Raw genomic sequence first — 56,555 nt, 5'->3', positions numbered from 1 at the left:
CGGCAACCTGGACGTGACGGAGCTCGACGCCGCCTCGCACAACGGCGTGGAGGACATGCGCGAGCTGCGCGACCGCGCCTACTACGCTCCGGCCGAATCGCGCTACCGCATCTTCATCATTGACGAGGCGCATATGATCTCGCCCTCCGGTGCGAACGCACTGCTCAAGGTCGTGGAGGAGCCGCCCGAGCACGTCATTTTCATCTTCGCGACCACGGAGCCGGAGAAAATCATCGGCACCATTCGCTCGCGTACCCACCACTATCCCTTCCGCCTGTTGACCCCGCCGGCCATGAAGGGCTTGCTGCAGCGCACCGTTGCGGCCGAAGGCGTGCAGGTCGAAGACGCCGTGTACCCCATGGTCATTGAGGCGGGCGGCGGTTCCCCGCGCGATACTTTGTCTCTGCTGGACCAGCTGCTGGCCGGCGCCGGGCCCGATGGCCTGACCTATGACCTTGCCCGGCCGCTTTTGGGTGTCACCGATGTCTCGCTGCTTGACGACGCCATCGAAACCCTCGCTAACCAAGACAAACCCGGCCTCTTCGCGATGGTCGACCACGTCATCGAGGCCGGCCACGACCCGCGCCGTTTCGCCGTCGATTTGCTCGACCGTTTGCGCGATTTGATGATCTTGCAGGCCGTGCCCGGCGCCATCGAGGCCGGCCTCGTCTCCGCGCCTACCGACCGCGCCTCCGTGCTCACCGCCCAGGCGCAGCGCTTTTCCGGCCCGCAGCTGACTTACCTGGCCTCCACGGTCAACGATCGCATCAGCGACCTTACCGGCGCGACCTCGCCGCGCCTGCTGCTGGAAATCATGTGCGCGCATCTGCTTATCGGGTCCACCGGTCCGGCTGCTTCCGCGCCAGCACCCGCAGCGGCTACCGCCCCCGCTGCCAACGCTGCCGCGGTCTCGCCCGCGCCGGCTGGCCCTGCGACCCCGGGCGGTGCTCCCGCGGCCAACTCTGCCGTCGCCGGTGCTCAAGACCCCCAGTCCGCCGCTGCTGCTATCATCGCTCGCCGCCGCGCCAAGTCCCAGGAGCAGCAGGCTTCTACCCCTTCTTCTGCTCCAACCTCTGCACCGGCCGCTCAGCCGCAACCGCAGGTCCCGTCCCAACCGGAATCGCAACCGGATGCGCAGCCGAAGGCGCAACCCGAGCAGCCGGCAGCCGCCGAGGCGCACAGCACGCAGAAGCCTCAGAACCAAGAGCCGCAGCCGAAACCGCAGCAGCAAGAGGCTGGGGACCCGTGGCAGCGTGAGCGGAAAATCCCGCAGGCAGAGGTGCCCGAGCAGCAATCGGCGCAGTCGGCGCAGAGCGAGGCGCCGCACTCAGCGCCGACTCAGGAGAAGCATCGCGAGCCACTAGAGAAGCCCGTACCGTCCCGCGCGGAGGAATCTGCCCAGGAAACCAAGCCGGAGTCTGGGGCGGAGTCTGGCGCAGAGAAGGCGTCGGAAATGGCGCAGCCGCAGGCGGCGGAGGAGCCGGCGGGCGACTTCGCAGAGGCCGTGAGGGAGAAATGGGTGGCGTTGAGGGGGAGCGTCGGAAAGCGGAATAAGGTGGCCGAAATTATGCTGGCCGAAGCCCGCGTGCTTGGCTTCCGCGATGGCACCCTGACGCTGGGACACACCACCGGCGCGCTGGCCGAGCGCATCAACGCGCCCGCCAATAACGCCGTCATCGTGGAGGTGCTCAAGGAGGAGTTCCAGCGCGATGTGGCCGTGACCTGTGTGGTGGGCACCGACCCGAAGACCGCCGGTTTCGATGCCCCGCGGCCGCCGCAGCGCAAAGAAGCGTGGAAGCCTAATCCGCCGGCGCGCGAGCCTGCCGACGACCAGGAGGCGGAGAGTAAACCGGAAAGCGCGCCCGGGTGGCGCTCGCGCATCGCACGGGCGACGCAGGCTGCCAAGCAGCGCGATGAATCACAGTTCAGCAACGGCGTGCCGCTGCCGCCCGAGCCTGAGCCGGATTTTGCCGCTCCGCCCGAGGAGCCGCCGGCCTACACCCGCGACGACGAAGAGCGCGACATGATGGAGGCCGCGCAGTCGACCGGCGAGATGGATCATCGCAGCGCTACCGAGGTAGCTATGGAGCTGCTGGAGCGCGAGCTGGGCGCCCGGCGTGCCTAACCCAGCGAGCACGGTACACTCGGGCGGTAGCGAAATTTACAGTTGAATTAGAAAGGAAACAACATGGCTGACCAAGACCCAATGCAGCAGGCAAATGACATGAACGACCTCATCGCGCAGGCCGCGCAGGTGCAGGCAGACCTGCAGAAGGCGCAGGAAGAAATCCTCGCCACCAACGTCGAGGGCCAAGCGGGCAACGGCCTGGTTAAGGTGACCATGACCGGCGGCGCCGAGCTCGTGGACCTGCAGATCGATAAGTCCGTCGTGGACCCAGAGGACGTCGATACCCTGCAGGATCTGGTCATGGGCGCGTTCAAGGAGGCCCACGCTGCGGCCGGCCGCCTGGCACAGGAAAAGATTGGCCCGCTGTCCCAGGGCATGGGCGGCCAGGGTGGTCCGTCTTTTGAGGATGTCTTCGGCGGCAACCAGTAGCCCGCGCGATACGATAAAAGGCCGTTGCCCCGGGTGGGGCCGCGGCCTTTTGCTGATTTGGGAGTAATTGATGTTTGAAGGACCTCTGCAAGACCTCATCGACGAGTTTTCGCGCCTGCCGGGCATCGGCCCGAAGTCGGCGCAGCGCATCGCGTTTCACGTTTTGCACATGGAACCCGAGGACATCGAGCGGCTGCAGAACGCATTGGGCGCGGTGCGCGATGGCGTGACCTTCTGCCGCATCTGCTGCAATATTTCCCGCGAGGATGTCTGCCGCATCTGCATTAATTCGCAGCGCGACGCCTCGACCATATGCGTGGTGGAGGAGCCGAAGGATATCCAGGTCATCGAGCGCACCGGCGAGTATGAGGGCCGCTACCACGTCTTGGGTGGCGCGCTGGATCCGCTGGCGAATGTGGGCCCGCGCGATTTGAATATTTCCACGCTGCTGCAGCGCCTGGGCGGCGTGCTGCCGGATCGCGAGCTGGCGGATTCCACCCCTGAAGCCCCGCTTTACGACGCCACCCCCACCATCCACGAAGTTATTCTCGCCACCGACCCCAATACCGAGGGCGAGGCCACCGCCGCATACCTGGTGCGGTTGCTGCGCGACTTCCCTGATTTGAAGATCACCAGATTGGCCTCCGGCATGCCGCTCGGAGGCGATCTGGAGTTCGTGGACGAGCTCACCTTGTCCCGCGCGCTCTCTGGCCGCCTGACCATTTAACGCGGGGAATCCGCAAGCGCGGGCTAGGGGACGGCGGCCGTGGGCCCGGTTCGCGCGCGGCCGGTGAACACCGGCGGGCCGTGCGCTCTGCTGGCCGTCCCGTTATCTGCGCTGCTGTGTATACCGCTGTGGCCGCTATGCATGCTGCTATGCGGGCTGCTAGGCATCGCGTTGTGCCGGCTGGCGGGCGGGAGCCAAGCGATTCGACCGCGAATGCGCGCCATCCGGCCGCGGCCCGGCAGGCCGTTGATGGAGTTGTGATACGGGCAGAGCAGCGTCATGTTTTCGGGGTGGGTGAGGCCGCCGCGGGAGTATTCGATGAGGTGGTGGGCTTGGCATTCGGAGGCGGGGCGTCGGCAAGCGGGCCAGGCGCAGCGGGCGCCTTCGGCCTCGAGCATGCGACGCTGCTTAGGGGAGGCATGCCGGGTGCGGTAGAGATTGACGGGGCCGCGCTCGGGGTGGATGAGCGTGAAAAGGCCGGCGCCGGCTAGGGTGCGGCGGACGAGTTCGGCGCCGGTGATAGTCGCGCCATTGGTCATCGCGAGGCGGATGTCGTCGCCGTCGCCTGTCAGGATTTTCAGGTAATCCGGCAGCTCCATGATGACATTTGTGGTCACGGTCGCGGGCGCGGCGGCGCGGGAACCGGTGAGCCAGGCCAGCGGGTCGGACTTGGCGGCGGCCCAGATATCGGCCATCTGCGCGGCGGGGCCGGTGAAACTCAGAGTAGTTTTCTCGCCGTGCATGATACGGCGGCCGCCGTCCTCGCGCTCGGGCGGCGGGTTGATTTCGCGCAGCAGCCGAGTCGCCGCGCGCGAGACCTGCGCGGTGGTGCCGGCGGTGGCGCACAGCTTCTCGCGAAATTGCCAGCGTTTGGTGGGGTCAGAAATGCCGCGCGAGCGGCGGGCGATGAGCGCGAGGGTCTCCAGGCTGTGCTGGTTGCGGCGCGCGGCGGCCAGGGCGCGGGATTGGTAGCGCGAGTGGCTGGTGGGTGAGAGGAAGGCCGCGGCGGTGCGGCGCAGGGTGCGCGCTTGGTCCGCGGGCAGGGGCAGGCTGGAGGCGGCGTGGGCCTCTTCGAGAAGTTCCACGCCGCGCTTAGCGATGTCGCCCAGCTGCTCCAATAACGTCATGCCCCGCAGCCTATGGGCGGGGGCACGCGGCTACAAGGGGTGGCGACCGAGCCTGTGGATAACTCGGGGGTTGTGGGACCGCCGGGCGAAGTTATCCACAGGTGTGGGCCTATCTTTGGGAGCGCGGGGGCTCGGAGGCGTTGAAACGTTCGACGCGCAGGCGGTCGACGGCCGGGATATCAATCGGCTCGAGGTCGGCGAGGGGCACGCCCATGGCTTGGACGAGGAGGAGATCCGCCAACTGCGGGTTTCGGGCCAGTGCTGGGCCGTGCATATAGGTGGCGATGACGCTGCCTTGGACGGCGCCTTCGTAGGTGCGCTGGGCGGAGCCGTCGCTGAGATCGGCGGTGGCGGCCTGGTCGGCATTGCCATTGCCGCGGGTGAGCGTGCCAAGCGGCTGCGCGGACGGGCCGAGGATGGTGGCGCCCAGGTGGTTTTCAAAGCCGGTCAGCGGCTCGGTGAGGTCCGCGGTGACACCGGCGCGGGTGGGCTTCGAGGCTACCTCGCCGATGGCGCGGTCCTGCATGCCGGCCGTGGTGGCGTCGAGCAGCCCGACGCCGTCGACGATGCGGCCGGAGGCGCGGAAGGACTCGCCCAGGACCTGCAGGCCGGCGCAAATGGCAAAAATGGGGCGGCCGGCGTTAGCGGCGCGGGTGAGGCCACCATCGGAAATCAGGTGGTCCGCGGCCAGGATCTGCGCGGTATCTTCGCCGCCGCCAAGGGTGTAGATATCCAGCGTCTCGGGCACGGGCTCGCCCAAGCGGATGGGGTGAATCTCCGCCTCGAAGCCGCGCATGCGGGCGCGTTGGCGCAGGACGAGGGCGTTGCCGTCGTCGCCGTAGGTGCCGAGGACGTCGGGAAGCACTAGGCCGATATTAAGCATTGGTGGCCTCCTTGGAAAGCGCCTTCTTCAAATCGCGGAAGGCGGTGTAGTTGGCGAGGACCTCGATGCGGCCCTCCGGACAGGCGGCGAGCGCGTCCATAGGGTCTGGGATGAGCTCGTGGGAGATATCCGCGTAGACCAGGCGCACGGCGAGGTCGGTGCCGCGCTCGCCGGCGGCCTTGACGCTTAAGCTATTGAAGCCTTCGAATTTCACGTCCCACAGCCAGGACATGTCGATGCCATCGGCCACCTGGCCGTTGGTGGCGATGACCAGGCCATCGGCGCTGCGGTCCACCATGGACAGCGCTTCTTGCCAACCGGCCGGGTTCTTGGCCAGCAGCAGACGAATTTCGCGGCCCTTCCAGTGGATGGTGGAGTAGCGGCCGGCGACGTCGTCGATGCCTTCGGCGGCCGCAATGGCCTTATCGAGGTCCACACCGAAACCCTGCACGGCCGCGGCGATGGCTTGGGCGGCGTTGCCCCGGTTCGCGCGGCCGGGCAGCGCCAGGTTCAGCGGACGCTTGGCGGTCGGGGTGATGATGCCCCGCTTATCGACGCCCCAGGTAGGCTGCGGCCGGCGGAATTCGCGGCCGTCGGCAAGCGGCTTAACGGCGTACCAGTCATCCTCGGTGCGCACGACGTGCCCGCCGGTGCGCGGGCAGGTGACGGAATCGCCGAGCCAGCCGGCGCCGGCCGAGACCCAAATGACATTCTTGGCGTCATAGGCCACGGAGGTCATGAGCACGTCGTCGCAATTGGCGATGACGAGCATGTCTGGGTGAGCCTCCACGGCGCCGCGCAGTGCGCGCTCAATCTTGTTGATTTCACCCACGCGGTCCAGCTGGTCGCGGGTGAGGTTGAGCAGGACCAGGGCCTGCGGGTTGAGGTTATCGGCCACGTGGGGCACGTGGAGCTCGTCCACCTCGAGGACTAGGTGCGAGGCGTCCTTGCCGGCCATGAGCGCGGAGATGATGCCGGCGTCCATGTTGTCGCCGCCGTCGTTGGTGGCTACGGTGTGCTCGGTGCGGACCGCGGCGGCCAACATGCGGGTGGTGGTGGACTTGCCGTTGGTGCCGGTAACCAGCACGGCCGGGCGCCCACCGCCCAGGTTGGTCATGATGGAAGGGTCAATGGCATTGGCAATTAGACCACCGATCATTCCGCCGGCGCCACGGCCGGTGGCGCGGGAAGCGGTGGTGGCCAGCTTCGCGGCGGTTGTGGCGGTGGTGGTGCGCAACTTCTTCAGCGCACCCGGGACTCTAAAACTCATGTCCCCTAGGGTAGTCGGGCGGGCGGCTTAGTCGTTCTTTTTCGCCGCCGAGCCGCCAGAATTTCGTCGGCCTCTGCCGCGACCACCGCGACCACCGCGGCCACCGCGGCGCCGGCGCCGCTTGTTGTTCTTACCGCCGCCCTTTTTGTTGTGCTGCGGTGAGCGTTGGGCCCGCGGCGCAGGCTTAGCGGATTCGGGTGCGGGCTCGGCGTCTTCGATGCGCGTGAGGGCGTCAAGAAACGCGGCATCCGACATCAGCGGAATGCCCTTGCGGTGGGCATGCATGGGCTTTCCCACCAGATCCGTGGTGACATTACAGACTACCAGGGAGGACTCGCGGGTAAGCTTTTCCGAATAATTGAGCTCCTCGCGCATGAGCGCGGCGATGATGGTGTCCGGATCCTCGAGGATTTCCGGTGCGACCACGATCTCCATGCCACGGCGCAGCTCCTTGCCCGGTTCGTATTTGCCGGGATTGTGGTGCTGGACGGGGGCCTCGGCGGCGTCGACGCGCACGTGGGAGCGTTGCAGGCCGAAGCGATCGGCGCGCACGTCTTCGGGCGCATAGCTGCGCACAGTTCCGCCTTCTTGCTGGCGGTAGAGCGCGATGAGCAGCTCGGTGTTCTCGCGTGAGGTTTCCGGCTCGGGCCGGCCGGCGCGCTCCACCGAGGCTTTCGGCGTGGCGTCCAGGCCGCTCTGCTTGGCGACGCCCCCTAAACGCACATCATTCGACCGCACCTGCTGCGCATAAGAGGTGGCCAAGGTATCGATAATGCGAACCGGTGTGGGGACGTGTCCGACCTTTTGGCGGCGCCGGCGGCCCTTGTTGCGGCTGCGGTTGCGGGCGCGATTTTGGCGGGCGGCGGCCATCATGGCGCGGCGGGCCTCGGCGACGATAAAGCCCCAGGTATAGGGGAGATCGTGGACGATGAGCGTGCGGCCATCGATAAGCTTGTCCAGCGATTTAAGGATTTTGCCAAAGGCGGGTGCCTGCTCAATATCGGTGGTGCTCAGCCCGTGGAGGTGGCGCGGGCCGGCATCGATATCGGGCTTGAGGACGGCGTGGAAGAGCTGGCCTTGTTCGCCGGCGTCGTTGAATGCGATGGCGTCGATAGTCACGATGCGCCCGGTGCTGGGGTGGATGCCGGTGGTCTGAAGGGTCAGCGCCACGTAGGGGTAGTCGGCCGCATCGGTGGATAGGTCGGCTTGCTGCTGCTGTGGCTTCTGGTTGGCCGCCTCTGGCGCGGCAGGTCGCTCGTGGCGGGCAGATGGGTGCGGCTTTGGCTTTGGTATCGGCTTGGGTTTTGCGGCGTCCGGTTCGCCGGACGGTCGCACCGCGCGGCGCGGCCGGGCGCGTCGCTGTTCTGCGCCCGGTTTGGGCGCTGTGGACCTGGCCGCGTGGCGCGAAGCCACCGTCGCGGGCGACGGCGCTGGGGCCGACGCCGGCGTGTGCTGCGGGGAGGGGCCAGGTGTGTTGTTCATTAAACTCAGTGTAGTATCCCGCATTTCGTGCAGGGGGACAGGGCGCGCCGCTTAATTTTCGGTGACGATGACGATGACCTTCGGCGGGGTCGTTGGCTCCTCGGGCTCTTCAGGTCGCCCCGGTTCCTCCGACTGCTGCGGCTCCTCCGGCTCGAGCGGTACCAGGGGCACCTCCGGTTCATCCGGTGCGCCGCGGTCCGTAGTAGGCAGTGCCGGTTCAGGCTCTACGGTGATCTCTGGTTCTGGCTTCGGGGTGGGTTCGAGTTCAGAGCCAGGGATCGTCGTCGTAGGTGCAGTGGTCTCCGGCTCTGGCGTTGGTTCGAGCTCGGAACCTGGGATAGTGGTATCCGGCGCCGGCTCAGGCTCGGACTCCGAGGTCAGCAACGGAGACGTCGTCGTAGGCGCGGTCGACTCCGAGGGCTTTGGTTCCGAAGACTCAGGCGCTGAGGTGGGCGTAGACGGGTCTGCAGCCTGGGTCGGCTCAGACGTTGGCTCGCTCGTGGCAGAACTGGTGGCGGAGCTGGAAGGCTCTGCGGTCTGCTTTTCCGTCGAGGCTGCGGTGGTAGTTTCAGTCGTCGTTTCCTCGGAAGTTGTCTTTTCCGAGGTAGACGCGCTTGAGGTCGGCAGATCGGAAGGCTTGGCAGACTGGGAGGACGAGGAGGTTGCGGTCGGTCCCTTGGTTGCTACCTCGGGTGCGGGTTCTGAGCTGGAGGATGGCGTCGAGGCAGGCGTGGTCCGAGACGGTGCCGGTGCCGGTGCCGGTTCCGGGGCTGGGGCCGAGGCGACGTCATTTGCTGCGGCCATGGCGGCAGCGGCCGCGGCGGAGGCAGCGCGGGAAATTGCCTGGGAATCCTCGCCGTGGTGGCCGCCGCGGGGTTCGCTGTGGTGGCCACGTCGGTTGTCGGCGGCAGGGGCCTGGGTGCGGTCAGCATGGGGAGAGTGCGTCGCGCTGGGCTTCTTCGTGGTCTGCGAAATGGAGGGGGCGTCGGCAAGCGGGGGCTGAGCTGAGGTACCGCTGGTGGGGCCGGCATCGTGGATGCGCGGCGTGGCGGGGTGCGCGGGGCGCTTGGGGCCATTGCCGTCGAAGTGGGAAGAATCGAGGGAGGAATGGTTGTCTTCCGGAGCGGGCGCGGTGGAATGCGTGTTGGTGTCTGAAAGGGCTTCGTCCTCGCTCAGCAGGTTGGTGGCTACGGTGGCACCGCCACCAACGAGCACGGCGACGCCGGCTGCGGCCAGCAGGTTCGAGGTCACGGCACCGGATGCGCCGGCAGCACCGGCGGCAGAGGTGACGCTGAAACCGCTGGCTGCGGAGGTGCCAGCGGTAGAGACACCGGTAGCGGGGCCGCCGGGGACAGCGGATGCAGCCTGAGCGCGAGCTGCCGTAGCAGCGGACATGATGGCGGTGCCACCGGCGACGACGCCCAAAATTAGGCCCGCGTGGTGCTTATTGGCGGCGTTATGCGCATAAATGGTGAGCGCGGGGCGGTCATCGGCGTTGTAGTGGAAGTAACCGTGGGCAATGGCGAGGCGGCCGGTCTTGGTGCAGTCGAGGACGGCGGGGGCGATCTCGCGGGCGGCTTCCCGGGGAAGGGAGCCTAAGAAGGTGCTATTGATATAGACGTCGACGGTATTGCGGCGCAGGAAACCGCGGGTGCGCAAAGAAACGAGGTAGTGCTCGTCGGTGTGCGGAAAGGCGGTGACGTCCTTGGAAAACTCCGTCAGCGTGGCGGTGGTCTCGCCGGGCAGCATGGTCCAGCGCTGCGCCGGCGGGTTATTGGCGGGAATGCACAGGTGCGGCGCCGGCAGGAGCAGGTTTAGCGTGGGCCATTCTTCCCCAGCGGCATTCGTCATGCTCACATGGGCGGTGGCGCGTGGGTGCAGGCCGGCGCTGAGAATCCAGTCAAAGAGGGCATAGGCCTGGGAATCGGCAGAACTGAGGTGGCCCACAAGTGAGTCACCGATCCGAATCGCGAAGCCTTCCTCGGCGGTGCGGGGTCCGAGTTCCGCGGATAGGTAACCGTTTTCCGCGGCTGTGGATTCGAGCAAGTCGCTGAAAATCTCCGGCGACACATCCGCAATAGGCAGGTTATGGATCACGCCAAAACCGTGGTCAGGGACCACGTAGGTGGCGGAATCCAGCGAAGTCATTGGGGCCTTTCCATGCGGACAATTGTTACTTCGCATTTTAAGCATCGCTAGGGGCGATTTCCAATTTCCCAAACCGGCGAGAACGGGGTGTTATCCTGCCCAAAAGTTTCTACAGAATAAAAATAAGTACGGCGATAAGCGCGGCAATTACCAGTAGGGCAATGAGGGCGGGCCACCACTGCTGGCGGCGCGGTGCAGAGTCATTGACGTTGACGGCGCGGAAGCTGGTGGTTTCGAAGGTTTCGGTGGCGGCGGGGGAGGTAGGGGTGGCGTCGGCAAGCGAGGCCTCCTTTGAATCCGGCAGCGGCGCACCCGCATAGATGCTGAGCACGCGGCCGGTGCTGCGCGGCGCATGGTAGGCATGGGCCAGGGTTGTGCCCTGCTTGGCGACGTCCACCCCATCCAGCCGCCCCACCCACTGCGGGCCCAAATAAGCATCGGCGCCGGATCCGGTGGTGCTGGGTGAAAGCGTCACCAATACGTGCATGCGCGCGTGGGCAGGAATATCTAAATCCGCGGGCAGGTCGGTGATGTTGATGGGTGGGGCATAGCCCAGCATCGTCCACGGACCGGCCGGCGGGTTATTGGCCGGCAGGCAGAGGCCCGGCCGCGGCAACAGCAGGGATAGGGATCCATCGGGCTGCGGCGCGGCTGTGGCTGCAGGGGTGAGCCCAGCGCGAAAAAGTAGATCTATCTCGGGGTATTCGGCGCGGTCTGCGCTGGTGATGTGCCCGATGGGGGAGTCGGTGCGCACCTCCAGGCCACCGTCCTCGCGGGGCGCCAAGGTGACGGTGAACTCCTGGTTTTCCTTCGTCTGCGCACCATAGACGGGCAGGGCCTGCACGGCGCCCAAGCCGCGGTGCGGAATGAGGTAGGTAGAAGAAGGCATACCCACCCTTCTACCACGCCAGGGTGCGGCACTGGTGTGCAGCACCGGCGACCGGGCTTAGGCCAGGGCGCGATTGACGGCGGAGTTAATTGCGTTAATGGAAGCCCGCGTGGTGGATCCGGCGATGCCGGCGCCCCACACCTTGTTTTGGTTAACGTCGGCGGCGATATAGCAGGCGGCCTCGGCGTCGTCGCCGGCGGAGCGGGACTGCTGGGAGTATTCCATGACCTCGAAGTCGATGCCCAGGGATTCCAGCGCGTTGGCATACGCCGCGATGGGGCCGTTGCCGGTGCCGGAGACGGTGGATTTTTCCCCGCGGAAGGCCACCGTGGCGGTCACGGCGACGTCACCGTCGGCGGCCGGGGAGTTGTCCATGTGGAAGGCCTCCAAGGCCAGCGGGGTCTCGCGGTCTAGGAATTCGGTGGCGAAGATGTCCCACATATTCTTGGAATTGACCTCGCCGCCCTCGGAGTCAGTGATTTCCTGCACCACGGTGGAAAATTCCGCTTGCATGGCGCGCGGCATATTGATGCCGTGGTCGGTCTTCATGATGTAGGCAACGCCGCCCTTGCCGGACTGGGAGTTGACGCGGATGACCGCCTGGTAGTCGCGGCCCACGTCCTTTGGATCGATGGGCAGGTAGGGAACCTCCCAGATGGCCTCGCGCAGTTCTTCCCACGAGACCTCGGTATTGTTCGCGCCGGGGCGGATGGTGGCCGCCAGCGCATCGAGGCCCTTGTTGATGGCGTCCTGGTGGGAACCGGAAAAGGCGGTAAAGACCAACTCGCCGCCGTAGGGGTGGCGCTCCGGCACGCGCAGCTGGTTGCAGTATTCGACGGTCTCGCGGATCTGCGGAAGATCGGAGAAGTCAATCTGTGGGTCCACGCCCTGGGTGAGCATGTTCAGGCCCAGGGTGATGAGATCGACGTTGCCGGTGCGCTCGCCGTTGCCAAATAGGCAGCCCTCGATGCGGTCCGCGCCGGCCATAAAGCCCAATTCGGCGGCGGCGATTCCCTCGCCGCGGTCATTGTGCGGGTGCAGCGAGAGCAAGATGTCTTCGCGGCGGGCCAGGTTGCGGTGCATCCACTCGATGGAATCGGCGTAGACATTGGGCGAGATCATCTCCACGGTAGAGGGCAGGTTGATGATCATCGGGTTATCCGGGGAGGGATCCATGATTTCTACTACCTCATCGCAGACCTCGCGGGCGAAGTCCAGCTCGGTGCCGGTAAAGGACTCGGGGGAGTATTCCCAGCGCCACGTGGTGTCGGGGTAGTCCGCGGCGATGGACTTGATGAGTGCGGCGGCGTCAGTAGCCAGCTTCTTAACGGCGGGCTTGTCCTTGCGGAAGACCACACGGCGCTGCAGCTTCGAGGTGGAGTTATAGAAGTGCACGATAACGTTCTTGGCGCCCTCGCAGGCCTCAAAGGTGCGGCGGATCAGGTGCTCGCGGGCTTGGACTAGCACTTGGATGGTGACGTCATCGGGAATCTTATTGCCCTCGATGATTTCGCGGACGAAGTTGAAATCCGTTTGGGAAGCGGACGGGAAGCCGACCTCGATTTCCTTGTAGCCCATTTTGACCAGCAGGTCGAACATGCGGTGCTTGCGCTCTGGGCTCATGGGATCAATGAGCGCTTGGTTGCCATCGCGCAGATCCACTGCGCACCACTGTGGGGCGTGCATGATTCTCTTGCTGGGCCACGTGCGGTCCGGCAGATCGATGTCTTCCACTTCGACGGCGAAGGGCTGGTAACGCTCGTGGGGCATGGCGGAGCCGCGCTGCTTATTCCACGCGGGCTGTCCCTCGCGGCGTGGGCCGTTAGGGGTGGTGATATCGCGAGGGGCGCTGATAAAAGAGTCAGTGGGGGACATGGTGCGGTTTCCTTGTCTGTGGTGTCTGTGGGGAGACGGCCAGCTGGGCTTGGGTAGCCGGACTCCGCGACGGGGCGCTGGCCAGTGCTTAGGCCGAAATCCCGCCGCGGCAGATAAGGAGTAGGTCAATCCGCTGTGTCATATCGGTCACACTACAGGCTCTCTCACTATGTGGCAAGAGATTTCATTCAATGAGACGCGATGGCGGTACGGTACTATGCCTTTCGTGTCTACTGCCCGCCATTCCGCATCCAACTCGTCGTCCTTACTGCGCTCCTTGTGGGCGCCTGCCGCGCTCGTTGCGCTCATCGGAGCCGCAGTGCGCGTGGGCGTGCTCGCGGCGGTGGCCGCCGTGCAGGACGATAAGCTCTGGGGACTGCTCAATAAGTGGGACGCCAAGCACTACGTAGAAATCGCCCGCGGCGGGTACTTCGGTGCGGATATCTCTACGGATGGGCCGGTCCATGAGACAACCATGGCGTTCTTTCCAGGCTTTCCCTTCCTGGTGCGTGCGGTAAGCGGCATCTTGGGAACCGGTGAGGCTGGCACTGCCATCGCGCTCAACGTGCTCTTTAGCATCGCGCTGGCCGCCGGGGTGATGGTCCTGGCCGCGCAGATGGGCATGGGAAAGTGGGCCCAAGTGCTCGGCGCCGTAGTGGTAACTAGCGCGCCGATGTCCATCGTGTTTTCTATGCCGTATACCGAGGCGCTTTTCGGGGCACTAGCCATCTGGGCGGTGGTAGCGCTGGTGGGCGAGCGCTGGTGGGCCGCCGCGGCGTATATCTTTGTGGCCGGGCTCGTGCGCCTTACCGCGGTGGACCTTGTTGCGGTCTTTGGACTGATGGTGCTGCTGCGGGCCCGAAAGGACTGGCGAGCCTGGGCCGCGGTGGCGTTTTCCGTCGTGCCGCTGGTGGGCTATTTGTGGTGGTCGAGCAGCCACTTGAAAGATGTCGGCGGTTATTTTGGTATCCAGAAAGAACATTGGAATTCCGGCTTTGATGGCGGCAAAGCCACGGCTATGTGGTTGTGGGAGACGCTGACTGGGGCCACCAATGGCGGCTACCTGCTCAGTGCCGGTGTCATGATCGCTGCCCCGGTATGCCTGGTGCTGGCATGGCGTCGCCTGCCGTTGGCGGCCTGGCTATTTTCCGCCGTCCTCATGGCCAATGTGCTGCTTTCTGATGGCATCATGCACTCGCGGCCCCGGCTGCTCCTGCCGGCGGTGATCGTGTTGTTGCCGTGGGTGAAAAAGGGGGCGTCGGCAAGCGTGGCGGTTATTGCCTGGGCCCTGTTTGGCGCGTGGTTTTCGGCCTATATGCTCGGCGTATTTGAGTGGGCCATCTAACCGCGCTGGCTCACCGGGCTGCGGGAGAGCACGATGGTGGACAGCACCATGACGGTTAGGGCGATGAGCATAATTGCCCAACCGACGGCCGTATCGATGAGGAATTTCTCTCCCAGGACCATGTATCCCAAGCCGAAGGCCACGATGGGCTCAAAGATGGTCATGGCCGGCAGGGAATGGGCCAGGGGGCCGGCGTTGAAGGAATATTGCTGTACCACCGTGCCGGTAAGCGCGAGGCCGATGAGGCCGTAGAACTGCCAGCTCGCCAATAGGGTGGTGAGGCCTTCATGAGTGAAAATATCCACCACGGCCTTAGAAAGCAGGGCGACGAAGCCATAAATAACGCCGCAGGCCGTGCCCAATGCCAAGGGGCGCTGATCCGGTAGCTTTGCGGCCGCCGCGCCGAGGATTGCGAGGGTGGCCAACCCTATGAGGAGCGCCGGCCACCAATCGCTCCATTCTGGGCGGGGATTGCCAGCAACCGGCCGGCCGTAGATGACCATGATGCCCACCGCAATGGTCAGCGCAATGGACCAGAAAACCTCGTGGAAGGGCATCTTACGGCCGGAGTACCATGCCGAGAGCGGCAGGGTAAACATCAAGGACAGCACCAAGATGGGCTGGACGACCAGCAAGGTGCCGAAGCCGAGCGCGATAACCTGCAGGCCGTAGGCGCCAATCGCGGCCGCGGTGCCCACCCACCACAAGGGGTTAGACATGGCGGCACGCATGACCGAATCATCGGCGTCGAGGGCAATGCGGTGGCGGACGACCGTGCCCCAAGCAACCGTCAGCGCGGATGCGAGCGCGAAAAAGATGGCGAGGAGGTTGCTTAACACCCGCTCAACGGTAGTAAAGATTCCTGTTATATGCATATTCTGCGCTGCATGGCGCGCGTTTTTCTCTATGGGGGGACGGCCGGCGCATGGCGCGCTTTACGCTCGGGGTGTGTGAATAAAAAGCAAGCATTGTCTAGGAATTATGATGAGGACTAGGCCCCTGCGGGGTAGCATGGGTATTTGACTAATGACCGACAGGTATTTCTGGCGGTGTGCGGACGCGCGCGCCAGGGGTGCCTTGAAAGACGAAAGGCGGCATCCTTACCGTGGCCCTGATCGTGCAAAAATATGGCGGTTCATCCCTCGAATCCGCAGACCGCATTCGCGCCGTTGCGGAGCGCATCGTGGCCACCAAGAAGCAGGGCAATGACGTCGTCGTGGTGTGCTCCGCCATGGGCGATACCACCGATGAGCTGCTCGACCTTGCCGCCCAGGTCAACCCCGTGCCACCACGGCGCGAAATGGACATGCTGCTGACCGCGGGCGAGCGCATCTCCAATGCGCTGGTGGCCATGGCCGTGGAATCCTTGGGGGCCCATGCCCAGTCCTTTACCGGCTCCCAGGCCGGCGTGCTCACCACCGAGCGCCACGGCAATGCCCGCATCGTGGACGTTACCCCAGGCCGCCTGACCGAAGCTCTCGATGAGGGCAAGATCTGCATCGTCGCCGGATTCCAGGGAGTTAATAAGGAATCGCGCGATGTCACCACGCTGGGCCGCGGCGGTTCCGATACCACCGCGGTGGCGCTAGCCGCCGCGCTGAATGCGGACGTGTGCGAGATCTATTCCGATGTCGATGGCGTGTATACCGCAGACCCGCGCATCGTCCCAGACGCGCAGAAGCTAGAGAAGCTCTCTTTCGAGGAGATGCTGGAGATGGCCGCGGTAGGTTCCAAAATTTTGGTTCTGCGCAGCGTGGAATATGCCCGCGCGTTCAATGTACCCTTGCGAGTTCGCTCGTCTTATTCAAATGACCCCGGCACCCTAGTGACCGGATCAATGGAGGATATCCCTGTGGAAGAAGCAGTACTCACTGGTGTAGCAACCGATAAGTCCGAGGCAAAGGTCACCGTCCTTGGAATCCCGGACCGCCCCGGGGAGGCAGCGAAGGTTTTCCGTGTCATTGCCGATGCAGAGATCAATATTGACATGGTCTTGCAAAACGTCTCCTCCCTGGAGGATGGCACCACCGACATCACCTTCACCTGCCCGCGTGCTGACGGTCCACGCGCCATGGAGCTGTTGACCAAGCTGAAGTCCGAGGGCGGCTGGGCCAATGTGCTTTACGACGACCAAGTGGGCAAGGTCTCCCTCGTCGGTGCCGGTATGAAGTCCCACCCGGGCGTTACCGCCGAGTTTACCGAGGCCCTGCGCGACGTTGACGTCAATATGGAGCTCATCTCCACCTCCGAAATCCGCATCTCCGTGCTCACCCGCGAGGCTGACCTGGACAAGGCAGCTCGTGCGCTGCACGATAAGTTCCAGCTTGGTGGCGAAGAAGAAGCCACGGTTTATGCTGGAACCGGACGTTAAATACCCAAAAGCAACTACAGAGGATTTTTAAGTCATGACCACTGTTGCAGTCGTAGGCGCTACCGGCCAGGTCGGCCGCGTTATGCGCTCCATCTTGGAAGAACGCAATTTCCCGGCGGATAAGGTGCGCTTTTTCGCCTCGTCTCGCTCCGCTGGCACCGAGCTGGAATTTCGCGGCGAGCAGATTACCGTAGAAGACCTTGCTGAGGTCACCGAGCAATCCGTTGCCGATGTCGATATTGCCTTGTTCTCCGCCGGTGGCTCCACCTCTCAGCAGTGGGCCCCGGTATTCGCCGCGGCCGGCGCGACCGTGGTGGATAATTCCTCGGCCTACCGCAAGGACCCAGAGGTTCCCCTCATCGTTTCCGAGGTCAACCCCGAGGCAGCCAAGAACACCCCGAAGGGCATCATCGCGAACCCGAACTGCACCACCATGGCCGCCATGCCGGTGCTCAAGGTCCTCCACGACGCCGCTGGTCTGAATAAGCTCCACGTGTCCTCCTACCAGGCGGTGTCCGGCTCCGGTCTGGCTGGCGTGCAGACTTTGGCCGCGCAGGTCTATTCCGTTGGTGAGCACAATGTGGGCTTGGTCCACGATGGCTCCGCGCTCAATGACGAAGACTTTGGCCCGTACGTGGCACCTATCGCCTATAACGCCCTGCCGATGGCTGGCAACCTCGTTGATGATGGCTCTCTGGAGACCGACGAGGAACAAAAGCTGCGCAACGAATCCCGCAAGATCCTGGACATTCCGGAGCTGAAGGTAGCGGGCACCTGCGTGCGCATCCCGGTCTTCACCGGCCACACCCTGACCATTCACGCCGAGTTCGATAAACCCATTACCCCAGAGCAGGCCACCGAGCTTTTGGGTGGCGCTCCGGGCGTTACGCTTGCCGACGTCCCCACTCCGCTCGCCGCTACCGGCATCGACGAGTCCTTGGTCGGCCGCATCCGCCAAGACCAGACGGTAGACGATAACAAGGGCCTCGTGCTCGTTGTCGCCGGCGATAACCTGCGCAAGGGTGCTGCTCTTAACACCATCCAGATTGCAGAGCTGCTCGTCTAAGCCCACACCAGTGCGCCGCAAGGCACAATAAAAAGCTCGGCGCCTCCTTCCTAGCTACGGGAAAGGGGGCGCCGAGCTTTTGCGCTGCAGGCGGAGGAGTTAGTTCTCAGAGACCGGCTTAGCAGTTCCGGTGCCGGTGCCCTTGGCGCTACCCGCCGCGGAATCCTTCTTGCCAAAGTCGAGGTCGCTATCCACGGAAGGGACCTCCGGCTTGGTGTGCTGCACGTAGGTCACGGACGGCTCCGGATCTTCGCGGTCATACTCAATATCATCATCATTTTCGAGCTCGTCGTGGATCTCTTCTGCGATATTGGTGACGAACTCGGTGGTTTCCATATTGGATGCTGCAGCCAGCTTGCGCAGCTCGCGCTCGTTCTTCTTGGTAAAGCGCTTGCGCGGATCCAGACGACGGGACACCAGCTCGTGGGCGCGCATGCGGCGGTCGGACTCGTCCGCGAGCTTGCTACCGTTCTTGATGCGGTTGAAGACCATTACCACGATCATCAGCAGTCCGAGGTAGCCCAGGATCGGGTAGACGTTGCTGACCAAGGCCTGGAAGCCCACGAAGGACAAGATGAAGCCGATGATGCAGGCACCGGCATAAACCGGGTAGAAGCGCTTGGGGTTATTGCGGGTCAAGCGCTTGCCCAGCGCGTAGAACATGCCGATGGCGGTATTAAAGACCATGCCGTAAATGACAAAGGTCATCAGCACGCCCAAGACTGGGTGGATGCTGGTAATCAGGCTCAGTACCGGCATGTCCTGGCCGTTGACGGTCTCTGCCTCGAAGAAGAGGGCGAAGACCAACAGTGCCAACAGGATGAGATAGAGCAGGCCGCCAATGAGGCCACCGACGCCAACTGCACGGTTATCCAGGAAGTTACCGCCAATGACGATGGACATGGATACTGCCGTCATCACGTTCAGGCCGGTGTAGTTCAGTGCGGCTAGCCACCAATTAGGCAGCGAGGTATCAACATTATTGACCGCCCAGTCATTCATGGCAGAGAAATCAACGTCCGCATTCAAGATGGTGTAGCCGGTGGCAATCACCACGAAGATAATGATGAATGGGGTGATGGTACCGATGACCGCAGTTACTCGGTCGACATCCATCAGGCCGACGATCAGCACCAAAATCAGCATGGCGGTGGCGCCCACCCATACTGGGATGGACGGGAACTGCTGATTGATATTCGCACCGCCGCCGGCGAACATGACGAAGCCGATGGCGAACAGGGTCACCAGGGTGGACCAGTCCAAAATCTTGGCGGTAAACGGCGATGCGACCTTGTCGTAGACAGCGGTATGCTCCTCGGCTTGGAAGTACGAGCCGAGCTGCAGGATGGATACGCCGGTGATCATCATCAAACCAGCGGCCAGGGCGATGCCCCACAGGCCCCAGTTACCAAAGGCCACGAAGTACTGCATGGCCTCTTGGCCGGAGGCAAAGCCTGCGCCCACGACGACGCCGATAAACGCCATGGAAATTCCGATTGCGCGTTTTAACATGAAAGGGAGAAACTCTCTTACTCACACGCGCCGGGCCCGGCATTGGTATCGCGCGGGCCCGGATCGACGGTCGATTTATCACGTGTGTACACGTCTAATAAACCACACATCGGACAGATATTTCGGGCAAGAATCGCCCCAACTGTGGCCTCATTTACCCCGGCCGTGGCGCGTAAAGCGCAGCTAAGTGCCAAAATTTGGGGCCCGTGGGGCACAAGGTAACCAGAGCGTAACAATTTGGGAGTGAAATTAACTCCGCAAGCCCAGGGGACTATTTGGGGGTATTACCCTGTCCCCGCGATGAGATCCTTGCGGGCGCGCGCCACGCGGGAGCGGATGGTGCCCACGCGCACGCCAGCAATCTTGGCCGCCTCCTCATAGGTATAGCCCAGCACTTGGGTAAGGATGAGGGCTTCGCGGCGGTCGGCCGGGAGGGCGTCGATAAGCGTACGGGCATCGATCCAGTCGCTCCACGCCGCGGAGTCTTCCGGCGCCGCACCCATCGCGTCTTCGTACTCGGTGGCAGACTTTCGCGGCCGGGCCATATCGTGGCGAATATTATCCACCCACACGCGCCGGGCCAAGGAGAGCAGCCACGTGCGCGCGGAGGACCGCGCCGCAAACCGCGGCAAGGCGCTGATGACGCGCAGATAGGTCTCCTGGGTGAGATCGTCAGCCCCCTCGGGCCCGCCCAAGTGCGCCAGCAAACGCCACACATCATCCTGGGTGGCCTTGATAAACTCCGTCAGTGCCGCGCGGTCGCCGCGACCGGCCCGAAGGGCAAGGTCGGTGACGCGGGCGTCGTCTGCTGCGGAGTGGTGAGTCACCTGAATGAATCTACCAGCACCTCTTACTCTCTTTGGCGAGCCCTGACAACCGTGCAAAGTTTTGCCACACTGGAGGGAACTGACCGCGAATTGCCAGGAGGCAAGAATGAGTGAATTTACCGCTGATGACATCCTGAACAAGGGCCAGCGCGCCGCTGGCAAGGGAAATACCACCCGCCCCTCGGGCCAGCCGGTGCCGTCCGAAAACACCTCGGTGACCGCCGGCCAGCAGGGCCCGGTGGCGCTGAATGATATCCACCTCATTGAAAAGCTCGCGCACTTCAACCGCGAGCGCGTGCCGGAGCGCACGCCGCACGCTAAGGGTCACGGCGCCTTCGGCGAGCTGCACATCACGGAAGATGTCTCTGCCTATACCAAGGCCAAGGTCTTCCAGAAGGGCACCGTTACCCCGATGATGGGCCGCTTTTCCACCGTGGCCGGCGAGCAAGGCTCCCCGGATACCTGGCGCGATGTGCACGGCTTTGCCCTGCGTTTCTACACCGAAGAAGGCAATCTCGACATCGTGGGCAATAACACCCCGGTCTTCTTCATCCGCGATGGCATTAAGTTCCCAGACTTCATCCACTCCCAGAAGCGCCTGGGCACCAATGGCCTGCGCGATGCCGATATGCAGTGGGACTTCTGGACCCGCAACCCGGAATCTGCACACCAGGTCACCTATCTGATGGGTGACCGCGGCACCCCGAAGTCCACCCGCCACCAGAATGGCTACGGCTCCCATACCTTCCAGTGGGTCAATGAGAAAGGCGAGGCTTTCTGGGTCAAGTACCACTTCAAGTCCCGCCAGGGCGTGGAGAACTTCACCGATGAAGAGGCCACTACCACCGCCGGCCAGAACCCGGATTGCCACCGCGAGGATCTCTACAATGCCATCGAGGAAGGCAACTACCCGATCTGGGACGTGAAGGTGCAGATCATGCCGCTGGATGAGGCGGAGAATTACCGCTTCAACCCCTTCGACCTGACCAAGGTCTGGTCTAAGAAGGACTACCCGCTGCATGATGTGGGCTACTTCGTCCTCAACCGCAATCCACGTAACTTCTTTGCCCAGATTGAGCAGGTGGCGCTCGACCCGTCCAATATTGTGCCGGGCGTTGGCCTATCCCCAGACAAGATGCTGCAGGCTCGCGTCTTCGCTTACGCTGACCAGCAGCGCTACCGCATCGGACCGAACTATAAGCACCTGCCGGTCAACCAGCCGCAGAATGTGGACCAGGTCAATACTTATGAGCATGAGGGCCCGATGCAGTACCTCTTCAACGCTCCGGAGGATCCGGTTTATTCGCCCAACCGCTATGAGAAGGGCACGGGCGTGCTTGACGACGCCGCTGTAAACGACCGCTCCCAGCTCGAGACCACCACCGCGGCGGAGCTCTACATCAATCCGGAGTCTCACGGCAGCGACCTGGTGCGTGCACCGTACGTTCGCCACGCCGAGGACGATGACTTCGTGCAGGCGCGCGACCTGTACGAGAACGTCTATGACGATGCCGCCAAGGAGCGCCTGGTCACCAATATCACCAACGCGATGGCTGGTGTATCCGAGGAGACCGAGGAGCGCGTCTACGAATACTGGACCAACGTGCACCCAGCCCTTGGCCAGCGCGTTCGCGAGGTCTACGCCGAGAAGAAGTAATCTTTCCCCGGCAGCACCTGTGTGCTAACGACGCCGCCCCCGTACCGAGTTGCTTTACTGCACGGTATGGGGGCGGTTTCTTGCTGTGCGGCTAGTCGCAGCGGCGCATCTTTTCCGTAACAAAGGCGGGAGCGCCCTCAGCGGCCCACTTATCCACGTCGTAGCACGGGGCGGCCAGGCCGGAGGTTGTCGTGCCAATGGATTCAATGGCTACCCACTGGCCGCCCTCGTAGCGTGCCCAGGCAGTCCAATCCGTGCTGTCTTTGCCAAAGTGGGCCCACTGGCCATCGCAATTATTGACTCGGATGTTGGTCATGGTGGGAGCTGCGGGCTGTAGCGCTTCTGGGGAGCAATCGCCGCGGCCGGTGTCGGCGGGTACGGCGGCCGGGGCTGCACTCTCCTCGTTGGCGGATTCTGCGGTCTCCTCAGCGGGAGCTGCCGCCGCAGAAGTAGGCTCGGCCTCCACAGTCTCGGTGGCGGTGTCTTCGGCTTCCGAAGTTGCGGGCTCGCTCGTGGTTTCTTCGGACGAGGTCTCCGTGGCCGAGGAGCTTGCGGCGGTGGCGTCGGAGAACTCCGGTTCTGCGGACGTATCGGCATCGTTGGAGCAGGCAACAAGGCTGAAACACAGCGGCGCGATGGCCGCGGCGGCGAGGTAGCGGGAAGGGGCTAGGGAATAATTGTGGGACATGCCATATATCGTAGAGGAACTGCCATTGCGGGGGTGCTCGGCGCGCCTGCAACAGGGGAGTGACCTGCAAGGATAGGTTCAATACTATGACCTCACGCCTTGCCTCCCCAGACGCTGCGTCCCCCTCCCGGTGGCGCAGCGTCCTCTTGATCCTCCTGCTTGCCCTGCCGCTCATTATCGGGGCTGCGGTGGCGGGCCTTGCGCAGTGGGAACCCGCCCACACCTGGTCTAGCGCCGCGCAGCCGTTTGGAGCTCCGCGGGAAAATTCCGCCTCGCCAGAGGTGAAGGAAGCCGCCGAGGCGGCCAGCCGCGCGCAGGCACAGGCGAGCATGCTTAAATCGGGTGCCACGCAGCTTGATGACGGCACGGGTGAGCTGAATAAGGGGGCGGATGAGCTCGGAGGGGGCGTCGACAAGCTGGCGACGGGCTCCCAAGAATTGGTGGCCGGTCTCACTCAGCTGCAGTCCGGAACTAATACGCTCGGTGGCGGTGCAACGGAGTTGGCCAATGGTGTCGGCGGTGCCGTGGACCAGGTGGTGGGCCTCGGTGCTGTCCAGGGGCAGATTCTGCAGGCCATCGATGGCACGATGCGCGACCTGGAAGGAAATAAGTCCAAGGAAGCGAAGGAAATTCGCTCGCAGCTGGGCGATCTCCGTGCGCAGGTGAATAATTTCCGCCTGGATAATTCGGTGACCGATCAGCTCAAGAAGCTCAAGGACGGATCGCGCGATCTATCCAATCAGTTGGCGGTCAACGGCTATGCCTATCACGATGGCGTGAACCAGGCCGTATCCGGTGCGCAGGAGCTTAACGAGGGCATCGCGGAGCTGAACAAGCGCGTTGGTGAGGCGCAGGAGGGCGTGGACAAGCTTGATGACGGCGCCGGCAAGCTCTCCACCATGGCGGCCCAAAACCAGATCAATGTGGGTGAAATTCAGCGTGCCCTGCCGCCAGCGCATACCGCGACCGACGGCCCGGCACATCTGCTCAGCCCTATCGTGGCGATGCTGGTCTCCGCCCTGGTCTTGCTCGCAGGCGCCGCGGCCGGTGTGGCATGGCAGATGGGATTCCGCCCATGGTTGACAGTCCTCGGCGGCACGCTGGCCGCGGTCGCCATCGGGGAAATCCTCCTCTTTGTGCTTGCCACCGGATTTACCCCTGTGGCGGCGGTGTGGGCCGGCGCGGCGCTCCTTCTGGGCGCGCTGTCCATGGCGGCCATCACCCGCGGCCTACTCGGGCTATGCGGCATTACTGCCGGCAGCATCCTCGCGGCGCTGTTTGGCATCGGCCAGACCGCGCTGGTGGGATGGCTGTGGAAATCCGCGGCAATTGCCGGTGTTTCTAAGATTTGGCAGATTGTTTCTAATCTTTTGCCGCTGAATTGGACTACCGCGGCCGTCACAACGGCGGGCAACGAAGGCGAGCCGGCCATCCTGTGGACCGGCGTTGCGGTATTGCTCGCCATCACTCTCATTGGGCTGAGTGCAAAGTGGTGGGCTCCATCCACAGGAAAAACCAAACCTACGGTTCATTAAGTCTGAAAAAACACACCTAAGAATAGAAAATATTGGTGGAAGCTGGGAACTTTGATTCGCGCTACCGTTTGCATTGCGCGAGTGCTACAGTTGGTCTTGCTCACAAAGCCTACTTAGGGGGTAGGCGAACGGTTTCTCCAATCCGTTGTGAGTGATAGGGAATAGGGACGACGCGGCGCTGTAGGGGCACCGCGTCGTTTCCCATATGTGGGGGTCTAGCTGCAATTTTTGCGGAAAAATCCGTGTAATTCCCAGAATGCTTTTGCTGCAGTGGGACTTTTTCAGGCATTGCGAACTGCTTCGTGGTGGCGATTATCTATAGGTAATTCAATTTAAATCGGTGTGGACTTTGGGGGTGGTAGTGGCGTTGTCGATAGCCGGGGGTTTAATCTGAGTCACACTCGCTTGTATTCGTAGCGTAGGACATGGTGAGTTGTCGACTTTTGAAGGAGCACTATGCAGACCCCGCTCGGGCTCACGGCCATGGGCCTCATCATCATTTTCGTGACGGTGGGAATTTTGATCCGCGGCCGAGTAAATCCCATTATCCCCATGACGCTGGTACCCGTGGTTGGCGCCTTAATATGTGGATTTGGTCTAGGTGAAATATCTGACTTTTTCAGCGAGGGCTTAAATTCCGTCATCAACGTCGTGGTGATGTTTATCTTCGCCATTATCTTCTTCGGCATTTTGCAAGACGTCGGCCTGTTTACCCCAGTCATTCGCGCGCTCATCAAGGCCACCCGGGGAAGGATCATGGCCGTAACGCTGGGCACTGCGGCGATTGGTGTGGTGGCGCACCTTGATGGATCGGGTTCTACTACCTTCCTCATCACCATCCCGGCCCTGTTACCGCTCTACCGTGCGCTGAACATGTCGCGCTACGTGCTCATTACCATTGTGGCGATGGCCGCCTCGGTCATGAACATGGTTCCTTGGGGCGGCCCGCTGGGCCGCGCCGGTGCTGTGGTCGATCAGGAGCCCAATGCCATCTGGGTGCAACTCCTGCCTATTCAAGGCGTGGCGATTGTGCTGGTATTCCTCTTGGCTGCGCTTCTGGGGTGGTGGGAACAGCGCCGCGTTGCGGGGCTGCGTGAAAGCGGCGAATGTGCAGGCGGTACTGCAGTGGACGTTAACGCATTGGCCGATGAATTCGCTGCTGCACAGGTGCGTGAACAACATAAATTGGGCTACCACATCCGCACAGGGCGCTGGGTAACCGTGGTCAATATCATCGTTGCACTTGCAGTCCTAGTGGCCTTGCTCTCGGGCGTAGTCCCGCCCGCCCCAGCCTTTCTCATTGCCACGACCATCACTCTGGCTATTAACTTCAGCGGTCCCATGGAGCAGGGCGAGGCCCTGCGACGGCACGCGCCCAATGCCTTGGCCATGGCAGGCGTTATCCTTGCAGCCGCGATGTTCTTGGGTGTCCTCAATGAAACCAAAATGCTTGAGGAAATCGCACTGACGCTAGTAAACGTTCTACCAGAGGGCGTCGCACCGCACCTCCATGTGATCGTGGGCTTCTTCGGTGTGCCGCTTGATTTGTTGACCTCGACGGATGCTTATTACTTCTCAGTGCTTCCTATTGTTCAAGGAACTGTTGAAAGCTTTGGGGTCAGCGGCATGGGTGCGGCCTGCGCGCTCATTATCGGCAACGTGGTGGGCACCTTTGTCTCGCCCTTCTCTCCTGCATTGTGGCTGGCGCTGGGACTTGCGGAAGGTCAGATGGGTAAATACCTCAAGCTGGCTTTCCCAATTGCGTGGATTTTCTCCGCCATCTTGGTTGCCGTGGCGCTATTTACGGGAATGCTGGCGTAATAACGAAAAAGGCCCGCAGCAAAGCTGCGGGCTATTGGTCGGGATAACAGGATTTGAACCTGCGACCTCTTCGTCCCGAACGAAGCGCGCTACCAACCTGCGCCATATCCCGGCGTTCCGCCTTGAAAAGCGGTACCTGGATACTTTAACGCAAGCTGAGCGCAATCAACAAAACGGCAGGTGGCTGGGTTTAGTCCACCTCGGTGATTTTCAGCAGAGTGGCGGAAGGGCGGCAGAAAAGGCGCACCGGGGCGAATTTGGAGGTGCCCAGGCCATTGGAGACATGCATCTTCATCGGGCCGAAGTCGTGGAGCCCCTGCACGCGGTCGCGGTCGATGCCGCAATTGGTTACCAGTGCGCGGGAGCCGGGCAGGCAAATTTGGCCGCCGTGGGTGTGGCCAGACAGCGAGAGTTGGTAGCCGTCGTCCGCGAACTTCTCCAGCACGCGGGGCTCGGGGGCATGGAGGAGCGCCAGGGACAAGTCGGCGTCCTCGTTGGGCGGGCCGGCGATTTCGGAGTAGTCATCCAGATCGTGGTGCGGATCGTCCACGCCGGCGGCGGCAAGGCGGACATTGCCTACCTTGAATTCATGCCGAGCCTGGTTGGCATCGCGCCAGCCGTGCTCCAAGAAGGCGGCGCGCATACCGCGCCACGGCAAGTCCACATAGGAGGGCTCGCGCTTTTTGCCCAGCAGGTACTTGAAGGGATTAACCGGCTGCGGCGCCCAGTAGTCATTGGTGCCAAAAACAAAGAGTCCGGGGCGGGCCAGCAACGGGCCGAGAGCGCGCAACGTATCGGGAACGGCCCGCTGATCGGAGAGATTATCGCCAGTGTTGACCACGAGGTCCGGCTCTAGGGCGTCGAGGGCAGAAACCCAGGCAATCTTGGTCTCCTGGCCGGGGATCATATGCAGATCGGACAGATGCAGCAGCCGAAATTCCGGCTTACCGCGCAGCGTGCCCTTGGGCAGGAGGGGGAGCGTATATTCCTTGAGCTCGAATTTGGTCAGTTCGCTATAGCCCCATGCCGCGGCGCCCAGGCCGGCAGCGGTGAGGCCGCCAAGAATACGTAAAAGTTTCACGGCTACCACACTACCTGGCGTACATTGATAGGCATGAGCGAGCTAAAGCAAACCATCCGTGCAGATCTGAAAACCGCAATGAAGGCGAAGGAGAAGCAGCGCACCAGCGCCATCCGCGCCTTGCTGGCCGCCATCCAGGCCGAGGAGACCAATGGTTCCCGGCATGAGCTGGAGGACGCCGATATCCTCAAGGTGATTGCGCGCGAAATCAAAAAGCGCCGCGAGTCCGCCGAGGTTTATGAGGACAACGGCCGTCCGGAGCTGGCGGAAGCCGAGCTTGCCGACGTCCCCTTCTTCGAGGCCTACCAACCCCGCCAGCTGGACGAGTCCGAGCTGCAGGCTTTGGTGAAGGAATCTATCGCGGAGGTTGAGGCCGAAAACGGCGAAGCACCCACCATGAAGCAGATGGGTGCAGTAATGAAGGCGGCCAATGCCAAGGCCGCCGGCCAGGCGGATGGCAAGCGCCTGTCCGCTGAGGTCAAGTCCCAGCTGAGCTAAAACGGGCGAGACCGCAACGGGCGAGGCTTAGCGGCCAAGCAGGCTGCGGACATCGTTGGCAAAGCTATCGATGTCCTCTTGGCGGATGCCAAAGTCTTCCGGCGAGAACCCGCCGCCGGTACCGCCACCGCCGTTGCCCCTTCCGCCGCCTGTGCCGCCAGTCGAGCGGCCCGGGCTCGTAGCACCGTCGGCATTACCGCCGCCGGTGCTATTTTGTGCGCCGGTGGAGTTGGCGTCGGCCACGCCGGAGGAGGGGGATTGGGAGGCCCCGGCGCCGTCGGAAAGCTGCAGCGTAATCTCCGCGCCCTTCTTCTTGCCGTCCTTGCCGGTAATCGCGCGAACCACGCGGCCATAAGGAACATTGCCGCCGATGACCCGGGAGGTCTTGACTACGTAGCCCTTGGACTCCAAGGTCTGGCGGGCCTCGGCCTCGGACTTGCCGCGCAGGCTATCAAGGGTCTTATCGGCCGTGGTGCCGTTGTCGTACTTCTTGTTGTAGTTCGGCAGTCCGGCCTTGGTCGCTATCGGCAGCTGCGTAGCCATGCTGAAGAAGGTCTGCGCCGGTTCCAAGCCGCCGTAGAGGTTGCCCCAACCCGCGCACTGGCGCACCGGCCCGGTACATAGCGGGACGGTGGAGGTACCATCGTTATAGATATACGGCGCGGCGGAAATACCCTCGTTGAATCCCAAAAATGCGGAGGATTGGTTGGACTCGGTGGTACCGGTCTTGGCCGCGATTGGGCTGGAATAACCGGCCGCTTGGGCGGCATCCTTGGCGGTGCCCTGCTTGGCGTCCTCGGACAGGGCATTGCTCATCGCGCGGGCTACGTCCTTATCAACGGCCTGCTCACACGGGGTTTCCTTGAGATAGACCTCGTTGCCTTCCTTATCCGTGACCTGGGAGATGGGGTTAGGCTCACACCACCTGCCATCCGCGGCCAGCGTGGCGCCGACATTGGAAAGCTCCAGCGGGTTGACCTGGTCGGGGCCCAAGGTGAAGGAGCCGGAGTTGGCGTCCTTGGTGTGCTGAGCAATCGAGGTGTCTTTATCAAAGCTGCCCTTGTCATCGTAGGAGCGCAGGCCCAAACGCACGGCCATATCGACGATGGGTGCCACGCCTACCTGCTCCGTGAGCTTGATAAACGGCGTATTGGGGGAGTGCGCCAGCGCTTCCTGTAGCGTCATCGTGGCCTTATAGGCACCAGCGTTTTCCACGCAGTAGCGGTCAGCTGGGCAGCCGGCGGCACCGCCGTGGCCTAGGCCTTCCGCCTCGTAGCGGGTGGGCACATCCACGGTGTTTTTGATGCCATAGCCCGCTTCGAGCGCGGCCGCGGCGGTAAAGACCTTAAAGACGGAACCTGCACCGTTGCCCACCAAGGAGTAGGGCTGCGGCAGGATGGTCTCATTTTTATCCAGGTCCAGGCCGTAATCGCGCGAGGAGACCATGGCCAGCACCTTGCGGTCCGACCTGCCTGGCTTGATGACGTTCATGACTTCAGCCACGCCCTGGGCATCCGGATTGGTATGGCTTTGGACGGACTCGAGGGCCTTATCCTGCACCGTTGGGTCCAGCGTGGTTTTGATGGTGTAGCCGCCGCGCGCTAGCTGCTCCTCGCTAATGCCCTTCTTATCCAGGTATTTCAGTACATAATCACAGAAGAAACCGCGGTCGCCGGCGCCGATGCAGCCATTGGCTAGCGTTTTGGGCTTCTTGCCGACGCCCAGCTTCTCCCCCTTATACTTATCCGCTTCCTGTTGCTTGATATGGCCGTTATCCGCCATGGATTGCAGGACTAGGTTGCGTCGGTCGGTTACTTCCTCGGCGTTGGTATAGGGATTGAGGCGCTCAGAGGATTGGACCATGCCGGCCAGCATTGCTGCCTGCGGCACCGTGAGCTCGGAAGCATGCGTGCCAAAGTAGGTGCGGGCCGCCGCCTCGACGCCATAGGCGTGGTTACCAAAAGACACCAGGTTGAGATAGTTGGTGAGGATGTCCTCCTTATCCAATTCCGCATCCATCTTGGTGGCCATACGCATCTCGCGCAGCTTGCGGGCCACGGATTGCTCGGTGGCCGCGGCGCGCTCTTCATCGGTGGTGGCAGAGACCAGCAAGAGGTAGTTCTTGACGTACTGCTGATCGATGGTGGAAGCGCCCTGGGAGACGCCGCCTGACGTCAGGTTTGTCCATAGCGCGCGGAAATTTCCCTGGAAGTCCACGCCTTCGTGATCATAAAAGCGCTCGTCCTCAATGGAGACGATGGCGTTTTTCATGGCCTTAGAGATCTTCTTGCTCTCCACCGGGTGGCGGCGTTGGCTGAAGACATAAGCCATGTCCTTGCCCTTGGCGTCTTTGATCGTGGTGACGCCTGGGATATTGCCGGCAGTCAGATCTTGCAGGTCAGATTGCATGGTTTCGTTAGTGCGGGCAATCGCTACACCGGAAATGCCCGCGAAGGGGGCAAGAGCCAGGGCGATGAGCGCACCTACCAAGACCGTAGACAGGGCTATCTTGGCCAAAGATTTGATGACAGTCACGCCCCATACACTACGTGGTTGCCCTTGGTAGGTGGAAGATCACTCGCACCCCCTAAAGTGTGACGTGTTAGACAATCTTCTACCTGGATGAATAGACTCAGATGCGTTACATAGTATTCCGTCTGGGAAGGAGCACACTCACCCATGACCGTTCGTGTGAAGACTGCTGGAATGTCTAATACAGCCCGAAATCCCGAGCGTGGTGAGTGGGTCACCCAGGCCAAATGCCGCAAGGGCGACCCGGATGCCCTATTTGTTCGCGGTGCGGAACAGCGCAAGGCGGCCGTCATTTGCCGCCACTGCCCGGTGTTGACCGAATGCCGCGCCGACGCCCTGGATAATCGCGTCGAGTTCGGTGTGTGGGGCGGGCTGACCGAGCGCCAGCGCCGAGCTCTGCTGCGCAAGAACCCCCACATCACGGACTGGGCCCACTACTTGGCCCAAGGCGGCGAGCTCGTCGGCATTTAAGAATTTAGACGGCATAGTGCGTATTTAATAGTTAGAATGGACCCCATGACTAAATGGGAATACGCAACCGCACCTGTCCTTACCCACGCCACCAAGCAGATACTCGATTCTTGGGGTGAAGATGGCTGGGAACTGGTCACCGTCACCCCGGGTCCTAACCCGGAAAACGTCGTGGCCTACTTCAAGCGCGAGGTGGCAGAGTAAATGGGCTTTCACGCTCGCTTGCGGGAGCTGGGGTATGAGCTGCCGGGCGTCGCCAAGCCGCTAGCTTCCTATGTGCCGGCCGTGCGCGTGGGTGATCAGGTCTGGACCTCTGGCCAGCTTCCCCTCGTGGAAGGCGCCCTGCCGCTCACCGGCAAGGTTGGCGCCGAAGTCACCACGGAACAAGCCCAGGAACAGGCTCGTATCGCGGCGCTGAATGCTCTTGCCGCTATCGATGCCGAAGTTGGCCTGGACAATGTCTCCCGCGTGGTAAAAATCGTGGGGTTTGTGGCCTCCGATCCGGCCTATGCAGACCAACCGGTAGTTATCAATGGTGCCTCCGATTTCATCGGTGAGGTCTTTGGGGATGCTGGAAAGCATGCTCGCTCCGCAGTGGGCGTAGCTGCGTTGCCTAAAAACGCCCCGGTAGAGATCGAACTAATCGTAGAAATTGCTGCTTGATCGGATAGGCTAGTAACTATGGAGCACCCCGCATATAGTCAATTGCGTCCCGTCAGCCAGTCCGTTGGCGTAGTCCTTTGTGATAACCCCAGCTACACCGCCCTTGAGGGGACGAATACGTGGATTATTCGCGCCGCTGAAGACTCTCGGGCGATCGTCGTGGATCCGGGTCCCGAGGATGAAGGCCATCTCAACGTTGTGCACCGCAACGCAGGTGAGGTGGCTTTGATTTTGATTACCCACCGCCATGATGACCACGCTTCGGGCGCACAACGCTTGCGGCAGATGACCGGCGCCCCCATCCGCGCCTTCGATCCGAGCTACTGCAATGGTGCCGAGGCCCTCCAGGACGGCGAGCACATCTCCCTCGATGGCATCACCCCAAGTCTCGAGGTCGTGCACACCCCAGGGCATACCGCGGATTCCACCTGCTTCTTTGCGTGGAGCGGCGAGGTAGGAAATTCCCGCCTCGAAGGCATTATCTCCGGTGACACCATCGCCGGCCGCCACACCGTTCTCCTTTCGGAGACGGACGGTAACTTGGCCGATTACCTGCAGACCCTCGACACCTTGGAAGAGCGCGGGAAGGATATTGCGCTGTTCCCGGGACACGGACCAGACTTGGATGACACCTCTCAGGTGGCCCGCAAGTACATTGATCGCCGCCACTACCGCCTTGACCAGATTAAGGAGATCCGCTCTCGCCTTGGCGAAGATGTAGATCTGAATACCCTGGTCAACGAGATGTATGACGATGTGGACCCGGTGCTGCGCCACGCTGCGGAGCAGTCCACGCGCACCGCGCTGAAGTACTTGGACGGCGAGGCTAAATAAGCCTATCTTCATTCGCCCCTCTTCCTCATCGGTGGGAAGAGGGGCTTAATTGTGCTGTCGGCTGAGGTAGGAGGTCCGCAGGGTCGACGTGTGGCCGCGGTATGGTCCGCAGGCAGTGCGGTGTGGAGCGTACCGCGGCCACAAGTGTGGTGCGGAACTGGTTAAGGGGGCAAAACCAGCGAAACCCCGCCGAGGCGGGGTCGTGAGCCGGCGCGGTCTTAGCGAGCGCGGCGGGCGAGGTGCTCGGTATCGACGATGAGCACGGACTTGCCCTCGAGGCGGATCCAACCGCGGTGCGCGAAGGTGGCCAGCGCCTTGTTGACGGTCTCACGGGAAGCGCCCACCAGCTGGGCAATCTCTTCCTGGGTGAGGTCGTGGTTCACGCGCAGGGCGCTGCCTTCCTGGACGCCGAAGCGGTTAGCCAGCTGCAGCAAGGTCTTTGCCACGCGGCCCGGAACGTCGGTGAAGATGAGGTCAGCCAGGTTAGCGTTGGTGCGGCGCAGGCGGCGAGCCAGCACGCGCAGCAGCTGCTGGGCGATTTCGGGGTGGTCGCCTACCCACTTCTTGAGCAGCTCGGAGTTCATGGTGGCTGCCTGAACCTCGGTCACGCACACTGCGGAAGAGGTGCGCGGGCCCGGATCGAAGATGGACAGCTCGCCAAACATATCGGATGGGCCCATGACGGTCAGGAGGTTTTCGCGGCCATCCGGGGCGTGGCGGGCGAGCTTAATCTTGCCCGAGGTGATGATGTACAAGCGATCACCAGGCTCGCCTTCGTCGAAGATGGTGGTTCCGCGCGGGTAGCGCACGGTCTCCATCTGCTCGATTAGGTGCTGCACTGCAACGGGATCAACGCCTTGGAAGATTCCGGCGCGGGAGAGGATGTCCTGTACGCCTTCCACGTTTTACTCCTTGGATGTCGACTAAGAAAGTCCATAGATGAGCCTGTGCCACATCTGGGTGCGGTCTTTCGTGCACTCGACAATGCGGAACAAGCGGGGTCACTGTGTAACGGATTTCATCTTACAGTGTAATTGGTCACTTTTGGTACTTCAGTGAAATTTTGTCACACTATAGAAACTCTACTCGTGCTAGGGCACGGTTCAGGCCAGCAGTTTTCCGGCCTAGTCAGCAAAAACGACTGCCTCAAGCTTTTCCATCAGGAGGGCGAAAAGGGCGATGGCAAGTGGCACCAGAATCACGAGTGAAATCATGGTTTCCTAGTCTACTAAGCTAAACCCCATGAATTCAGCACTGTCAGCGGCCAGCGCGCCGGAGCTGCGCGCACCGGAGATAAATCGGCGTTTGGCGCAGGAGTACCCGGATGCACGGTGTGCCTTGGATTATGACTCCCCGCTGCAGCTGCTCGTTGCCACCGTTCTTTCCGCGCAATGTACGGATGAACGCGTGAATTCGGTGACCCCTGAACTCTTTGCTCGCTACCCCGAGGCGGCGGATTATGCTTCCGCGCAGCGCTCGGACTTGGAGAGCATCCTGCGGCCGCTTGGCTTTCAGCGTGCCAAGGCGGGGCACCTTTTGGGCATTGGGGAGAAGCTGGTGGCAGATTTTCAAGGCGAGGTCCCGCGCACGGTCAAGGAACTGACCAGCTTGCCCGGGGTCGGGCGCAAGACCGCGCTGGTGGTGCTCGGAAATGCCTTCGGGATCCCCGGGCTGACCGTGGATACGCATTTCGGCCGCCTCATGCAGCGGCTCGGGCTGACGGGGGAGACGACGCCGGTCAAGATTGAGCGGGACATCGCAAAGCTCGTGCCGGAAGAAGAGTGGACGATGTTTTCACACCGCGTCATCTTCCACGGGCGCCAGGTCTGCCATGCGCGCACGCCGGAGTGCGATGCATGCGTTCTGCGGGATATGTGTCCAGCCGCTCGTGGGCGCTAGGCTAACGGTATGAAGAACTACGTCCTTGGCACGGTAATTGCCGCGATCCTGATTGCCGTCATTGCGGTAGCTGGGGTCTCGCAGTTGCGGGGTGGGGACGGATCTGAGGAGGCGTCGCCAAGCGAGGCTTCCCCACAAGAAGTCCCGCAGCGTCCAGACTGCCCGGCCGGCACTGTGGCTGGGGTAGAGCTGGAGTGTTTAGGCGGTGCGGACGCCGGAAAGCCCGCCGATGAGGGCGTAGCCGTGGTCAATGTGTGGGCGTGGTGGTGCGAGCCGTGCCGCGCGGAGCTTCCCTATCTGCAGGATGTGGCGGAAGCGCACCCAGACTGGCAGGTTGTGGGCGTGCATGCGGATAAGAATGCGGGAAATGGTGCAGCTTTCTTGAATGACTTGGGCGTGGAGCTGCCGAGCTTCCAGGATTCGGATAATAAGTTTGCCGGTGAACTGGGCCTGCCGGGCGTGGTGCCGGTGACGGTGGTGCTCAAGGACGGTGAGGTGCGCAAGCAATTTGCGCAGCCGTTTAGCTCCGCAGCGGAGATTGAAAAGGCCGTGGAGGAGGCGATTGCGGCATGAGTCAACTCCTTCCCGAGCGCACACCAGATTGGCTCAAGCCGGCGCTGGGGGTAGACCCCAGCCAGGTGCAAGAGCTCATTGGCAACCGCCAGGCTTCGTCCCTCAACGGCACCAATGTGCAGGTGCCGGTCAAGCGGGAAGCGGCCGTGCTCATGCTGCTGAGCGGTGAGAGCGCGGAGGAGGCCAGCATTTTGCTCACGCATCGCTCGCCGTCCATGCGCTCGCACTCGGGCCAGATAGCCTTTCCCGGCGGCCGCCGGGATCCCGCCGATACCTCCCTGGTGGATACCGCGCTGCGGGAAGCCTGGGAGGAAACGGATCTGCAGCGCAACTCCGTGACCCCGCTGGAGCAGTGGGAGCAGCTGCATATCCGCGCCACCGGCAATCCGGTGAGCCCCATTTTGGCGCATTGGGCCCAGCCGGGGGAGGTCTATCCCGCCAGCCCCGATGAAACCGATGACGTGTTTCTCGTGCCTATCCGGGAGTTGATCGATCCGCGCAACCGCTTCATGGTGGGCTTTAGAAAGTGGCAAGGACCAGCATTTCACGCCAATGGTTACGTCATTTGGGGCTTTACCGCCGGCGTGCTTTCGGCACTATTGCAGCACGCTGGGTGGAGCATTCCATGGGATAACAATTCAGTCATGGACCTGCGTGACTCCCTCACAAACTCCCGCAATAATGAGAAGATGTCCTAACCGCTTGTGCCGCGGTACGTATTCGTTTTAACTCCCAGATAGAAAGAACCCATAGCCATGACTCCTGCGCTCATCGTTGACGGCTTGATTGTGGTCGCCGTCCTCATAGCGCTCCTGAGTGGGTGGCGCAATGGCGCCCTCGCGGCGGTATTGGCCTCCATTGGTGTGGGTGCTGGGGTAGTGCTAGGCATTGCCGTGGCCCCGGCCGCCCTGCGCTTGGTGGAGCAGCCCTCGCTGCGCTTGCTGCTATTGGTGGGAATCCTGGTGCTTTTTGTGGGCGTCGGGCAGCTTATCGGATCCTCGTTAGGTGGCAGCGTGCGCGATCGCATGAAGGCGCGCAAGACGCAGCGCCTCGATTCCGCCGTGGGTGCGGTTTTTCAAGCCTTTGCCGCCTTGGTGGTTATTTGGCTCATTTCTATCCCCGTGGCCACCAATTTAGGCGGTGCGGCCGGTCAGGGCCTCCGCGATTCCCGCATCTTGGGCAACCTCAACTCGGCCGCGCCGGCGCAGGTAGCGTCGCTGCCCAATGGGGTGGCGGCGATGCTCAACGAGTCCGGCCTGCCGCCGCTAGTCTCGCCGTGGCAAAACTCGATTAGCACCGAGGAAGTAGAAGAGCCGGACCCAGACGTGCAGGATCCGGAGATGGTGCGGCGCATGCGGCCGTCTGTCATTCACGTGCTTGGCGACGCCGAAGAGTGCTCCCGCCGCCTCATGGGTTCCGGCTTCGTGGCGGCCGATGACTACGTGATCACCAATGCTCACGTAGTGGCCGGCACGCAGACCGTGCGCTTGGATACCAAGGTGGGACTCAAGGACGCGACCGTGGTCTACTACAACCCGGATGTGGATGTGGCCGTGCTGCACTCGCGCGACCTGGGCATCGATCCGCTGCCATGGGCCCAGGCCCCGGCCCAGACGGGCGATGATGCCATGGTCATGGGCTTCCCGCACTCTGGGCCTTTCGACGCCGAGATGGCGCGCGTGCGCGATCGCATCACCATTTCCGGCCCGGATATCTACTCGCATGGTCGCGTGGAACGAGATTCCTACACCGTGCGCGGCAAGATCCAACAAGGAAATTCCGGCGGGCCGCTGGTCAACACGGCCGGCGAGGTCCTCGGCGTGGTCTTCGGCGCCTCGGTGGATGATTCCGAGACGGGCTATGCCCTAACCGCCGATGAGGTCAACGCCCAGATCGGAGACATCACGCAGCTTACCCACCCGGTTGATACCGGGGAGTGCGTGGCGCACTAGTTATGTTCTTGTAGCCAGGCCGCCAGCATGGAAACGAAATCCGCCGGTGCTTCCAGGTGCGGAAGGTTCTTCGCGCCGGGGACGGTCGTGGCGGTGAATCCGCGGCGGGCGCGCGAGGCGGCGCGGCGGACCACGGGGTTCCATAGACGCTGCTGGGCGTGGATAAAGAGCACGGGGCGCTCTACTGCCAGTTCTACCCAGGTCAAGGGGACCACGGCGGTGCGCATGCGGTGGTTCCACAAGATTCCACGGCGGACGCTGCCGATGCGGGAGGCGCGCAGGCGGAGATCGAGGATGCGGTCTAGGGTGGCGTCGGCAAGCGAAGGCCCCGTATCCAGCTCCAGCTCCTTGCGGTAGGCGCGCGGGCTAAGCAGCAGGTTTTGGGCGCGGGTAACGCGCGGCAGGCGGCACAGCAACGAGCGCAGGTTAATCCACCCAAAGTCCCACGGCCGGGCGGCAATCGCGCGGCGCAGATCCACCGGGTGGGCGGAGGATATGGAGGCTAGGCCGCGCACCCGCTCAGGGCGTTCTGCCGCCAAGCACCATGCCACGGCGCCACCCGTATCGGCGCCCACCACAAAGGCGTCGTCATGGCCCAAGGCCTGAATGAGCCCGCTAATATCGCCCACTAAAGTGCGGATATCCTGCCCCGCATCAATGGGCGGCTTATCGGACATACCAAAGCCCCGCATATCCACGGCCGCGACGTGGAAGCCGCGTTGTGCAATCGGCGCTATGACGTCCTGGTAATCGAACCATCCGCCGAAGGCGCCGTGGATGAGCACCACGAGTGGCTGCGTGCTATCGCCCGCCGTGGCGACGTGCAGGCGAATGCCGCGGGTGTGGACGAACTCATGCGCATAAGGTCCATCCAGCTCCACCGTTGAGGGGGGCAGGGGTGCGAAGGCCATGGTGCCGCCTTTCTATAGTTGGGGCAGAAACGGTAGAGAAGAGGGGGCGGAAGTACACAAAATCCGCCCCAGGCTAGCTAGGGCGGATAGAGGGGTGCACGTACGCGTGGCGCCTGCCGGTTTAGGTGTAGAGGCCGTTGGTGTTCTTACGGTCCAGGGACTTCTGCGCCTTGCCCGGAACCAAGTTCTTGAGTTCCTTGGTGGAGTCAATGGTCTTCTGCGGGGCCTTGACCTGCTTGACGTTCTTCAGGCCAACGAAGGCTAGGATGCCGGCGAGGACGATCATGATCAAGAAAACGATCAGGAACGCTGCCCAGCGGTCCAGCCAGACGGCGAGAAGCTCGGCCAGGAAGAAGAAAAAGAAGAAGGAGCTATACAGCGCGATGGTGCCTGCGCCGCCGAAGAGGCCTGCACCGATGCCGCCCTTCTTAGCGGACTCTGCCAGCTCGGTCTTGGCTAGCTCCACCTCGGAGCGCACGAGCTGGGACATCTGCTCGGTGGCGTTGGAGACCAGCTGGCCTACCGAGGTCTCGGACGAGGATGTATCCACGTCACTCAAAGGGATCGAGTTCACCTTCGGTGCAAATTGATCAGTACCGTCGGTAAAAAGTCCATCGTTGCTCACGATTAATTCTCCTCGCGTTTATCTAAACCTTGTAATGTCCCCAACAATAATGGAATCACTATTATCCCATGGTGCCACGCATACTTAGGGACTTCCACGGCTATCCTAATGGATATGTCAGAAAATGACGCGTTATCCCCGCTGTTTCGCCTGCCGGGGGTAAAAGAAAGTGCAGAAAAGGCCGCCGCTGCCATTGCTCGTGCACACCGCCGACCTGCAGGATTGCGCAAGTTTGAGGTTATCTCTGCGGAGTCCCTCATGCGCGGCGCCCGTGCCAGCGTGGCGCTGGACGGCCACGCCATCCCCCCACATCCGGGACCGGAAGATATGGAAGAAGGGCCGCTGGCCAGCGCTATCAGCGCCTATTCCGTGGCCGCCCCGGAACTCTTAGATGCTACGGTGCGCTCCTTTGCCCGGGCACCGCTGCAGGTGCTGGCGCGCATCGACGTCGCGGCCGGCGGTACCGGCATTCCGGCCGGTGAGAGTGCGCGCTTGCAAGGGTTGGGACGGCTCATCGCGCAGGGTGGCGGTCCCGCCTTCGATCTCTTGCTGCCGAGTGTGGTCCATGCCGAGATTGCCGCCGGCGAGTTCTTTGGCCCTCGCAGTGGCCTCGTCGCCCGCGTGGCCTCCCGCCTCGCCGCGGTGCATACGGGCTTTGACCCGCGCGGTTTTGCCGTGCCCGAGGTCTACTACACCCGCCACCGCGCCGAGTATGCCGCCGCGGTGGACAATTATCGCACCGCGCTTGCCGACGCCCTCTTAACCCACCTCGCCGCCTGGACCGCCGGTGGCAAAGAAGCCGACGCGATTGCTCGCGCGGCCTAAGAGGCGCGCCGTGGGCCCCGCTTGGGCGGGCCAGGGCGGCCCGGATGCTGCGTTAGCCACAGGCCAGCACCGATAACTGCCGCGGTACCCGCCAGAACGGAGGCGCCGATTCCAATTTCCTTGGCGGTCGGTGCAGGAAGGAGCGGCACCGGGTCCTTAAAGGAGCGGATATTCCAATCGTGGGCGAGGGCGTGGCGCTTTAGCTGCTTGTCTGGGTTGACGGCGACGGGGTGGCCTACCTTTTCTAGCATCGGGATATCCGTAGCGGAATCCGAGTAGGCGTAGCTGGCATTAAGGTCGAGGTTTTCTGCCGCTGCGGTCTGCTCCAGTGCCTCTGCTTTAGTGGGGCCCTTGCAATAAAAGAGCACCTCCCCGGTAAAACGGCCGTTTTCCTCTGCCAATTCGGTGGCAATGACGTGTTCGACGCCGAGTTCTTCTGCGATGATGTCCACCAGCACGGCCGCGGAGGCAGAGACGATAACCACGTGGTGGCCAGCGGCGCGGTGGGTGCGGATAAGTTCGCGGGCCTCAGCATAAATGGAGGGCGTGACCACGTGATGCATGGTGTCGCGGGCGATGGCGCGCACCTCGTCCACGGACCACCCAGTGACCATTGCGGTGAGTTGGTCGCGGGTGGAATCCATGCCTTCGCTGGTCAAACCGGAGAACATATAGCTGGCCTTAGCAAGTGATAGCTGCAGTGCTTCGGCCGGCGAGATGAGCCCGTTGTGAAGGAACTCGCGGCCAAACGCATAGGCCGAGGAGGTGGCGATGATGGTCTTATCGAGATCGAAAAACGCCGCGGTGCGTGCGGGGTCGCCGCCGGCTCGGGTGGTGGCTGCGCGGCGGGGATGACGGGGCTCGCGGGAAGTAGTCATGATGTGCTGCCGAGTGTAGCCGTCCTTAGTACTTGCTGGTGCAGAAGTGGTTGACGTTAACGGTGATTTGTATGTCACAAATGTGGGATTGGGAACCCGCGTGGGGGTGGCGTTGAGTGAACATGTATTCGGTGCAGGTCAGCGCCGTGACCGTGGAAATCTGCTGTTAGCTGTTGTGATTGGGTGGCGAACATGTCATAATAATGCGTGCAAGGCCCCGATATACCGTGCGGCCTGCCCCGGCTCACCCCCCGAGGCCGGGTTACTGACGGCCCGCGCGCACACCCCCCCGATGCGCGGGCCGTCACCTATATCTACCGCCGTGCGGCGCCGGTTATCCACAGATTTTTGGTTGAAACGACAACCAAACTAGGTCCACATGGTGACTTCTGGCGGGTTATCCACAGCACTGCTGCCGGAGCCTCGTTGCGGTTGCGCGAATGCTTCAAGCTATGAGGCATGAACGCACTACACCCTGATTCCGCCGTCATCGTCGTCGCCATTGGTGACGAAGCGCTGCGCGCCGAGGCCGTTCACGCCGCGGCTGCTACCAGCCACGATGTGCTGACCGTAACCGATCCCCGCGATATTCCGCGCAGCTTGCCCGGCGCCTATGCGGTGCTGGTTGATTCCCTCATGGCCCGCGTGGTGGCAGCAGCGCGGCGCACCGACACCGCGCCTGCGCCGGTGCTTTTCCTGGCCGCGGACCCCGGACCGATTGATTACGAGGCGGCGCTCGCCTGCCATGCAGAGAGCGCCTTTATCATCCCTGCCCAGGTTAAGGAGTTGCTGGCGAGCATTGCCGCTGCGGGCGCGCCACAGGAAGCGCGGCCAGGCAGTGCGACCATCGCCGTGGTGGGCGCGAGCGGCGGGGTGGGCGCTTCGACCTTCGCGGCCGCGTTGGCCCGCACCCAATGCGCAGCCGACGGTCGCGCCCTGCTTATCGACGCCCACCCATACTCCGGCGGCCTCGACCTCCTGCTCGGTGTAGAAGCGGAACCGGGGGCGCGCTGGCCGGAGCTTACCGTGGGCGATGGCAGCATCGATGCCGCAGATCTCTACCGCGCGCTGCCATCCACGCCTGATGGGGTAGCGGTGCTCTCGGCCGCGCGCAGCACCGTCGCGGATCCCTTCCGCTTGGACAAGGACCTGCTTGCCCGGGTAGTAGGGGCGGCCCATGCGGGCGAAGGGATATGCGTGGTGGATTGCACCCCGGAGACCATCCCGGATGCTTGTACCCACGTGGTCATCATGGTGGCCGCTGAGGTGCGCTCGGCCGCGTCGGCCGCGCAACTTCTGGTGCGCTTCGATGCTGCGCGGCGCAGGTGCGTGGTGGTGCTGCGGCAACGCCAGTGGGCGTCGTTAAGCGCGGCGGAAGTAGAACGCATCGTCCACAGCACGGTGCTGGCAGAATTGCCGACGCTCCGGGGCCTCACCCGCGCGGTAGAAATCGGCGGCCTGCCGCAGCGCCTCCCCGCACCCTTGCGCAAGGCCGCCCGCGCGGTCCTCGAGGAGGTTGGTGCATGAGCGAGCATAAAGCAACACAAGAAACGCTGGAAAAGATGCAGCGCATCATTGCCGCCGAGCCCGACGTGGTGCATGATGCGGCAGCCCTGGCCCGGCGCATTCGCGCAGAAGCCGGCGTGATTAGTGACGTCGCAGTGCTTGACCTGCTGCGCCGCCTGCGCCAAGACGCCACCGGGATGGGCCCGCTCGATGCGGTGCTGGGGCGCGAGGGCGTCACAGACGTCGTAGTCAACGGGCCACACGCGGTATTCATGGACCGCGGCGAAGGCCTTGAGCGCACCGATATCACCTTCCGCGATGATGCCGAGGTCCGCCAGCTGGCCAGCCGGCTTGCGGCAGCTTCAGGCACGCGCCTCGATGATGCGCAGCCCTTTGCCGATGGCCGCGTTACTCGCCCCGATGGTGTCGTGCTGCGCGTCCACGCCTTGCTAAGCCCGCCCGCAGTGGCCGGGACTTGCCTGAGCCTGCGCGTACTGCGCCAAGCGCAGACCACCCTGCCCCAGCTTGTAGACAATGGCACGCTGCCTGAAGACATCGCGGCACTGCTGCGCGCCGTGGTGGACAAGCGGATTTCCTTCCTCGTCATCGGCGGCACCGGTTCCGGCAAAACCACCCTGCTTTCCGCGCTTTTGGGAACCGTCTCCGAGCGCGAACGCATCCTCGTTATCGAGGACACCGCCGAGCTCTCCCCACACCACCCGCACTGCGTCAGCGTGGTCTCGCGCCGGGCTAACGCGGAGGGAAGCGGCGAGGTCACGATGTCACAACTGCTGCGCCAAGCGCTGCGCATGCGGCCGGACCGCATCGTGGTGGGCGAGATCCGCGGCCGTGAGGTGGTGGATCTCCTTGCTGCGCTCAACACCGGCCACGACGGCGGCGCCGGCACGCTGCACGCCAATTCCCTCTTTGAAGTACCAGCCCGCATGGAGGCTCTCGCCGCCCTCGGTGGCTTGGACCGTGCGGCGCTGCACTCGCAATTGGCTGCGGCTGTGCACATGGTGCTGACCATGGAGCGCACCCCACAGGGCCGCCGCCTCGCCCATATCGGCGTGCTCGAGGGAAACCCAGTGACCCCGCGCATCATCTGGAGTGCCGAAGCTGGTCCGGCAGACGGCTTCGCGGAATTCTCCGCGCAGCTGCTGGGGGAGCATGTCGGGGAGGCCAGCCATGCTTAGCTACCTCATCCTTGCCGCTGCGCTGCTTATACCCGCGCCCTCGAGTGCCGGCCGCTTGGCCTCAGCCACGCGCCGGGCACAGACCAGCTCCGTGGTGATCTTAGGCGCAGTCTTTTGCGGCAGCCTGGTCTTCTACTCGGTGGGCCGCATCAGTATCGCCATCGCCGCCGCCATTATCGCGTGGTGCGTGTCCTGGTACGTCAAAGACCTGGTGGCCGCGCGGGCGGAGCGGCGCGGCCGCGAGGGGCTGGCCGCCTACCTAGGCGTGGTTACCGCGGACCTGCGCGCAGGGGCGACCCTGGCTGGCGCGCTTGCCCGCGGCGTGGATTCCCTTCCAGCCACCACCCCGCGCGAGGTATCCGCAGCACTAGAATCTACGGCCGCCCTCGCCGCGCGCGGTGCGCCGCCGCACATGGCGCTGATAGATGCGCGGGGCGGCAAGGCTCTGCCGGAACTTAACCGCCTAGGCCACCTATTAGAGCTGTCCACCTACCACGGCATTGCGGTGGCCAGCTTGCTCGACCAAGCGCAAAGCCGCCTCGACGCTTCCCGACGCCACCAGCAATCCACCTCCGCCAGCCTGCAAGGACCCCAAGCCACCGCCACGGTGCTCGCGTGCCTGCCCATAGCTGGCATCGCCATGGGAGGGGCCATGGGCGCCAACTCGCTCGGCTTCCTTTTAGGCGGCGGATTGGGTGGCATTCTCCTCGTGGTGGGCGTGGCGCTGGCCTGCGGCGGATTCGCCTGGTCGCGCGTCATCATCCGGAAGGCAGCCGCATGACCCCGCTCATCTTTATCGCCCTCGCCGCCCTCGTTGGCCTGCCGCCGCACACCGCCCGCTTGGCACCTGCCAGCGCAACCGAGACGACCGCCAAGACCCCGCGCGATGGCCCGACCGCGCGCGGGGGACTGATAAGCAAGCTCAAGCCCGCAGCACCGCTGGATCCGCTGGCAGTAGCTGGCGACGTCGAACTTTTCGCAGCGTGCTTGGCCGCAGGGCTATCCGTGCACGGTGCCACCACCGCGGTGGCCCGCACCGCGGATGCCCAGACCAAGCAGCTGTGGGAGACCGTCGCCGCGCTGCTCGGCGTGGGCGTTCCCGCGCACTCCGCGTGGGGCCACATGAAGGGCCATGCGGGGCTGGCGGACTTAGCGCAGCTTGTCATCATGTCGGGCCAATCCGGCGCCACCATCGCGGCCGGATGCCACCGAATCTGTACTTCATTGCGCGCGGAAGCATCCGCCCACGCCACGGCGCAGGCGGAGCGCGCAGGAGTATTTATTGCCCTCCCGCTGGCGGTGTGCTTCCTGCCAGCATTCATCGTTCTAGGCCTTGCGCCCGTAGTCATCAGTTTGGGCGCACAACTTCTCTAAACCTCACATGAAAGGACACTAATCATGCACGCACTAAATAAGTATTCCCAGCTCATCCGCAATGACGAGGGGATGAGCACCATCGAATATGCCATGGGATCTTTGGCGGCCGCCGCGCTTGCCGGGGTGCTCTACATGGTCATCAACGGCGGCGGGGTGGTCGATGCCATCGAGGGCATCATCACCGACGCCCTCTCGAATACCCCGAGCTAGCGCCGCTCTCTCACCACGGCCGGCTGGCCCAGCCTGCCGGCAGAAAGGAGGAATGATGCACAGGGTATTTGATGACGATGGCTCCGTGACCATCGAGGCCGCCTTGGCTTTAAGCTCCCTGGTCTTGGTCGCGGCGGGAATCGTGGGTGCCATTGCCACGCTGGCATCTTATATCGCCGCGGTAGACATGGCGGGCGCGGCTGCGCGTTCGCACGCCATCGGCGTCGAATACCATCCCCCGCGCGAGGATGCCCAGGTCAGCGTGGAAGAAAGCGGTGGGTTGGTGAGGGCGTCGGTAAGCGTCGATGCCCCCGTCGGCACCATGCGCTCCGAGGCGGTATTTCCGGCCGAGGTGGGCGGAAATGAGTAGGCCGCAGCGCTGCGGCGAGGAAGGCTATGCCACCATTGCCGCGGCCGGCATCATCGTCGCCATCGTGAGCTTGCTGCTTATCGTGGCGGCAGTGGGCTCGCGCGTGGCCGCGCGACACGAGGCGCAAGTGGCGGCCGACCTCGCGGCGGTTGCCGGTGCCTGGGCCCTCGCTACGGGTGAAGATGCTTGTGCCGCCGCGCGCGATACCGCCGAGCTTAACGACGCCACCCTAGAAACCTGCACCGAATCCGGCCGCGACGTCATCGTCACTGCCACGGTTCGTGGACGGTCCACTCAAGCGAAGGCCGGGCCGGTATGACCTGGCAAGAAGTAGTAGTGCGCCTTATCCCCACCGCGGTGGCAGCCGTAGCAGGCTTCATCGCTTGGCGGGAATACCGCCGAAAGGTACGCGAAGAAATCAAAGCGGATCATAGGCGGGAACAAGATAGATGGTGGGGAATTGTGCAGTGGTGTATCGATAAGACTGACTCGGCGGAAAGCGCCGAAAGAATTACTGGATGGTATTTTCTCCCCACAATTCTGGGATTATTATCGGACGTTGAAGGAGATTCCCCTTTTATCAACACACTATGGGATTTTGCCCAAGAGTTTAAAGAGGGTGAGCTCGACAAATCTGCCCCGAAAGAAGAAAGAGGCGATGCTCCATGAGGCATCCGCAAGGCTCGCCTTTTTATGAGCCGAATCCGGAAGTGCGGCGCACTCGCGCACGTGCAGCGGCGGAAATTCAGCGCATAATATTGGAGCGGTTTCCTCATCGGCGTGAGGAGCTGTTGCAGCGCAGCGCGGACTATGAATACGCGCGGGCGCAGCGAGTAAATGAAGAAAAAGGCAGAACCGCTTAAGTTGCGGCTAGCTCTGCGTCATGGTGACCAGCGCACCCAGTAGCTTGATGGCGCCGTCCTTGCTCAGCGGATTGTTTCCGTTACCGCACTTGGGCGATTGCACGCACGACGGACAACCGGCTTCGCACGGACAAGAGCGCACCGCCTCGAAGGTGGCCTCGATCCATTCGGGGAAGCGGCGGAAGCCTTCCTCGGCGAAACCGGCGCCGCCGGGGTGGCCGTCGTAGACAAAGACGGTGGGCAGCTGCGTATCGGGGTGCAACGCGGTAGACACGCCGCCAATGTCCCAGCGGTCGCAGGTGGCGATAAGCGGCAATAGGCCAATGGCGGCGTGCTCGGCCGCGTGTAAGGTGCCGGGCGTATCGGAGGCGGTAACCCCCATCGCGGAAAGCGCCATCGGATCGATGGTGTAGGCCACCGCCCGGGTTACCAGGCGCTGTTCGGGGAGATCGAGGGGGATATCGTCGCCAATGGTGCCGTCGGCAAGCCGCACCTGGTAGCCGGTGACGCGGTCGGTGACCTCCACCTCTACGTCCGCCACCCACAGTCCTGGGGAGTAATTGACCAGGTTATCGGCCTCGCGCAGGATGCGGATATCCGTGGTGGAGCGCGGAGTCGTGGAATAGTCCGGGGTCTCGGGGCGGGCCAGTGCCAGGTAATCGCTGAGGATGAGCTCCTCGATGACAAAACTCTCGCCCTGGTGCAGGTATACCGCGCCGGGATGGACTTGGCTGGTAGCGCGGGCGGCGTCGATGGTGCCGAGCAGGCGGCCGTCGGAGGAATCCACAATCATGACTTCCTCGCCCGCTCCACCGCGCAGCGAAACCGCGGTATGTGCCGTCTCCGGGGAGAGCTCTTCCGGCGTATGGGCGGGGATGGGCACGGCGAACCAGCCGCGCTCGCGGCGGCGCAGCAGGCCAGATTCGGCCAGCTGGTGAACCACATCCTGCGCGCCCCAGGCGGCAATCGTGGCATCATCCAGCGGCTGTTCTACCGCGGCGCAATAAACGTGGCCGAAGAGGATATACGGATTGGCCGGGTTGAACACGCTGGCCTCCACCGGCCGCCCCAGCAGTGCCTCCGGATGGTGGACCAGGTAGGTATCCATCGGCTCATCGCGGGCGATGAGCACCACGAGCGAGCCCTGCCCGCGGCGGCCGGCGCGCCCTGCCTGTTGCCAAAAACTTGCGACGGTCCCCGGGAAACCGGCCGTGACCACGGCATCGAGCCCACCGACGTCGATACCCAGCTCAAGGGCGGAGGTGGTAGCGACGCCGAGCAAGGAGGCGTCATCAAGCGCGCGCTCCAACTTGCGGCGGTCCTCGGCCAGGTAACCCGCGCGATAGGCGGCGATGCGCTGGGCAAAATCGGGGCGGCCGAGGCTCCCGGAGAGCACCTCGGCCGCGCGCATGGCCACCACCTCGGCCGAGCGGCGCGAACGCACAAAGGTCATGGTGCGCGCGCCTTCTGCGATGAAGGAGGCCATCATCTCGGCCGCCTCGGTGGTGGCGGCGCGTCGCACCGGCGCTCCGTGCTCGCCCTCGGCCCCTTCGATAAAACCCGGTTCCCATAGCGCCACGGTGCGCGCGCCGGTGGGGGCGGTGTCCTCCGTAATCGCGTGGGCGGGTCGGCCGGTAAGGCGCTGCGCATGCCGGCCCGGGTCCTTCATGGTGGCCGAGGCATAAATAACCGTCGGCCGCGAGCCATAGTGCGCGCACAGGCGCAGCAGGCGCCGCAGCACCAGCGCTACGTTGGCGCCGAATACGCCCCGGTAGGAATGGCATTCATCGACGACGATGAACTCCAGGTGCCGCAGCAGCCGCGCCCACCGCGCATGCGCCGCCAGCAGGGACATATGCACCATATCCGGATTGGAGAAAATGAACCGCGAATGATCGCGCACGCCCGCGCGGGATTCCTGCGGTGTATCGCCGTCATAGGGCGAGGGCACTACGTCCCTGAGCGCCGGAATGCCCCGACACAGCTCGAGCACCGCCTGCAGCTGGTCCGAGCCCAGCGCCTTGGTGGGGGTGAGATAGAGCGCGCAGGTGGTTGGGTCCTGCGCTAGCCGGCTCAGGATGGGCAGCTGGTAGCCCAGGGACTTTCCCGAGGATGTGCCGGTAGAAATCACGGCATCCTCGCCGCCCCAGGCCGCTTGCGCCAGCTCGGCTTGGTGGCTATATAGCTTGCCGACGCCCCCTTCTACCAGCTTCTCCTTTAATTCCGGCAGCACCCATTCGGGCCACTCGGCATACTGCGCGCGCTGCGGTGGCAGGGTGGTGTGAAATGTGAGAGTGGACTCATCGAGACGGCGCTGGATGAACTCGAGTAGCTCTTCTCCCAGGGGATTATCCGTTTCCGGGTGAGCCAATTTCTACCCCCTCGTGAGTTAGGCCTATCGCTTTGGCGTGGAACGTGTCACACTGATATGAGGCCAATGATGTCTTGGTGCGGTGTTTACACTTTAAGGTACTGCTAAAGGACGCATTTACCGAACCCCTCGGCGCGGAATCGCCGCACCGCTAATCAAGAAAAGGACTGCACACCATGGCACAAGGAACCGTTAAGTGGTTTAACTCTGAAAAGGGCTACGGCTTCATCGAGCGTGCGGACGGCGAAGGCGATATCTTCGTCCACTACTCCGAGATCCAGGGCAGCGGCTTTCGCACCCTAGAAGAAAACCAGCAGGTCACGTTCGAGGTAGGCTCCGGTCCGAAGGGCGAGCAGGCCCAGGCCGTGTCCGTAGTTTAGGAGGCCGGTTCCCCCGCTCAGGCCTTCCAGTTAGGGCGTTTCGGCGTAGCCGCGGCGGGTATCCCACCACTCGGTGAACTTATTCTGCAGTTTCTGCAGGCCCACGCCGATGATGACGGCGGCGATGATGCTGATCACCACAGCCAGCACCGGCGAATTGGAAAAGGCCATGCCGCCCAAGTAGCCAATGGCGAGCGCCTGGGCCGCCCAGAGCGCAACGCCAATGGTGTCGAAGAAGACAAAGACGATCCACGGGAAGCGCATGGACCCCAGCAGGATGGTCATAAACAGGCGCGCTGAAGGAATGAAGCGGGCAATAATAATGGCCGCACCGCCGCCGCGGCGCATATTGCGCTTGACCCAGTTGAGCCCCTCGTAGGCCTTCGATCCCTTAGGTACGCGCTGGAGCAGGGGCATGAAGCGCGTGCCCAGCAGGAAACAGAGATTATCGCCCATCATGGCGGCAATGAGCGCTACGAAAAACATGGTGGGCAGGTGCGGAAAGCCCTGGGAGCCGGACCAGGCGCCGGCCATGTTTAGCGGGATTTCAGAAGGCAGCACGGGGAAGAAGCAGTCACCAAAGATCAGTACGCCCACCAGCGGGTAGATCCACTCTGTGGACATGACGGTTTCAATCCACATAGTGATGGTGTCAACCATGAATCCTCCCCGGGCGTCGTCTTGGGTGTGCTATTGTGCCCCACAATGCTTTCACAGCTACTGGGCGTTCTAAGTAGGCCAGTATAGACCCGTTCCGTGGGGGTACATAGTGCCCCTGAAAACGGCCTTTTGGCAGTACCGCGTATATGGTGCGAGAAAGGAAATGCAGATCAACTGTGTACGCTAGGGGCGATTGCTGAAAGCGTGCATACCTTATTGTTCGCATCATCGAAAGGGATGAAGTCGAAGTGGCAGAAGCAGCCGGGCCGGGAAAGACCTTGGTGATCGTCGAGTCGGCGACGAAGGCGAAGAAGATTCAGCCTTACCTCGGAGATAACTACATCGTGGAGGCCTCCGTGGGCCATATCCGCGATCTTCCCCGCGGTGCTGCGGACGTGCCGGCTAAGTATAAGAAGGAATCCTGGGCGCGCCTCGGCGTGAACCCGGAGGATGACTTCGCCCCGCTGTATGTGGTGAGCCCCGATAAGAAGAAAAAGGTCGCGGACCTCAAGTCCAAGCTGAAGCAGTGCGACCAGCTCTACCTCGCAACAGACCCCGACCGCGAGGGCGAGGCCATCGCCTGGCACCTGCTGGAGGTGCTCAAGCCCAAGGTTCCGGTGCGCCGCATGGTGTTCAATGAGATCACCAAGTCCGCGATCCTGGAGGCCGCGGATAATACCCGCGATCTGGATTACAACCTTATCGACGCCCAGGAAACCCGCCGCATCCTCGACCGACTCTACGGCTATGAGGTCTCCCCGGTGCTGTGGAAGAAGGTCATGCCGCGGCTTTCTGCCGGCCGCGTGCAGTCGGTGGCCACCCGCGTCATCGTCGAGCGCGAGCGCGAGCGCATGGCGTTCATCCCCGCGGACTATTGGGACCTGGCCGCCACGCTAGATACCGGCGCTGCGGACGCGGACAACCCCGCTACTTTCGACGCCCGCCTCACGGCCGTCAATAGCAAGCGCGTGGCCTTGGGCCGCGACTTTGATGACCGCGGAAACGTCAAGAGCAAAGACGTCATCGTCATCACCGAGCCACAGGCCAAGGCGCTAGAAACCGCGCTGCGCGGTGCGGATATGCAGGTCGCTGGGGTCGAACACAAGCCCTATACGCGCAAGCCCTATGCGCCGTTTATGACCTCGACGCTGCAGCAGGAGGCCGGCCGCCGCCTGCACTTTACCTCTGAGCGCACCATGCGCATTGCGCAGCGCCTGTACGAAAACGGCCACATTACTTATATGCGTACGGACTCCACCTCGCTGTCCAAGCAGGGCCTGTCCGCCGCGCGCAACTCCGCCACCAGCATCTATGGCGCAGAGTACGTTTCTGATTCCCCGCGCGTGTATGACCGCAAGGTGAAAAACTCCCAGGAGGCTCACGAGGCTATCCGCCCGGCTGGCGAGTCCTTCGCCACCCCGGGCCAGCTCTCCGGCCAATTGGATGCGGAGGAGTTTAAGCTTTATGACCTGATTTGGAAGCGTACCGTCGCCTCCCAGATGGCCGATGCCAAGGGAACCTCCATGAAGGTCACCGTGGCGGGCAATGCCACTACGGATAACGGCAGCTACGACGTGGAATTTTCCGCCACCGGCCGCACCATTACCTTCCCCGGCTTCCTGAAGGCCTACGGCGCGGACGAGGCCAAGGGTGATAAGAAGGGCGAGACCCGCCTGCCGCACTTGGAGGAGGGCCGCGCCCTGACCGCCAAGGAGGTCTCCGCCGAGGGTCACTCCACCAATCCGCCGGCGCGCTATACCGAGGCCAGCCTGGTCAAGAAGATGGAGGACCTGGGCATCGGCCGCCCGTCCACCTACGCGTCCATCATCAAGACCATCCAGGACCGCGGCTATGTGGTCTCGCGCGGCAATGCGCTGGTGCCCTCCTGGGTTGCCTTCGCCGTCGTGGGCCTGTTGGAGGAGAACTTCACCGAGCTGGTGGATTATGACTTCACCTCTTCTATGGAAGACGAGCTAGACCAGATTGCCACCGGTATCGAGGACGGCACCGCTTGGCTCAATGGTTTTTACTTTGGCAACGCCGAGGCCAACGAGCAAAAGGCGGCCTCCATTGCCCGTCACGGCGGCTTGAAGTCGCTTATCGACGTCAATCTGGAGGCCATCGACGCCCGCAAGGTCAACTCGCTACTGCTTTATACCGACACCGAGGGCCGCGACGTCTTCGTCCGCGTGGGCCGCTACGGCCCGTATATCGAGCGTGCCGTTGGCACTAACGACGACGGAAGCATTGAGTATCAGCGCGCTAACCTGTCCGAAACCGTCACCCCGGACGGCCTGAACGAGGAGCTGGCGGAAAAGCTCTTCGCCACTCCGCAGGGCGGCCGCGAGCTGGGCGAGAACCCGGAAAACGGCCGCATGATCGTGGCCAAGGAAGGCCGCTTCGGCCCGTATGTCACCGAAATCGTCCGCGAGGATGAACGTGAGAAGGCCGAGGGTGAGGCCGAGGAGGTCGTCGCCAAGGAGCGCGCCGAGGAAGACAAGCAACGCGCCGAGGAAGGCAAGCGTGCCAAGAACTGGGAAACCAAGACGGCCGCAAAGCAGAAGGAAAAGCGCGTCAAGGAGTACATCGAAAACAAACTCAAGCCGGGTACGGCCTCGCTGTTTAGCTCGATGGAGCCTTCTACGGTCACCCTCGAAGAGGCACTTAAGCTGCTTTCCCTGCCGCGCGAGGTGGGCGAGGACGACGGCGTGATGATCACCGCGCAGAACGGCCGCTATGGCCCGTACCTGAAGAAGGGAAATGACTCGCGTTCCTTGGCCAAGGAAGAGCAGATCTTCACCGTCACCTTGGACGAGGCCCGCCGCATCTATGCCGAACCGAAGCGTCGCGGCCGCGCAGCGGCCCAGCCGCCGATTAAGCAACTGGGCGATAACGACGTCTCCGGCAAGCCCATGACCGTCAAGGACGGCCGCTTCGGACCCTATGTCACCGACGGCACCACCAATGCCTCCCTGCGCCGCGGCGATGACCCGGAGCAGCTTACCGACGCCCGCGCGAACGAACTCCTTTCCGAGCGCCGCGCCAAGGAAGCTTCCGGCGAGACCAAGAAGAAGTCCTCTAAGAAGACGACGAAGAAGAAGGCAACCAAGAAGGCCACCAAAAAGTCCACGAAGAAGGCTGGCAAGAAGGCAACTAAGAAGCCTTCGCCCGGCACGAAGAACGTGGTAAAGGCCGGCTCGCGCAAGAAGTAACCGCGTAAGGTGGCGGGCATGAACGATTTTCTTGCCCGCACCCAAGAAGGCGCCGCGGCCCTGTGGCGCGCCGTTACCGACATCAGCGCGCGGCCGGAGGTTTTGGCCTCGGTTCGCGAAGAGCCCGCCATTGGCGCCGGAGTTGCAGCCGGAGCCATCGGCCAGGTGGAAAAGGCCCGCCGGCTGACCCGTCCTTCGGCGCTCGGCGTGGCGGCCGTAACAGCGAACCACGCCGCCTATGCATGGAGCCTCTATCGCCGCGGCGCGCGCAACGATGCCCTGGGCTGGGGCCTGCGCGTGGCAGCATGGGGCGCGGGCGTTGCCGCCACTCGCACACAGCCGACGGCCGCTGCGGTCGCGGTGGGCGGCGCGGCGGTGCTCACGACCTCGGCATTGGCGGGAGATCCAGCGCTGCGCACCGATGCCGGCAAGGGCATCAGCCACGGCGCCAACCTGCTCGTTGCGGCCGAGGGGCTGACGGCCCTGCGCGCGGCGCTCGCGCAGCAACATAGCGGTAAGCGGAAGCAGGGGGCGCGCCTAGTGGGCGCGGCCGAGGCGGGCGCCCTAGTTGTTGGCCACCTGCTGCTCATTGATGGCCTGTGCCGCACGCGGTAGCTGCGGCTGCATCGTCGGACCATAGGACAGCCGGCGGTGCACCGCCTCGAACGGCCCACGGAGGTCGAAGGCTTCCAGCACGCAGGCCCCGATAAGCGTGACCAGCCACACCGCGAATGCCAGCGCGGCCTGGCCGAAGGCGCCCAGATCGTGGCCGAAGTTCAGCGTGAATGGGTGCACGAGGAAGAAAAAGAGAATGGACTGCCCTACGTAGCCGCTCATGGAGCGCTTGCCCAGCGCCGCAAAGGGCCACAGCACTGCGGGCAGCGGCGCGCCGGCTGAAAGCCGCTCCTGCACCGGCTGCAGCAGCAGCGCGAGCCCGGCCAGGATGCCAGGCCCGGTAAAGACGCCGATGAAAGCGTTGGCATTATTGGCCGCATTGGCCCAGCGCTGCCCGATGACCCCCAGCGTGCTCAAAGACCACAAGCTACCGATTACGACGGTAATGGCCACCGCAATGGCGACCCAGCGCAGGAGGGTGGGGCGGTGAGAGGGGACGTCGGCAAGCACGCTCTGGCGCGCCCACACAAAGCCCACCAGCATGACGGGCAGGTACATCAGCACAATGATCGGCGTGGCAACAGCCTGGCTGCCAAGGGTAATAAGCTGGCTGAGCAGCAAATCGGGGTAGGACTCAATGGTGCCAATGCCCTCTGTGGACACTACGCCGCTGGGATCCACAGCGCCGGAAATGAAGGCCACCACCCCGCCCAGCGCGCACAGCGCGAATAGGATATAGGCAACGCGCAGGAGGGTAGAATCCCGTTTGCGCAGCAGGAAGGCGATGATAATTCCCGCCACGCCATAGAAGAACATAATGTCGCCCCAAAACAGCAGCACCAAGTGCACTGCGCCCATGAGCGCCAAGAAGGCATAGCGCTTGGCGATGACCCAGCGCGCCGCCCGCACCGGAAACCCGCGCCGCCACAGACTCATCGCAATGAGCCCCACGCCAAAGCCGAGCAGGGTAGAAAACATGGGCAGGCCGCGGTTGTGGACAAAGAAGGCACCGAAGACGACGGCCGCCTTATCCCACGCGCTGCCATCAATGATGCCGCCGAAATAGCTGCCCGGCCGGTCGGTGGTGATGATCCATGCCGTGGTCATATTGGCCATGGCGATGCCTAGAAGGGCCATGCCGCGCGCCACATCGGGCACGATCATGCGGGGCCGGGAAGCTGAGCTCACTTAAAAACCTCGTTATACCTCGGAACGTTCTGCCAGGGTAGCGCGGATAGGGCGAGCCAGCTGGGTCATGCGGTGACGACCGCGCAGCTCAATGGATTTCATCATAGTCCAGCGGGCCTGCTCGGCCTCATTGGCGGTCTTGAGCGTGGCGGCGTTAGTGAGCACCTGGCCCGGGGTGTCCTTGGCCAGCTCGGTCAGGCGCGCGGCCTCGTTTACAGCGTCACCGATGACGGTGTATTCAAAGCGATCCGCGCCGCCGATGTGCCCGGCGACGACGTGCCCCGCCGCCACGCCGATGCCCGCTTGCAGCTCCAGCCCGCGCAACTCGCCGCGCAGCTCGCGAGCGGCCTGCAGGGCCATGGAGGCGGAATCATAAACATTGAGCGGCGCGCCAAAGACAGCCAGCGCGGCATCGCCCTGGAACTTGTTAATGATGCCCTTGTTGCGGTGCACCACCTTGACGACGTGCTCGAAGAACTTATTGAGCTCCTCCACTACCTCCTCAGGGGAGTGGTTGACGGCGAAGGTAGTAGAACCGATGACGTCAATGAAGAGCACCGCGACCTTGCGGTCCTCGCCGCCCAACTCGGGGCGCTCCTCTAGGGCGCGCTGCGCCACCTCGGCGCCGACGTAGCGGCCGAAGATATCGCGCACGCGCTGGCGCTCGCGCAGGCCGCGCATCATCTCGTTGAAACCGGCCTGCAGCACGCCCAGCTCTGACCCGTCATAGATATCTACCTCGGCATTGTTCTCGCCGCGGCGCACCCGGTTAATGGCGTCTTGGAGCTCCACGATCGGGTCCACCACGCTCATCACCGCGAAGCTAGTACCGATAAAACCGGTGGCCAGGGCGGTAAGTGCCAGGGCCGTGATGGCGGGAACCAGGTCTCCTGCGGTGCCGGAGAAGAGCCCGGTGCGCTGGGCGATGAGTACGAGCAAGATGCCGACCAGCGGCACGCCGGAGGTCATCAGCCAGGCCGAAATGAGGCGGTACTTGATGGGCGGCTCCAGGGTGGCGTCCTCGAAGCGGCGCGCCACTGCTTGGGCAGCCACCGGGCGTACGAGGCGCTCGGCCTGCAGGTAAGTCAGGATGACCACCACGAGGCCGGCCAGGGTGGCGGACACGCCCACGACGAGTCCGAGACGGCCGGATTCCCGGCCGGAAATCACCACGGCCAGGATGATGCCGATGAGCCACACCGCGGCCGCCACCACGGATTGGTAGACGGGGATGCGCATGACCAAGTTGCGCACCATATTCGGATCGTGCTCGTCCGGGTTGCGCTGCCAGTCCAGCACCGGGCGGAAAAGCAGCAGGGTGACGGCGATGCCGATGACCACGGCAAAGATGAGGTACACCGCGGCGACGCCCATCAGGCTGGGCAGCTCGGCGGCAAAGTCCTTAATCTCCGGCATCGGCAAGAAATAAAGGACGAAGGTCATGATCGCGATGGCACCGATGAGGTTCGCGCCAAGGACTAAGGCGGCGTAGACCGGCCATTGGGTACCCATGAGCCATCGTGCGCCGCGCAGTAGTCTGTTCATGCTTTCATACTTTAGTAAGACCAGTAGGCTAGGGCGAGTGAATACCGGAAGCGTTGCGCAAAGATTGGCAGATACCCCAGGTGTGGCTCGCACCATCCTGGGCGCCGCCCGGGCAGCTCGGGGGATGCCGGGGGCAGACCCGCGGGCGATGAGCCATTCCTGGCTGTTTACCGGCCCGCCGGGCTCCGGCCGTTCCCTGGCCGCCATCGATTTTGCGGCCGCGCTCATGTGCACGGACCCAGAGGAGCCGGGCTGCGGCCGCTGCGAGGCCTGCCGCGCGGTGCTGGAGACCAAGCAGCACACCGATCTAGTCCTCGTGGATCCACAGGAGGTCATCATTCCCGTGGATACGGTGCGCGAGGTCATCGGCCGCGCGGCGAGCCTGCCCACGGTGGCGCCATGGCGCGTGGTGATCTTCAATAATGCTGACCGCCTGAACAATAACGGTGCGAATGCCTTGCTCAAGACGGTGGAGGAGCCGCCGGCGCGCACCGTAATTATCATGTGCGCTCCTTCCGACGCCCCCGAGGACTTCTCCCAAACCCTCCGCTCGCGCTGCCGTCACCTCTACATCCCCTCCCCGTCGGTGGAGAGCATTACCGCCCAGTTGGTCAGCGAGGGCGCCTCGGATCACGACGCCCACTTGGCCGCCCTTACCTCTCTCCGCCACGTCGGCAGGGCGCGGCGCCTAGTCAACGATCCGGCCGTGCAAAAGCGCCGCGCGGTGGCTATCAACCTGGCAGAAGAGGTCTTCCACGGCTCTCAGGGCTTCCAAGCGGTGACCTCGCTGCTGAAGATGGTGGACGCGGAGGCGAAGGACTCGCACAAGGAACAAGAAGAGGCCGAGCTGGCGAAGTTGGAACAAACCCTCGGCGTGGGCGCGAAGGGCAAGGGCGCGGCCAAGGCACAGCGCGACGCCCGCTCCGCCATTAAAGACTTACAAGATCAGCACAAGAAGCGGGCCAAGCGCCGCGTGATCGACAACCTGGACCTCGTGCTTGTTGATCTCTCCGGCGTCTACCGCGATGCGCTCATGCAGAAGGTGGGGGCGCAGGTGGATCTGACCCACCCGGACTTCGCCGGTCTTTCTGGTGAGCTCGCGCAGCGCGTGAGCGAGGAAGGACTGCTGGACTGCCAGGCGGCTATCACGCTGTGCCGCGAGCAGCTGACCCAAAACGTCGGCACGCAGATTGCCTTCGACGGGTTGGTGGGCCGCCTGCGCCGTGCGTGCCTGTAGGTGGGACCCGATTTCTATTCCGCGGCGCCCCTAGGTTAAACTCTCTCTTGCTGCACTGGCGCATGCCAAGCAGCGCGCCGCCTTAGCTCAGTCGGTAGAGCATTTCACTCGTAATGAAAAGGTCGCGAGTTCGATTCTCGCAGGCGGCTCCACAGTGGCCGCAGGTTTTATTGCCTGCGGCCTTTCGCGGTTTTGGGGACAGCGCGTTAAGCCTCGCCGTGGTTAGTGGGTTAAGGGTCAAAATGTGTGTCTGGTTCGGCGTGTCGGTGGGGGTTAGATTTGCCAGCTTCCAGGCCGGCTGAC

At 63.2% G+C, this 56,555-nt stretch carries 52 protein-coding genes and 2 tRNA genes (1 of these 54 running past the window's edge); 32 read left to right on the top strand and 22 right to left on the bottom strand.

Annotation, left to right across the window (positions count from 1 at the left end):
* The 3 genes from QP941_RS09455 to recR all read left to right on the top strand — a co-directional run.
* Positions 1 to 2,125: the 3' portion of a DNA polymerase III subunit gamma and tau gene (locus QP941_RS09455; RefSeq protein ID WP_284868763.1), read on the top strand. It extends 251 nt beyond the left edge of the window; 2,125 of the gene's 2,376 nt are visible here — the last part of the coding sequence; the start codon falls outside the window, past its left edge; its stop codon occupies positions 2,123 to 2,125.
* A gap of 63 nt (positions 2,126 to 2,188) precedes the next feature.
* The gene (locus QP941_RS09450) at positions 2,189 to 2,557 is read left to right on the top strand and encodes a YbaB/EbfC family nucleoid-associated protein (RefSeq protein ID WP_005327377.1); all 369 of its coding nucleotides are present in this window, start codon (positions 2,189 to 2,191) and stop codon (positions 2,555 to 2,557) included.
* Positions 2,558 to 2,627: 70 nt separating this feature from the next.
* Positions 2,628 to 3,284: a recombination mediator RecR gene (gene recR, locus QP941_RS09445; protein WP_005323161.1), complete on the top strand. Its 657-nt coding sequence runs from the start codon at positions 2,628 to 2,630 to the stop codon at positions 3,282 to 3,284.
* Positions 3,285 to 3,307: 23 nt separating this feature from the next.
* On the opposite strand, the gene QP941_RS09440 is transcribed toward recR, so the two are convergent.
* From QP941_RS09440 to leuA, 7 genes are all read right to left on the bottom strand, one after another.
* Positions 3,308 to 4,411 carry an HNH endonuclease signature motif containing protein gene (locus QP941_RS09440; RefSeq protein WP_284868762.1) on the bottom strand — a complete coding sequence of 368 codons (1,104 nt, stop codon included), beginning with the start codon at positions 4,409 to 4,411 and terminating at the stop codon, positions 3,308 to 3,310.
* A gap of 109 nt (positions 4,412 to 4,520) precedes the next feature.
* Positions 4,521 to 5,294 (bottom strand): type 1 glutamine amidotransferase, encoded by a 774-nt coding sequence (locus QP941_RS09435; protein ID WP_284868761.1) that lies wholly within the window; start codon positions 5,292 to 5,294, stop codon positions 4,521 to 4,523.
* Positions 5,287 to 6,564 (bottom strand): Mur ligase family protein, encoded by a 1,278-nt coding sequence (locus QP941_RS09430; protein ID WP_284868760.1) that lies wholly within the window; start codon positions 6,562 to 6,564, stop codon positions 5,287 to 5,289. The genes QP941_RS09435 and QP941_RS09430 overlap by 8 nt, the downstream gene beginning before the upstream one ends.
* Positions 6,565 to 6,591: 27 nt before the next feature.
* Entirely contained in the window at positions 6,592 to 7,899 is a 1,308-nt protein-coding gene (locus tag QP941_RS09425; protein WP_350309283.1) for a DNA polymerase III subunit epsilon, read from the bottom strand.
* A gap of 198 nt (positions 7,900 to 8,097) precedes the next feature.
* Positions 8,098 to 10,194 carry a hypothetical protein gene (locus QP941_RS09420; RefSeq protein ID WP_284868758.1) on the bottom strand — a complete coding sequence of 699 codons (2,097 nt, stop codon included), beginning with the start codon at positions 10,192 to 10,194 and terminating at the stop codon, positions 8,098 to 8,100.
* A 109-nt stretch (positions 10,195 to 10,303) separates the two neighbouring features.
* Positions 10,304 to 11,083 (bottom strand): hypothetical protein, encoded by a 780-nt coding sequence (locus tag QP941_RS09415; protein ID WP_284868757.1) that lies wholly within the window; start codon positions 11,081 to 11,083, stop codon positions 10,304 to 10,306.
* Positions 11,084 to 11,140: 57 nt separating this feature from the next.
* Entirely contained in the window at positions 11,141 to 12,958 is a 1,818-nt protein-coding gene (leuA, locus tag QP941_RS09410) for a 2-isopropylmalate synthase (protein ID WP_284868756.1), read from the bottom strand.
* A gap of 217 nt (positions 12,959 to 13,175) precedes the next feature.
* Between leuA and QP941_RS09405 the strand changes: the two genes are divergently transcribed.
* Complete coding sequence (locus tag QP941_RS09405; protein WP_284868755.1) at positions 13,176 to 14,303, top strand: mannosyltransferase family protein; 1,128 nt, start codon at positions 13,176 to 13,178, stop codon at positions 14,301 to 14,303.
* Here QP941_RS09405 and QP941_RS09400 read toward each other — a convergent pair.
* Complete coding sequence (locus QP941_RS09400) at positions 14,300 to 15,178, bottom strand: DMT family transporter (RefSeq protein ID WP_239278454.1); 879 nt, start codon at positions 15,176 to 15,178, stop codon at positions 14,300 to 14,302. The two genes, QP941_RS09405 and QP941_RS09400, sit on opposite strands and share 4 nt — an antisense overlap.
* A 230-nt stretch (positions 15,179 to 15,408) precedes the next feature.
* Between QP941_RS09400 and QP941_RS09395 the strand changes: the two genes are divergently transcribed.
* On the top strand, positions 15,409 to 16,674 hold the full coding sequence (locus QP941_RS09395) for an aspartate kinase (protein ID WP_179387282.1): 1,266 nt from the start codon (positions 15,409 to 15,411) through the stop codon (positions 16,672 to 16,674).
* 34 nt (positions 16,675 to 16,708) lie between these two features.
* Entirely contained in the window at positions 16,709 to 17,740 is a 1,032-nt protein-coding gene (locus tag QP941_RS09390) for an aspartate-semialdehyde dehydrogenase (protein ID WP_284868754.1), read from the top strand.
* A 99-nt stretch (positions 17,741 to 17,839) separates the two neighbouring features.
* Here the strand turns inward: QP941_RS09390 and QP941_RS09385 are convergent, their stop codons facing one another.
* On the bottom strand, positions 17,840 to 19,252 hold the full coding sequence (locus QP941_RS09385; RefSeq protein ID WP_284868753.1) for a YkvI family membrane protein: 1,413 nt from the start codon (positions 19,250 to 19,252) through the stop codon (positions 17,840 to 17,842).
* 284 nt (positions 19,253 to 19,536) lie between these two features.
* Complete coding sequence (locus QP941_RS09380) at positions 19,537 to 20,079, bottom strand: RNA polymerase sigma factor (protein WP_284766139.1); 543 nt, start codon at positions 20,077 to 20,079, stop codon at positions 19,537 to 19,539.
* Positions 20,080 to 20,185: 106 nt separating this feature from the next.
* Here QP941_RS09380 and QP941_RS09375 point away from each other — a divergent pair, with 106 nt between their 5' ends.
* Positions 20,186 to 21,736, top strand: coding sequence for a catalase (locus tag QP941_RS09375; RefSeq protein ID WP_284769175.1), 1,551 nt, complete (start codon positions 20,186 to 20,188; stop codon positions 21,734 to 21,736).
* Positions 21,737 to 21,827: 91 nt separating this feature from the next.
* Here QP941_RS09375 and QP941_RS09370 read toward each other — a convergent pair whose 3' ends face one another.
* Positions 21,828 to 22,424 (bottom strand): hypothetical protein, encoded by a 597-nt coding sequence (locus QP941_RS09370; RefSeq protein ID WP_284769176.1) that lies wholly within the window; start codon positions 22,422 to 22,424, stop codon positions 21,828 to 21,830.
* Between the two features lie 86 nt (positions 22,425 to 22,510).
* Here QP941_RS09370 and QP941_RS09365 point away from each other — a divergent pair, with 86 nt between their 5' ends.
* Both QP941_RS09365 and QP941_RS09360 read left to right on the top strand, forming a co-directional pair.
* Positions 22,511 to 23,959, top strand: coding sequence for a hypothetical protein (locus QP941_RS09365; RefSeq protein WP_284868752.1), 1,449 nt, complete (start codon positions 22,511 to 22,513; stop codon positions 23,957 to 23,959).
* 456 nt (positions 23,960 to 24,415) lie between these two features.
* Positions 24,416 to 25,780 (top strand): CitMHS family transporter, encoded by a 1,365-nt coding sequence (locus tag QP941_RS09360; protein ID WP_284766135.1) that lies wholly within the window; start codon positions 24,416 to 24,418, stop codon positions 25,778 to 25,780.
* A gap of 35 nt (positions 25,781 to 25,815) precedes the next feature.
* Here QP941_RS09360 and QP941_RS09355 read toward each other — a convergent pair.
* Positions 25,816 to 25,892, bottom strand: a tRNA-Pro gene (locus QP941_RS09355).
* 78 nt (positions 25,893 to 25,970) lie between these two features.
* Positions 25,971 to 26,861, bottom strand: coding sequence for a metallophosphoesterase (locus tag QP941_RS09350; RefSeq protein WP_284868751.1), 891 nt, complete (start codon positions 26,859 to 26,861; stop codon positions 25,971 to 25,973).
* 33 nt (positions 26,862 to 26,894) lie between these two features.
* Between QP941_RS09350 and QP941_RS09345 the strand changes: the two genes are divergently transcribed.
* Complete coding sequence (locus tag QP941_RS09345; RefSeq protein WP_284868750.1) at positions 26,895 to 27,359, top strand: GatB/YqeY domain-containing protein; 465 nt, start codon at positions 26,895 to 26,897, stop codon at positions 27,357 to 27,359.
* A 27-nt stretch (positions 27,360 to 27,386) separates the two neighbouring features.
* Here QP941_RS09345 and QP941_RS09340 read toward each other — a convergent pair whose 3' ends face one another.
* A complete protein-coding gene (locus QP941_RS09340; RefSeq protein WP_284868749.1) occupies positions 27,387 to 29,894 on the bottom strand; it encodes a transglycosylase domain-containing protein in 2,508 nt (835 codons plus the stop codon).
* A 144-nt stretch (positions 29,895 to 30,038) separates the two neighbouring features.
* On the opposite strand from QP941_RS09340, the gene QP941_RS09335 reads away from it, so the two are divergent.
* From QP941_RS09335 to QP941_RS09320, 4 genes are read left to right on the top strand one after another with little or no spacing between them, the layout of a single operon-like run.
* Positions 30,039 to 30,362 carry a WhiB family transcriptional regulator gene (locus tag QP941_RS09335; protein ID WP_005323132.1) on the top strand — a complete coding sequence of 108 codons (324 nt, stop codon included), beginning with the start codon at positions 30,039 to 30,041 and terminating at the stop codon, positions 30,360 to 30,362.
* A gap of 45 nt (positions 30,363 to 30,407) precedes the next feature.
* Entirely contained in the window at positions 30,408 to 30,566 is a 159-nt protein-coding gene (gene sp36, locus QP941_RS09330) for a Sp36 family protein (RefSeq protein ID WP_005323131.1), read from the top strand.
* On the top strand, positions 30,567 to 31,025 hold the full coding sequence (locus QP941_RS09325; RefSeq protein ID WP_198492395.1) for a RidA family protein: 459 nt from the start codon (positions 30,567 to 30,569) through the stop codon (positions 31,023 to 31,025).
* A gap of 18 nt (positions 31,026 to 31,043) precedes the next feature.
* Positions 31,044 to 31,859, top strand: a complete 816-nt coding sequence (locus tag QP941_RS09320; protein ID WP_284868748.1) for an MBL fold metallo-hydrolase — start codon at positions 31,044 to 31,046, stop codon at positions 31,857 to 31,859.
* A gap of 218 nt (positions 31,860 to 32,077) precedes the next feature.
* Here QP941_RS09320 and glxR read toward each other — a convergent pair whose 3' ends face one another.
* Positions 32,078 to 32,761, bottom strand: a complete 684-nt coding sequence (gene glxR, locus QP941_RS09315) for a CRP-like cAMP-activated global transcriptional regulator GlxR (protein ID WP_005323128.1) — start codon at positions 32,759 to 32,761, stop codon at positions 32,078 to 32,080.
* 340 nt (positions 32,762 to 33,101) lie between these two features.
* On the opposite strand from glxR, the gene nth reads away from it, so the two are divergent.
* From nth to QP941_RS09295, 4 genes are read left to right on the top strand one after another with little or no spacing between them, the layout of a single operon-like run.
* Positions 33,102 to 33,758 (top strand): endonuclease III, encoded by a 657-nt coding sequence (gene nth / locus QP941_RS09310; protein WP_284868747.1) that lies wholly within the window; start codon positions 33,102 to 33,104, stop codon positions 33,756 to 33,758.
* Between the two features lie 9 nt (positions 33,759 to 33,767).
* Positions 33,768 to 34,331 (top strand): TlpA family protein disulfide reductase, encoded by a 564-nt coding sequence (locus tag QP941_RS09305; protein WP_284766131.1) that lies wholly within the window; start codon positions 33,768 to 33,770, stop codon positions 34,329 to 34,331.
* On the top strand, positions 34,328 to 35,029 hold the full coding sequence (locus tag QP941_RS09300) for an NUDIX hydrolase (RefSeq protein WP_284769182.1): 702 nt from the start codon (positions 34,328 to 34,330) through the stop codon (positions 35,027 to 35,029). Before QP941_RS09305 ends, QP941_RS09300 begins: the two co-directional genes overlap by 4 nt.
* Positions 35,030 to 35,086: 57 nt before the next feature.
* A complete protein-coding gene (locus QP941_RS09295; protein ID WP_284769183.1) occupies positions 35,087 to 36,283 on the top strand; it encodes a MarP family serine protease in 1,197 nt (398 codons plus the stop codon).
* Here QP941_RS09295 and QP941_RS09290 read toward each other — a convergent pair.
* On the bottom strand, positions 36,280 to 37,194 hold the full coding sequence (locus QP941_RS09290; protein WP_284769184.1) for an alpha/beta fold hydrolase: 915 nt from the start codon (positions 37,192 to 37,194) through the stop codon (positions 36,280 to 36,282). The genes QP941_RS09295 and QP941_RS09290 overlap by 4 nt on opposite strands.
* 121 nt (positions 37,195 to 37,315) lie before the next feature.
* Positions 37,316 to 37,822 carry a phage holin family protein gene (locus QP941_RS09285; protein ID WP_239278546.1) on the bottom strand — a complete coding sequence of 169 codons (507 nt, stop codon included), beginning with the start codon at positions 37,820 to 37,822 and terminating at the stop codon, positions 37,316 to 37,318.
* Between the two features lie 105 nt (positions 37,823 to 37,927).
* On the opposite strand from QP941_RS09285, the gene QP941_RS09280 reads away from it, so the two are divergent.
* Positions 37,928 to 38,644, top strand: a complete 717-nt coding sequence (locus QP941_RS09280) for an oxidoreductase (RefSeq protein WP_284769185.1) — start codon at positions 37,928 to 37,930, stop codon at positions 38,642 to 38,644.
* Here the strand turns inward: QP941_RS09280 and QP941_RS09275 are convergent.
* Positions 38,641 to 39,522 (bottom strand): HAD family hydrolase, encoded by an 882-nt coding sequence (locus tag QP941_RS09275; RefSeq protein ID WP_284769186.1) that lies wholly within the window; start codon positions 39,520 to 39,522, stop codon positions 38,641 to 38,643. The two genes, QP941_RS09280 and QP941_RS09275, sit on opposite strands and share 4 nt — an antisense overlap.
* Before the next feature lie 459 nt (positions 39,523 to 39,981).
* Between QP941_RS09275 and ssd the strand changes: the two genes are divergently transcribed.
* The 8 genes from ssd to QP941_RS09235 are packed head-to-tail and all read left to right on the top strand — an operon-like array spanning position 39,982 to position 44,850.
* The gene (gene ssd, locus QP941_RS09270) at positions 39,982 to 41,049 is read left to right on the top strand and encodes a septum site-determining protein Ssd (RefSeq protein ID WP_284868746.1); all 1,068 of its coding nucleotides are present in this window, start codon (positions 39,982 to 39,984) and stop codon (positions 41,047 to 41,049) included.
* Positions 41,046 to 42,224, top strand: a complete 1,179-nt coding sequence (locus QP941_RS09265; protein WP_284868745.1) for a TadA family conjugal transfer-associated ATPase — start codon at positions 41,046 to 41,048, stop codon at positions 42,222 to 42,224. The genes ssd and QP941_RS09265 overlap by 4 nt, the downstream gene beginning before the upstream one ends.
* The gene (locus tag QP941_RS09260) at positions 42,217 to 43,005 is read left to right on the top strand and encodes a type II secretion protein F (RefSeq protein WP_284868744.1); all 789 of its coding nucleotides are present in this window, start codon (positions 42,217 to 42,219) and stop codon (positions 43,003 to 43,005) included. Before QP941_RS09265 ends, QP941_RS09260 begins: the two co-directional genes overlap by 8 nt.
* Positions 43,002 to 43,598 carry a type II secretion system F family protein gene (locus QP941_RS09255; RefSeq protein ID WP_284868743.1) on the top strand — a complete coding sequence of 199 codons (597 nt, stop codon included), beginning with the start codon at positions 43,002 to 43,004 and terminating at the stop codon, positions 43,596 to 43,598. The genes QP941_RS09260 and QP941_RS09255 overlap by 4 nt, the downstream gene beginning before the upstream one ends.
* Positions 43,599 to 43,622: 24 nt before the next feature.
* On the top strand, positions 43,623 to 43,811 hold the full coding sequence (locus tag QP941_RS09250) for a DUF4244 domain-containing protein (RefSeq protein ID WP_005327144.1): 189 nt from the start codon (positions 43,623 to 43,625) through the stop codon (positions 43,809 to 43,811).
* Between the two features lie 55 nt (positions 43,812 to 43,866).
* On the top strand, positions 43,867 to 44,181 hold the full coding sequence (locus QP941_RS09245) for a hypothetical protein (protein WP_005323101.1): 315 nt from the start codon (positions 43,867 to 43,869) through the stop codon (positions 44,179 to 44,181).
* Positions 44,174 to 44,500 (top strand): Rv3654c family TadE-like protein, encoded by a 327-nt coding sequence (locus tag QP941_RS09240; RefSeq protein WP_284769191.1) that lies wholly within the window; start codon positions 44,174 to 44,176, stop codon positions 44,498 to 44,500. Before QP941_RS09245 ends, QP941_RS09240 begins: the two co-directional genes overlap by 8 nt.
* Positions 44,497 to 44,850 carry a hypothetical protein gene (locus tag QP941_RS09235; RefSeq protein WP_284868742.1) on the top strand — a complete coding sequence of 118 codons (354 nt, stop codon included), beginning with the start codon at positions 44,497 to 44,499 and terminating at the stop codon, positions 44,848 to 44,850. The genes QP941_RS09240 and QP941_RS09235 overlap by 4 nt, the downstream gene beginning before the upstream one ends.
* 201 nt (positions 44,851 to 45,051) lie before the next feature.
* Here the strand turns inward: QP941_RS09235 and QP941_RS09230 are convergent, their stop codons facing one another.
* Positions 45,052 to 47,415 (bottom strand): Zn-binding domain-containing protein, encoded by a 2,364-nt coding sequence (locus QP941_RS09230; protein ID WP_284868741.1) that lies wholly within the window; start codon positions 47,413 to 47,415, stop codon positions 45,052 to 45,054.
* 176 nt (positions 47,416 to 47,591) lie between these two features.
* Between QP941_RS09230 and QP941_RS09225 the strand changes: the two genes are divergently transcribed.
* Positions 47,592 to 47,795 (top strand): cold-shock protein, encoded by a 204-nt coding sequence (locus tag QP941_RS09225; RefSeq protein ID WP_284868740.1) that lies wholly within the window; start codon positions 47,592 to 47,594, stop codon positions 47,793 to 47,795.
* A gap of 30 nt (positions 47,796 to 47,825) precedes the next feature.
* On the opposite strand, the gene QP941_RS09220 is transcribed toward QP941_RS09225, so the two are convergent.
* Complete coding sequence (locus QP941_RS09220) at positions 47,826 to 48,455, bottom strand: DedA family protein (protein WP_284766116.1); 630 nt, start codon at positions 48,453 to 48,455, stop codon at positions 47,826 to 47,828.
* Positions 48,456 to 48,703: 248 nt separating this feature from the next.
* On the opposite strand from QP941_RS09220, the gene topA reads away from it, so the two are divergent.
* A complete protein-coding gene (topA, locus tag QP941_RS09215) occupies positions 48,704 to 51,667 on the top strand; it encodes a type I DNA topoisomerase (RefSeq protein ID WP_284868739.1) in 2,964 nt (987 codons plus the stop codon).
* Between the two features lie 18 nt (positions 51,668 to 51,685).
* Positions 51,686 to 52,282: a hypothetical protein gene (locus QP941_RS09210; RefSeq protein WP_284868738.1), complete on the top strand. Its 597-nt coding sequence runs from the start codon at positions 51,686 to 51,688 to the stop codon at positions 52,280 to 52,282.
* On the opposite strand, the gene QP941_RS09205 is transcribed toward QP941_RS09210, so the two are convergent.
* Both QP941_RS09205 and QP941_RS09200 read right to left on the bottom strand, forming a co-directional pair.
* Positions 52,232 to 53,446, bottom strand: coding sequence for a DUF418 domain-containing protein (locus QP941_RS09205; protein WP_394371987.1), 1,215 nt, complete (start codon positions 53,444 to 53,446; stop codon positions 52,232 to 52,234). The genes QP941_RS09210 and QP941_RS09205 overlap by 51 nt on opposite strands.
* A gap of 36 nt (positions 53,447 to 53,482) precedes the next feature.
* On the bottom strand, positions 53,483 to 55,015 hold the full coding sequence (locus QP941_RS09200; RefSeq protein ID WP_284868736.1) for an adenylate/guanylate cyclase domain-containing protein: 1,533 nt from the start codon (positions 55,013 to 55,015) through the stop codon (positions 53,483 to 53,485).
* Here QP941_RS09200 and QP941_RS09195 point away from each other — a divergent pair.
* Together QP941_RS09195 and QP941_RS09190 are read left to right on the top strand one after the other, a co-directional pair.
* Entirely contained in the window at positions 55,014 to 56,252 is a 1,239-nt protein-coding gene (locus tag QP941_RS09195; RefSeq protein WP_284868735.1) for a DNA polymerase III subunit delta', read from the top strand. The two genes, QP941_RS09200 and QP941_RS09195, sit on opposite strands and share 2 nt — an antisense overlap.
* A gap of 76 nt (positions 56,253 to 56,328) precedes the next feature.
* A tRNA-Thr gene (locus QP941_RS09190) sits at positions 56,329 to 56,404 on the top strand.
* Positions 56,405 to 56,555: the final 151 nt, after the last annotated feature.

Origin of the sequence: Corynebacterium sp. MSK150 (assembly GCF_030229215.1) — a bacterium.
Classification (GTDB): domain Bacteria; phylum Actinomycetota; class Actinomycetes; order Mycobacteriales; family Mycobacteriaceae; genus Corynebacterium.
This window is presented reverse-complemented; position numbering and strand designations above follow the sequence as displayed.

Bases quoted from the DNA above. Each gene is read 5' to 3' on its own strand.
- nth (WP_284868747.1), top strand. From the start codon at position 33,102: ATGAATTCAGCACTGTCAGCGGCCAGCGCGCCGGAGCTGCGCGCACCG.
- QP941_RS09345 (WP_284868750.1), top strand. From the start codon at position 26,895: ATGAGCGAGCTAAAGCAAACCATCCGTGCAGATCTGAAAACCGCAATG.
- QP941_RS09260 (WP_284868744.1), top strand. From the start codon at position 42,217: ATGCTTAGCTACCTCATCCTTGCCGCTGCGCTGCTTATACCCGCGCCC.
- QP941_RS09320 (WP_284868748.1), top strand. From the start codon at position 31,044: ATGGAGCACCCCGCATATAGTCAATTGCGTCCCGTCAGCCAGTCCGTT.
- QP941_RS09430 (WP_284868760.1), bottom strand. From the start codon at position 6,564: ATGAGTTTTAGAGTCCCGGGTGCGCTGAAGAAGTTGCGCACCACCACC.
- QP941_RS09255 (WP_284868743.1), top strand. From the start codon at position 43,002: ATGACCCCGCTCATCTTTATCGCCCTCGCCGCCCTCGTTGGCCTGCCG.
- QP941_RS09205 (WP_394371987.1), bottom strand. From the start codon at position 53,446: ATGATCGTGCCCGATGTGGCGCGCGGCATGGCCCTTCTAGGCATCGCC.
- QP941_RS09250 (WP_005327144.1), top strand. From the start codon at position 43,623: ATGCACGCACTAAATAAGTATTCCCAGCTCATCCGCAATGACGAGGGG.
- QP941_RS09420 (WP_284868758.1), bottom strand. From the start codon at position 10,194: ATGACTTCGCTGGATTCCGCCACCTACGTGGTCCCTGACCACGGTTTT.
- QP941_RS09400 (WP_239278454.1), bottom strand. From the start codon at position 15,178: ATGCATATAACAGGAATCTTTACTACCGTTGAGCGGGTGTTAAGCAAC.
- QP941_RS09375 (WP_284769175.1), top strand. From the start codon at position 20,186: ATGAGTGAATTTACCGCTGATGACATCCTGAACAAGGGCCAGCGCGCC.
- sp36 (WP_005323131.1), top strand. From the start codon at position 30,408: ATGACTAAATGGGAATACGCAACCGCACCTGTCCTTACCCACGCCACC.
- QP941_RS09290 (WP_284769184.1), bottom strand. From the start codon at position 37,194: ATGGCCTTCGCACCCCTGCCCCCCTCAACGGTGGAGCTGGATGGACCT.
- QP941_RS09365 (WP_284868752.1), top strand. From the start codon at position 22,511: ATGACCTCACGCCTTGCCTCCCCAGACGCTGCGTCCCCCTCCCGGTGG.
- QP941_RS09300 (WP_284769182.1), top strand. From the start codon at position 34,328: ATGAGTCAACTCCTTCCCGAGCGCACACCAGATTGGCTCAAGCCGGCG.
- QP941_RS09210 (WP_284868738.1), top strand. From the start codon at position 51,686: ATGAACGATTTTCTTGCCCGCACCCAAGAAGGCGCCGCGGCCCTGTGG.
- QP941_RS09450 (WP_005327377.1), top strand. From the start codon at position 2,189: ATGGCTGACCAAGACCCAATGCAGCAGGCAAATGACATGAACGACCTC.
- QP941_RS09440 (WP_284868762.1), bottom strand. From the start codon at position 4,411: ATGACGTTATTGGAGCAGCTGGGCGACATCGCTAAGCGCGGCGTGGAA.
- QP941_RS09195 (WP_284868735.1), top strand. From the start codon at position 55,014: ATGCTTTCATACTTTAGTAAGACCAGTAGGCTAGGGCGAGTGAATACC.
- recR (WP_005323161.1), top strand. From the start codon at position 2,628: ATGTTTGAAGGACCTCTGCAAGACCTCATCGACGAGTTTTCGCGCCTG.
- QP941_RS09435 (WP_284868761.1), bottom strand. From the start codon at position 5,294: ATGCTTAATATCGGCCTAGTGCTTCCCGACGTCCTCGGCACCTACGGC.
- QP941_RS09385 (WP_284868753.1), bottom strand. From the start codon at position 19,252: ATGTTAAAACGCGCAATCGGAATTTCCATGGCGTTTATCGGCGTCGTC.
- QP941_RS09405 (WP_284868755.1), top strand. From the start codon at position 13,176: ATGCCTTTCGTGTCTACTGCCCGCCATTCCGCATCCAACTCGTCGTCC.
- QP941_RS09295 (WP_284769183.1), top strand. From the start codon at position 35,087: ATGACTCCTGCGCTCATCGTTGACGGCTTGATTGTGGTCGCCGTCCTC.
- ssd (WP_284868746.1), top strand. From the start codon at position 39,982: ATGAACGCACTACACCCTGATTCCGCCGTCATCGTCGTCGCCATTGGT.
- QP941_RS09335 (WP_005323132.1), top strand. From the start codon at position 30,039: ATGACCGTTCGTGTGAAGACTGCTGGAATGTCTAATACAGCCCGAAAT.
- QP941_RS09360 (WP_284766135.1), top strand. From the start codon at position 24,416: ATGCAGACCCCGCTCGGGCTCACGGCCATGGGCCTCATCATCATTTTC.
- QP941_RS09325 (WP_198492395.1), top strand. From the start codon at position 30,567: ATGGGCTTTCACGCTCGCTTGCGGGAGCTGGGGTATGAGCTGCCGGGC.
- QP941_RS09200 (WP_284868736.1), bottom strand. From the start codon at position 55,015: ATGAACAGACTACTGCGCGGCGCACGATGGCTCATGGGTACCCAATGG.
- QP941_RS09235 (WP_284868742.1), top strand. From the start codon at position 44,497: ATGACCTGGCAAGAAGTAGTAGTGCGCCTTATCCCCACCGCGGTGGCA.
- QP941_RS09305 (WP_284766131.1), top strand. From the start codon at position 33,768: ATGAAGAACTACGTCCTTGGCACGGTAATTGCCGCGATCCTGATTGCC.
- QP941_RS09240 (WP_284769191.1), top strand. From the start codon at position 44,174: ATGAGTAGGCCGCAGCGCTGCGGCGAGGAAGGCTATGCCACCATTGCC.
- QP941_RS09415 (WP_284868757.1), bottom strand. From the start codon at position 11,083: ATGCCTTCTTCTACCTACCTCATTCCGCACCGCGGCTTGGGCGCCGTG.
- QP941_RS09225 (WP_284868740.1), top strand. From the start codon at position 47,592: ATGGCACAAGGAACCGTTAAGTGGTTTAACTCTGAAAAGGGCTACGGC.
- QP941_RS09280 (WP_284769185.1), top strand. From the start codon at position 37,928: ATGGATATGTCAGAAAATGACGCGTTATCCCCGCTGTTTCGCCTGCCG.
- QP941_RS09370 (WP_284769176.1), bottom strand. From the start codon at position 22,424: ATGTCCCACAATTATTCCCTAGCCCCTTCCCGCTACCTCGCCGCCGCG.
- leuA (WP_284868756.1), bottom strand. From the start codon at position 12,958: ATGTCCCCCACTGACTCTTTTATCAGCGCCCCTCGCGATATCACCACC.
- QP941_RS09220 (WP_284766116.1), bottom strand. From the start codon at position 48,455: ATGGTTGACACCATCACTATGTGGATTGAAACCGTCATGTCCACAGAG.
- QP941_RS09390 (WP_284868754.1), top strand. From the start codon at position 16,709: ATGACCACTGTTGCAGTCGTAGGCGCTACCGGCCAGGTCGGCCGCGTT.
- QP941_RS09275 (WP_284769186.1), bottom strand. From the start codon at position 39,522: ATGACTACTTCCCGCGAGCCCCGTCATCCCCGCCGCGCAGCCACCACC.
- QP941_RS09245 (WP_005323101.1), top strand. From the start codon at position 43,867: ATGCACAGGGTATTTGATGACGATGGCTCCGTGACCATCGAGGCCGCC.
- QP941_RS09265 (WP_284868745.1), top strand. From the start codon at position 41,046: ATGAGCGAGCATAAAGCAACACAAGAAACGCTGGAAAAGATGCAGCGC.